Raw genomic sequence first — 47,569 nt, forward strand, 5'->3', positions numbered from 1 at the left:
TGGCGTATCAAAGCGTCAGGAAACTATGGGCAAAAAGTTTCCTCTCCGGCTTAGGGCAGCGGCGTTTCATCATGTCCCCTCCTCTTCGTAAACCTTTTTCAAAAAAAATGTAAAAAAGGGGTAGACAGAGAGGACTCCTGATGGTATAATCTATAAACGTGATGAGGACAAACCTCTGAGCGAGCAAACAAGAATGAAAAAAGTTCTTGACAAGATGAATGAAATTGTGTATAATATATTTCGTCACTTGCGTGCTGGCGTAGCTCAGTTGGTAGAGCAGCTGATTTGTAATCAGCAGGTCGTAGGTTCAAGTCCTATTGCCAGCTCCATATGGGCGGATTCCCGAGTGGTTAAAGGGAGCAGACTGTAAATCTGCCGGCTTTGCCTTCATAGGTTCGAATCCTATTCCGCCCACCAAATATCGCGGGGTGGAGCAGTTGGTAGCTCGTCGGGCTCATAACCCGAAGGTCGCAGGTTCAAGTCCTGCCCCCGCCACCATGTTAATTACTTCCTATATATAGATGTGCTGATATAGCTCAGTTGGTAGAGCGTATCCTTGGTAAGGATAAGGTCACCAGTTCAATCCTGGTTATCAGCTCCATGGCGGCTTAGCTCAGTTGGCTAGAGCAAGCGGTTCATACCCGCTGTGTCCGGAGTTCAAATCTCTGAGCCGCCACCAAACACCGTAGAAAAGAGTTCTCGTTGGAGAGCTCTTTTTACTGTTATCTGTCCTTTCGGGCAGATAGCAGAAAGCATTTTATTTCCGAAAATGCATATGGAATTGCGCTGATTTCTTGTTTCCCGTTGACTTTCAATGTATAATAAGAAAAGCGCAAATCTATTTTTGCAAATTCTTTTTTGTATAAGGAGAGAAAGAAATGGCAAAAGCTCATTATGAAAGAACAAAACCGCATGTTAACATCGGCACCATCGGCCACGTCGATCATGGTAAAACAACCCTGACCGCCGCTATCACCAAGGTACTGGCTGAAGAAGGCAAAGCTAACTTCCTGGATTATGCTTCCATTGATAAAGCACCGGAAGAAAGAGCTCGTGGTATCACAATCAACACCTCCACCGTTGAATATGAAACCGAAAAACGTCACTATGCACACGTTGACTGCCCAGGGCACGCTGACTATGTAAAGAACATGATTACCGGTGCAGCTCAGATGGATGGCGCTATCCTCGTAGTATCTGCAGCTGATGGTCCTATGCCTCAGACCCGTGAACACATCCTCCTGGCTAAACAGGTAGGCGTTCCGGCTATCGTAGTATTCCTGAACAAAGCAGACCAGGTTGATGATCCCGAACTGATTGACCTCGTTGAAATGGAAATCAGAGACCTGCTGACCGAATATGGCTATCCGGGAGATGAAGTGCCGATTATCGTTGGCTCCGCTCTTGGTGCCCTCAATGGCAACAAAGAAGATGAACAGAAGATCCGCGACCTCATGAAGGCTGTTGACGAATACATCCCGACTCCTCAGCGCGATACCGATAAACCGTTCCTGATGCCTGTCGAAGACGTATTCACCATTACCGGCCGTGGCACCGTTGCTACCGGTAGAGTAGAACGCGGCACCGTTAAAGTAGGCGACGCAGCTGAAATCGTCGGCCTCCAGGAAAAACCGACCGAAACCGTTGTAACCGGCGTAGAAATGTTCAGAAAGACTCTGGACCAGGCTATGGCAGGCGACAACATCGGCACCCTGCTCCGCGGCATTGACCGTAAGGACATCGTTCGCGGCCAGGTACTTGCTAAACCGGGCACCGTTCATCCCCACACCGAATTCACCGCTCAGGTGTATGTACTGACCAAAGATGAAGGCGGCCGTCATACCCCGTTCTTCAACGGCTATCGTCCGCAGTTCTTCTTCAGAACCACCGACGTAACCGGCGACATCACCCTGCCGGAAGGCACCGAAATGTGCATGCCTGGCGATAATGTCGAAATGACAGTTAAGCTCATCACCCCGATCGCTATGGAAGAAGGCCAGCGTTTCGCTATCCGCGAAGGCGGCCGTACCGTTGGCGCAGGCGTTGTAGCTAAGATTGCAAAATAATCCGCCCATCAAAAAAGAGCTCCTGAAAAGGAGCTCTTTTTTAGTGCCATCATAAGCAGCAAGACTGCATTTATTTCGCCAGTTCTTCCAACCGCTGCGCCAGCTTTTCCCCATGGGCCCTGCAGTCCCTAATCACCCTTTCCTTCACGGATTCCGGACTGACACCGGGAATGAAAGCACAGCCATTGGTATAAATTGGTTCCTCATACTCCATACCGCAGAGCGCAGCAATCTGCTGGAAATTATAAAGGAAATCCTCCATGGGATGGCCATTGGGGCCGCCGGTCCTGTACGCACTGGCAGGAGAACCGGTAGTAAAGGAAATCTGGAACTTCTTTCCCTTCAGCGCCGTGCCGCCCGTGCCATAGGCAAAACCGTGGGCAAAGACCTCCTCCACCCAGTGCTTCATAAGAGAAGGATAAGAGTACCAGAAAATGGGGAACTGGAAAACAATGATATCCGCGTCCTTCAAAAGAGCCTGATCCTTCTCCACCTGGGGTGCAAACCCTTCTTCATCCAGACGGAGCAGAGTGAAATCAGCCCCCTTCTCCTTTAGCGCTTCCAGAATGGTCTTATTGGCCAGAGACTGATTCAGACGGGGATGACCGGAAACAACAAGAATCTTAGACATACACAGGACCTCCTTTTATCAACATGATTCAAAGCTGTCTATATTGTAGCATAGAAAAGGAGAAAGAGGGAAATATGGACAAGCCATGGACAAGCCCCTTTGGGGCTTGAGGGTTCAGGCGCCTTCGGCGCGGTCGGGATCGGGACCGGGGCGGTGCTTTCCAGTATTCCCGAAGGTTGACACGCCCTTACGGGCGTGAGGGTTGAGCCAGCCGCCGGGCCTTTTGGCCCTGGGCTGCCAGGGTTCTGTCCGGGACCGGCTGACGCCTCCCGGACGGGTTGAGGGCTCCGCCCTCGGGAGTTATATAGTACCGCTCCGCTGGCGAGGTACGGCGCCTTCGGCGCCATTTTTTATACCGCCTTTGGCGGCGAAAACCATACAACCGCCCTGCGGGCGTCGGAAAACAGGCCAACCTCGCTCCGCTCGAGTAATGGCTTCCCCCTTGCCTGCTTCGCGGGACTTCCCCCGCAAGCGGTGGCAGAACAAAGCTCCGTGAGGCTATTTTTCATAAGTGACTCTAAGTTTAGCACGGTTTGTAGTGCCCCCGCTTGCGGGGGAAAGGTGGTGGCGCAGCCACCAAAGGGGGGGGAGCGCAGCGAGCCAATCAGCAGAATTGTTTTCATGCTATATGACACTGAAAGTAAATCCCGTAACGCCTCTTGCGTCCCCTTTAGGGGAAGAGGGCCACGAAGTGGCGAAGGGGTGGACGAGGGTAAGAATGATTATGATACTCTTATTCTATGTCTTATTGCCCTTCGCTTAGGGGGCCGCCGATTGGCGGTCAGAACCGCGATGGAGCATCATATCGGTGCTCTGCCCCGTACACCCTTTTGCCACTACGTGGCATTTCCCCTCAAGGGGAAACGAGAGATATGGAGAGAAAAACAAGGTGTCATATACTTCATGTACCATTCCGGTGTGTCCCCCTTTGGTGGCTGGCGCCACCACCTTGCTCGGTGGGAAGCATGTCATATGACACAGAAAGTAAATCCCGTAACGCTGACTTTATACTCATCGCCCGTAAGGGCGATACCACAACCCTCGGCCTGAAAGGCCGTCAAACTTAAGAACCCTCCGGCCCATAGGGCCGGTCAATCCTAAGAACCTTCCCTTTTGACCCCGGGCCACAGAGTGGCCCCATCTTACGAACCTTTTCTCCTCTGTTCTCTGAAATCGGAGATGGAGAAGACCAGGAGGGCTGTCCATATGGTGGCAAATCCTGCAAGCTGCACGGTGCTGAAGGGTTCGTGGTAGAGGAAAATGCCCAGAAGGAGGGAGAGGCTGGGGGAGAGGTACTGGCAGAAGCCCAGTACGTTTAAGGGGAGGTGGTTGGCGCCGGTGGAGAAAAGAACCAGGGGAGCAGCGGTGACGATGCCGGCACCTATGAGGAGCCCGTCTGTCATGGCGCTGCCCGCAAGGAAGTGGCCTTCGCCGGCGGTATAGAGCCATAGGGCGTATCCCAGGGCCCAGGGCAGCACCAGAAGTGTTTCCAGGGTGATGCTGATGAAAGGGTTGATATGGAGTTTCTTCTTGGCGGCGCCGTAGAGGGCGAAGGTGAGGGCGAGACCCACTGAAATCAGGGGGAGACGGCCCAGTTCTATGGACATGCCGGTTATGCCGAGGAAAGCGATGACGATGGAGGCCCATTTCAGCTTTGACAGTTTTTCGTGGAAGAGGAAGACCCCAAGGAGTACGCTCACCAGGGGATTGATATAGTAGCCGAAGCTGGAGTCCACGATGTGGTCATGGGTGACGGCCCAGATGAAAATGCACCAGTTGGCGGTGATTAAGAGGGAGGCTGATACCATGAGGGCTCCTTTGAGGGGATGGCTGCAAAGGTCCTTTACTGTGTTCCGAAAAAGGGATCCCATGCCCAGCGCCGCCAGGAGGAGGGCCATGAAGACGAAAGACCAGATAATGCGGTGCGCCAGGATTTCGTAGGCGCCGGTGCCTTCCAGCAGTTTCCAGTACAGCGGAAGCACGCCCCAGAGGATGTAGCAGGCAAGGGCTGCCAGGAGCCCCTTTTTGTATTCGGTCATGTGAACCATCTCCCTTTTTGAATCGTAGTGATACCATTATATCCCTGAAATGGGTCCATGGCCAGTATGTTATAATACAGGAAATCAGGCAGTATAAGGAGTGAGCTTTATGAAATATAAAATGACAGTTCTTCTGGCCTGTGCCCTTCTTCTTTCCAACGGATGGGCCCGGGCCGCCGATAAAAATGGCGATGTCCTGCCCCGGCGGTTTTCCGATGCCATGACCTGGAATCTGCAGAATCGGGTAGAGGATATTACCATTACCAAGGTGGCCGTTCCATCCGATTCGGCATCCCGTCCCAAGGCAGCAGAAAAAGGAAAGGCCCCTTCCTTGCCGGACCAGGTCTCTCAGGGCAGCGCCGCCAGAAATGTGACGGAAAAGGGCGTGCTGGAAAATCAGGTCTTCGGATCCACCGGCAATGATGAAAATGCCCTCCGCATTACCGGCGCTTCGGTGACATTGAAAAATGTGGAAATCATGAAAGAGGAAGGCACTTCCTCCAGCACTGAAAACGGTGATTTCTACGGTATGAATGCAGCCCTTCTGGCCACCGGCGGCGCCCGGGTGACAGTGGAGGATTCGGCTGTCCACAGCGCCGCTCTCAATGGCAACGGCCTTTTCAGCTACGGCAAGGGCACTGGGATTTTCGCAAAGAATGTGACCATTACCACCGAAGGCAGCCACTCCGGCGGCCTGCAGACCACCGGTGGCGCTCTCACTGAGGCAGAAAACGTCACCGTTTCCACCGCCGGCAATTCTTCCGCCGCCATCCGCTCCGACCGGGGCGGCACGGTGCTGGTGAAAGGAGGCACCTTCCGCACCGAAGGATATGGCTCGCCGGCCGTTTACTCCACTGCCCGTATTTCGATAGAGGGGGCCGACCTTTCCGCTTCCCGCTCCGAAGGGGCTGTGATTGAAGGGAAAAACAGCATCGCCCTCAAAAACTGCCGCATGGAAGGGAATATGGCGGATACCCGGGTAATGGGAGGGGAAACCATTAAGGAAGAAAATGTGCACACCGTCATGATTTACCAGTCTATGAGCGGTGATGCGGAAGAAGGAACCTCCGCCTTCTCTATGGAAGGGGGCAGCCTCCTGTCCCATAAAGGAGATGTTTTCTACGTCACCAATACGGACTGCACCATCCAGCTGGATAATGTAAAAATCCAAAACGAAGATCCCGAGGGCGCTCTCCTTCGAATCTCCGGAAACAGCGGCTCCCGGGGATGGGGAAAGGCAGGCGCCAATGGGGGCAGAGCCCGTTTCATCGTCCAAAACCAGCAGATGGAAGGAAATATCCTGGTGGATTCCATTTCCCGCCTTTCCATGACCCTTGGCAAAAACTCCCGCTGGGACGGCGCCCTGCTTCAGGAGACAAATGACCAGGGACATGACAAAGACGCAGGCGCAGACCTGACCATCGAAAAAGGAGCCACCTGGAACATGACCGCCGATTCCACGGTCCATACCCTTCGCAACGAAGGAAAAATCGTGACCAATGGCCATACTCTGACAGTGCTGAAGAAATAGGCGGGGATGTCAGACAATCAGACGGTCAGAAGGTCAGACGCCTTACCGTCATTTCGAGAGGAGTCGAGAAATCTCCGGCCGGACAGTTTCCTGTCGTGATGATTTACTATAGTGTCATGCCGGATAGGAAACTTTTCGCAAATAGTTTCCTGCCCTGATGTTTTGCTATAGAGTCATGCCGGACAGGAAACCATTCGCGAATAGTTTCCCGCCCTGATGGTTTGCTATAGCGTCAAGTCGGATAGGAAACTTTTTGCAAACAGTTTCCTGCCGCTGTGAAGTACCATCGTCTCATGTCGGACAGGAATCCCATCATCTTTCAAGGCACCGGTAAATGTCGCTTCCCGGGCGACCATTGGTGCCTTTTTTTCTGCTATCATACGTACAGAGATACCAATATTTCAGAAAGGACTGAGAACTATGAAGCAGGAAATGACAGAACTGGTATGCATTATTGACAGGAGCGGCTCCATGTCGGGATTTGAATCGGACACCATCGGCAGTTTCAACGGCATGATAGAAAAGCAGAAGAAGCTGCCTGGCACCTGTTATCTGACCGTCGTTCTTTTTAACCAGACCATGGATATGGTCTACGACCGGGAGGATATCAGCCACGTGCCGCCGATGACAGAAAAGGACTATGTGGCAGGCGGATGCACCGCCATGCTGGATGCCGTGGGGCTCAGTATCCGGAGAATGGAAAAGCTCCTTTCCCACAAACCGAAGGACGCCCGCCCGGACCATGTGGTTTTCTTCATTACCACCGACGGCTGTGAAAACGCAAGCACCCGCTTCAGCTGGAATGATATCCACAGGCTCATTAGCAAAGGAAAGGAAATGGGCTGGACCTTCATCTTCTCCGGCGCCGACATTGACGTGAAAGAAACGGCAGACCGCATGGGCATCGACGAAGACCGTGCCTACGCCTTCCAGCGCACCCCGGCGGGCATTGCCAAAAACATGGTCATTGTGGATGAGTGCTTGGAAGCCATACGGAAAGGAATGAAATAAGCTGTTGGAAAGGGTTTTCTGCTGCTATGACAGACAATGTTTTCCCGCCCCCTGTCATTTCGAGCGGGGCTGTATGTCGTGATGAGGGGAAAGGCAAATGAGCTCTATTGAAACTCTGAGTCGAGAAATCTCCTGCCGGATAGTTTCCTGCCGCGTTGAAACGCCACTGCTTCATGCCGTATAGGAAATTTCATAACAAAAAGACTGTGAAAAAATGGGAATCATCTTTTCACAGTCTTTTTGTTATAACGCACTTCCCAGCTGGGGCTGGTGGAAGTGGAAAAGAGCCTCGTTGATTTCATAAATATCCGGTTTTCCCCGCTGCAGGTAGAAAAGGACGATGAGGTCTCCTGTGAGGCTTCTTGACAGGGTGTAGCCCGCCTTTTTCAGAAGATTTTCCGTTTCCTCCACCGAAAAGTCCATGGAAACAGCCAGGGCAAGGATGGTATTCTTCCGGGGCTTGTAGTTTTCATTCGACCTGATTTTAGAGAAAAGCCTTCTGTCCAGATTGGCGCCCTTGTAGACCTCAGGATCCGTGAGCCCCTTTTCATCAATCATGCGGAGAAGGGCATGGGAAAAAGACTCTTCGGTGCGAAGAAATTCATCGGGAATGGGACCGGACGCAGGGAGGGGCAGGTCATGGACCGGTGCTTTGCGGGGCCCTTTTTTCCGGCGGCGAGTCCTCTGTGCCGGTGCTTCATCTGCAAGGACGTCAAAGCATAGGGAGTCCCGTTCAACGGCCGGCGCTTTGGAAGGGATAGAAATTCCGAATGCCGGCTCCATATCCTCATGGGATTGCAGGAAATAGGACAGCCTGCTGTAGACCATGGCCTTTCGAGCCCTTTCCTTCAGGATAATCAGGTATACCGTCATGTCGTGGGTTTCCAAAAAGCGGAGGATGGCATCCAATGCCACCTGCTCCGCTTCCTCCACGGGATAGCCGTAAATGCCGGAGGAAATCAGAGGGAAAGCGACGGATGAAAGGTGCATTTTTTCCGCCAGCAGGAGACTGTTTCGATAACAGGATGCCAGAAGATCCCGCTCCTCTTTCCTCCCGTGGTAAATGGGGCCAGCCGTGTGGATGACATACCGGGCAGGCAGGGCAAATCCCGGCGTTGCCACTGCATCGCCGATGCTGATGGGGCCCAGGCCTTGAAGGGCCCTTTCCATCTCCTCAGCGCCGGCCGCCTTGAAAATGGCGCCGCACACCCCGCCGCCCATTCGGAGCTCCCGATTTCCTGCATTCACGATGGCGTCGGTTTTCAGGGTGGTAATATCGTCCCGCGAAATGAAAAAAGGCATACATATCCCTCCTTCTGCAAAAACAGGGGTGAAAAAAGCCCGGCACGCCGGGCTTTCTCATGATATAGATTTTACTTCGTTCCGAAAATGCGGTCCCCTGCATCTCCCAGACCGGGGAGAATGTACTTGTGGTCATTCAGCTGGCGGTCCAGGGAAGCGGTGAAAATCGGCACATCCGGATGGGCTTCATTCACCACTTCCACCCCTTCCGGAGCGGCTACGAGACACATGAACTTGATATTCTTCACGCCCCGGGACTTCATCATATCGATGGCAGCCACGGCACTTCCGCCGGTAGCCAGCATGGGGTCTACCAGAATGAAATCACGGTTCTCCACATCCGGCAGCTTGCAGTAATATTCCACAGGCTTTGCGGTTTTCGGATCCCGGTACAGACCAATGACACCGACACGGGCGGAAGGCATAAGGTCCAGAAGACCGTCCACCATGCCGAAACCGGCGCGGAGAATGGGGACAATGCCCACCTTCTTGCCGGCCACCCTTTTGCCATGAGCCTTTTCCAGGGGCGTTTCGATTTCAACATCTTCCAGCGGCAGATCTCTGGTGAGTTCATAGCCCATGAGAAGGGTGATTTCCTTCAAAAGACGGCGGAACTCGCCGGAACTGGTGCTCTTGGAACGCATAATGGTGAGCTTGTGCTGAATCAGCGGATGATCGATAATATGAATCTGCATAATGGCCTCCCTCAATAATATATACATCAACGAATTTTACCGTTCCTATTTTAACACAAATAAGAAAAGGCCGCCATGGACAAGCCCCTTTGGGGCTTGAGGGTTCAGGCGCTTTCGGCACGGTCGGGATCGGGACTGGGATCTGGGCGGTGCTTGCCGGTATTCCCGAAGGGGCCTGCGCCTGCGGCGCAGAGGGGCATATGGCATCCATCGGGCCTCCGGCCCTCGGTGCCAAAGGTTGTATAGAAGGGTTGCATCGCTTCGCTCAGGGGAAAGGCCTCGGTAGGCGCCTTTTAAAAAGAAGGGGCACCATTATGATAAAACCTTTACAACCGCCCTTACGGGCGAAAGAAAACAGGCAAACCGCCCTTCCGGCGATGGAAATGCACCCCTATCCCCGCCTGCGGCAGTACTTCCCCCGAAGGGGGAAGTCTGCTCTCCGCTTTCTTTAGTGCTAACTTAAGTAGCTCATTGTATAGCGCCGCTAGAACTTCCCCCTCCGGGGGAAGTGGTGGCGCCAGCCACCGATAGGGGTGCATTTCCACGAGCGAAGCGAGGTTTTGCGGTTTTCCATTCTGCGAAGCAGAATCATAAAACTTCATCGCCCAAAGGGCGATACCATCACCCTCGGCCCAAAGGGCCGTCGCCCCCTTCTACACAACCTGCCGCCGACAGGCGGCCATAACCCTCGGGCCAAAGGCCCGTCAACCTTCACACCGCAGGTGTGTCCAATGAACCCTCACACCGAAAGCGCGTCCCCGCAAAAATCACATGACAACCACTGGTATTTGATGTACAATAAAAACATTGGATTATGATAGCATAGGTTTATAGGACCTTTATTTAGAAAAGAGGACATATATGAAACATAGTAAAATCGCTGCTCTTCTCTGCGTTCTGGCTATGGCCGGCGCTGGAGCTCCCTCTGTATGGGCAGAAGAACCATCTGCACCGGTGGTGAATGCACTGAAGGATGCCGATACGGCTGCCCAGACGGGGGACACAGCTGCCAAAGCGCCGGAGGTGAATTACACCGACGCACTGCTGAAAGGTCTGTCTCTCACCCTTCCGGACGTAGAAAAATCGGTGGAATCGGGCACTTTCAAGAACCTTTCCCCGGAAGCGCCGAAGCCGGTAGTAGAACCTGCTCCTGAGCCGGAGCCTCTTCCGGAACCGGAACCTGAGCCGGAGCCGGAACCGGAGCCTGAACCCGAACCGGCGCCGGCATCCAAGTACACCGCCGACCAGGGGGATACAGCCAACGAAATCGACAGCGACGGCACCTATGACGGCATGACCTACACCTCCACCAAGGCTGACGAAAACGCCCTCCGCGTATCCATGGCCTACATCAGCGCCAAAGGAGACACCATTACCAAATCCGGCGACGTGGACGACGTCACCAATTCCGACCTCTACGGCAAAAACGCCGCCCTTCTGGTGACCCACGGCGGCCACGGCGCCTTCTCCGATACAAAGATTTCCACCACCGGAAACGGAGCCACCGCAGCCTATGGCTACAGCAAGGGCACCTACATCAACCTCACCGATTCTACCGTAGACACTACAGGAAACTTCGCACCTGCTGCAGAAGCGGCTGAAAAAGCCATGATGAAACTGGCTGGTACTACAGCCTCCACCACAGGCTACGGCTCCCCGGCCATCAAAGTTTCCAAAAACGGCGGCATCATCCTGGCTGAAAACAGCCATTTCACCACCACCGGACAGGAATCCCACGGCGTATACAGCAGCGGCGATGTCACTTTGACCGGCAGCACCGTGAACGCCCAGGCCACCAAGGCAGCTGTGGTGAAGAACAACAATACCCTTTCTCTGGAAAATTCCACCCTGGAAGGCAATGAAACCAACTCCGTGCCCTACAACATCGTTCTCTATTCCGACGAATCAGCCATCGGCACCATGGGCACCCAGCAGTTCAACGCCAAAGACTCCACCCTTATTTCCCATAAAGGCGGCATGTTCTACATCACCAGCACCCACGGCAGAGTAACCCTGGAAAATACCACCATCCAGCAGGATGGAACCCTTCCCGTATTCACTGTCACCGGCAACGACGGCTCCTTCGGTTGGGGAGAAGCCGGCAGCAACGGCGGCCACGTGCAGATCGTACTGGTGAAACAGAACCTCACCGGCAATATTCTGGTAGACTCCATTTCTGACGTAAACATGAACATCACCGATGGCTCCGTATGGACCGGCGCCATCCACATCGTTCCCAACGCCCAGAACGGCGATGCCTACCACACCAATGCGGACATCTTCATTGCAGCAGGCTCCACATGGGACCTCACTGAAGACAGCGAAGTTACCACGGTTTCCAACCTGGGCACCATCAACTATAACGGACACACCATCAAACTGGCCGACGGCACAGTGATGAAGGAATAAGGAAATAGAAATCAGGCGGCGCGAAAGCGCCGCTTTTTGCGTTTTATGGACATATGGACAAGCCCCTTTGGGGCTTGAGGGTTGACGGCCCGCTGGGCCGAAGGTTCTTAAGGGGCTAAAGTTTGACGCGCCTCTGGCGTGCACAGCGAACATGATTTGAAGGAGCAAAGCGACACACAAATCATAGTGAGTCGTTTCCCCTTTAGGGGCGAGGGTTGTGGTGGGCGCCTCTAAATTATAGAAGACGCCCTCTTATGATAAAACCTTTACAACCGCCCTGCGGGCGAGGGAAATGCACCCCTTTTGGTGGCTGGCGCCACCACCTTCCCCCCGGCGGGGGGACTTTATTCTTCGCTATGCGTTGAGTGAAGGGATTGCTTTGCGGAACTTTATTGTCCACTGTGCACATCCTGCATAGGATGTGCAAGTCGGGCGAAGTAAGGCGCCTAGCCTGCCCATAAAGGCGCTTTCCTTTTGTCGCCCGACCGATACCGCGGGGGGAAGGTGGTGCCGTAAGGCACCAAAGGGGGGAAAGCCACCGAAGGTGGCTCATCATCGTAATGCTTATCATGCCATCTGACCCAGAAAGCCAATCCCGTAACGCTGATTTTATAAGCATTGCCGCAGAGCGGCAATCCACAACCCTCGGCCCGAAGGGCCGTCAAACTTAAGAACCCTCCGGCCGCAGGCCGGTCAATCCTAAGAACCTTCCCCTCTGAACCCTTTCTTCTTTTCTTTCCCCCGTGTTATAATGAATCCATGGAAAATAATAATTTGAACTCAGGAAAAAAGGTGTCCTTTCTGACTCTTGGCTGCAAGGTCAACCAGTACGACAGTGACGCCATGCGTACCCTCTTTATCAGGAACGGGTACACTCAGGCAGGGGAAGACGAAGATGCCGATGTGTATGTGGTCAACACCTGCTCTGTCACCAGCATCGGTGACAGAAAATCGCGGCAGATGGTGCGCCGTATCCGCCGGGCCCATCCCTCCGCCATTATCGCCGTAGCCGGCTGCTATGCCCAGCTGGCGCCGGAGGTATTTGAAAAGATGGGAGACGTGGACGTGATTGTAGGCGTCCAGAACCGCTCCCACATTGTGGACTATGTGGAAGAAGCCATGGGCCGCACCGACAGGAAGCCGCTCAATGAGACCGTGGACATTATGAAAGTGGATCACTTTGAAAACATGTCCGTCGACGTGTCCGGCGAAGTCAGGACCCGGGCCTTTGTGAAGGTCCAGGAAGGCTGCGACAATTACTGCACCTTCTGCATTATCCCCTACGCCCGGGGAAAGCTGAAATCCCGCCTCCAGAAAGATGCGGTGGATGAAATCAGGAAACTGGCTGCCCAGGGCTATCGGGAAGTGGTGCTGACAGGCATCCACCTTGGAAACTACGGCAAAGACCTCCACGACGGCACCTCCCTGGCCACCCTGGTGGCAGAGCTGGTGAAGATTCCGAACCTTCTCCGCATCCGTCTGGGATCGGTGGAATCCGTGGAACTTTCAGAAGATCTCATTTCCATCATGCAGAACGAACCGAAAGTATGCCGCCATCTCCACCTGCCCATCCAGTCCGGCTCCGACGCCGTGCTGAAAGGCATGAACCGCCACTACCGGCTGCCCCAGTTCAAGAAACTCATTTCCGAACTGCGGGCCAAAGTACCGGGCATTGCCCTGACCACAGACCTGATCGTCGGTTTCCCGGGGGAAACGGAAGAGAATTTCCAGGAAACCCTGGAAACACTGAAAGAAATCCGATTCTCCGGCATCCACGTATTTCCATACTCCCGCCGCACCGGCACGCCGGCGGCATCCTATCCCAACCAGGTGACCAATGAGGTGAAAAAAGAAAGAGTGCACCGGGTACAGGAACTGGAAAAAGAAATCGCCCTGGACTACAGAAAACAGTTCATGGGACGCGTAGTCCACGTACTGGCGGAAGAAATAAAGGATGGATTCTTTGAAGGCCTTTCGGATGAATACATCCGCGTGTCCATCAGGGATTCACATATAGAAAGAGGAAAAATGTATCCTGTCAGGATCGATACCATTACAGAAGACGGCCTGTCAGGCGTGTTAGCAGAGGAGGAATAAGAATGGCTGATTGTATTTTCTGCAAAATCGCTGCCGGTGAAATCCCCAGCACCAAAGTCTATGAAGATGAAAACTGGTATGCATTCAAGGATATCGAACCATGTGCGCCGGTGCATATCCTGGTGATTCCGAAGAAACACGTGGACAATATCCTCGCCTTCGATGAAGAATACAACAAGAACTTTGCTGACTTCTTCCTGGTGGTAAAGAAAATCGCCCTGGAAGCAGGCCTCAAAGAAAGCGGCTTCCGCCTGGTCATCAACACAGGAGAAAAAGCAGGACAGTCAGTCTTCCACTTCCACGCCCACATTATCGGCGGCAAAGAAATGGGCTGGCCCCCATTCCCGGAAAAATGAATGATGTGGACAAGCCCCTTTAGGGCTTGAAGGTTCTAAAGTTTGACGGGGCTATCGCCCCGAGGGTTCTTAAGTTTGACAGCGGCTTTGCCGCTGAGGGTTGTGGTGGGCGCCTTATGGACAAGCCCCTTTGGGGCTTGAGGGTTGACGGCCCGCTGGGCCGAAGGTTCTTAAGGGGCTTAAGTTTGACGCGCCTTTGGCGCGAGGGTTGTTGTAGGGCGCCTCTAAATTATAGAAGGCGCCCTTTTATAAAAAACCTTTACAACCGCCCTGCGGGCGAGGAAATGCATTTCCCCCCTTTGGTGCCTTACGGCACCACCTTCCCCGCACTCCGTGGTGGGACTATGGATGCTTAGCTATGAGGTCATATCTCTACAGGAAAGCATAGAGCGGCCTATTCTGCCCCCTGCATAGGGGGAAGTCCGGCGAAGCCGGATAGGGGGGGCGAGCGTAGCGAGCCAATCACCAGAATGCTTTTCATGCTATATGACTCATAAAGCCAATTCCGTAACGCTGACTTTATGTTCATCGTCCGTAAGGGCGATACCACAGCCCTCGGCCCGAAGGGCCGTCAAACTTACGAACCCTCCGGCCCATGGGGTCGGTCCATCTTAAGAACCTTTCCCTTCACAACCCTCGGGGCGAAGTCCCGTCAACCGTCCCCTTTAACCCCTTTGCCCCTTTTGAATCCTGATGCCACAGGTTTTTCCAGTATAGAATTAAAAAAAATTTTTCCTCTTCTTTTCAAAAATGAGGACCTGCCGTTACTTATATAGTAGAGGGACATAAAAGGCCCGCGGTTTTGCAGGAAATCACTCCATATGTTTCCAAGTGCGCATAAGAAATGATTCTATGGAGTGATGGAAAGCAGAAAAGGTACCGTCTTTTCCCTCACCTTTTCCGGAAAAAGGTAGAAAATCAGTGTAAACTGAAAAAATAGCAGAGAAATCCAGGACTTCATCATCTATCTCGGCAGAAATGACGGGAGACTCATGTATGGCGCGCGCCGTCGTACCTCGTACAGCAGCGGCCGTAGACCATGCAGACACCGAACTCATTGGGCATAGGGGATGGGAAGGCACCGGGTTTCTTTGTGGTGAAAAAGCAGCTTCATGGGGAGCTGCTTTTTTCTTCACTATAAAAAGGACAGCACGAAAACACGGACATAGGCAGCCCATGTGAATGAAGCAGCCCCCAGAAAAGAGACTTTGGCACTTCGCCATTTACCACTGGAGACAGGAAAGTAAATCCCATAACGTCCTTGCGTTCGGTGGCAAGGAAACTTGATTCGCGGGCCGCTCTTCAGAGTTTTATTGTCCACTGTGCACATCCTGCATAGGATGTGCAAGTCGGGCAAAGTAAGGCGCCTAGCCTGCCCATAAAGGCGCTTTCCTTTTGTCGCCCGACCGATACCGCGGGGGAAAGGTGGTGCTGTAAGGCACCAAAGGGGGGAAGCCACCGGATGTGGCTAATTATCGTAATGCGTATCAAACTATATGACTCATAAAGCCAATCCCGTAACGCTGACTTTATAAGCATTGCCCGAAGGGCGATACCACCACCCTCAGCGGCGCAGGCGCTGTCGCCCCTTGAGCGAAGCGTACACAACCCTTCTACACAACCCGCGGCGTCAGCCGCGCCCCTTTTTTATAAAACTTGCGGAGTCAGCCGCCACCACCACCCTCTGAACCTTTTGAACCTTCTGAATCCTATGAACCTTCACGCCCGCAGGGCGTGTCCAAGCCCCGTCAACCCTCACACCGTAGGCGTGTCTAAGGGTATATCAACAAATCCCTGGCTGATACGTCTGCCCAGGCTCCCCGACTATATGACCAGAGAGGCGAAAAGGCCTGGCGAAAGTCTTTCCAATTCCCGCGGTGCACAATCCATGGAAGTGGGGAGGAAAGACTGTGAACCTTCATGAATTTCTCCTCTCCGGCGCGCCGAAAACTCCATAAAAACTCCTGAGGCATGACCTGCTAGACATCCTGGTGGCAATATAGCGCATCTTTTCTTCCTTGACGACACAGACATTCCGCTTAGGCGGCTATCCCTGGCCGATTCATCGAAGCAGATGCCTTGACGCCCTACCGTGCATAAGTATGGGACCAATCAGGAGTTTTTACAATGAAAAAAGCAGCTCCATAAGGGGCTGCTTTTTTGCGTGCTCAAAGACAGCACAAAAACACGGATGGTATCCATGCCAGTCAGTATTGCGGGCCTCTCAGAATCAGGCGGCAACGCTAAAACGTAGGAAAATCCTGCGTCAACCTTGCTCTTGTCGTCCGGGAATGCGGGCTCATGCTGCAAAGGATGGTATCCGTGTTTTTGTTTTGTTGTCATACTTCTTTGAGAATCTGTAGAATCCGTTCCCACGTCCCTGGGCCCCGGGACATGGGGGAGAGAAATCGGAAGCCTGTATACAGGGATTCATGGCGTCCTGTCTGTCAAAGCTGCATTCCGGCCGGAATATTCGCGATATACATGACAGATGGGAATAGAATCCGTCCATGGAGTTTCCTGATTTCCTTCTCCATACATTTATATTGCATAAGCACCCCTTTTTTACAACCTCCCTTGAAAATTTTGCTTTGAAATTAAGATAGCGACATCATGATTCTGTCATTTCCAGTAACAGAATGACGATGGGACGGATAGGGAAGCACATAACGTCAGGCTCCTTCCTTAGGAAGGAGCTGCCCGATAGGGCTGAGGAACACCGAATTTTTAGCAAAGAACTGACGTCCCTATCCTCCGTCGCCTAACGGCGCCACCCCCTTCCTGTGGAAGGGGGCTTTTACTCTCCGTCATGCAGCACCGGTGACACATAAGAAAATCTCGTAACGTTAGGCTCCTTCCTCAGGAAGGAGCTGGGCGGAGCCCTGAGGATAGGTTCGAGAAATTTTCAAAAATTTTTTTCTTCCAGGGGGTCTAAAAATTGAACCTTCTGCGATATTAATATCAGAGGGATGAAAAGACCTCATGAGATGGTGAATCCGATTTCCAAATGGCCACCCTCCACATCCGCGGTAAGGAGAAGGGCAGGGGAATGAAGAAACATCAGGGAATTCCATCTTTTCAATCCTCCCTTCTTCTAAAATCGGCCGATGATAGACAGAAGACAATGCAGTACCAAAAAAACAGAAGACAGAAAAGCAATAAGGAAGAGCGCTCGCAGGACTTTCCTCTCTCTGACGACTAGATCCGAGCAGCACCCATGTATGTGGGAGGGCCAAGGCGCGGACGCCTGATTCATTGGTTGAACTTACCTGGAGACTCCCCTGATAGGCTTTTCTGTTTTTTGCGTGGAATGAAGAAATTTCATATTGCAGGAAAAGGCACAGGATTTTTCTGCGCCTTTTTTGTTATGCCGATTTTTCTATTTAGATTTTTTAAGGACTATTATTGCAAATGTCAAAATTTGACATATTCGTTTGCTATAATGGTATTAACAGATTTGGGAGAGTTATTGAAAAGGACTGAAACCCTATCTGGTGATAATTCAGGTAATCCATGATGAGATACTTGCTAAAATGTATGGTAAACAGCATGATTACTTCATTTCATGCTACAATAGAATTATTAAAGTTTGTAAGCTGTGATTTTATGGATAGTTTCCTCGTGCTTATGTAGCAGAAAGGCTATGCTATGCAATCTCCCAAAATCCTTGATAATAAAAACAATGGCAGAGTAATCGACGAAATTCGAAAATGGTTGGGGAAAGATACGAAGCTTTCCATTGTTTCCTCTTATTTCACTATTTATTCTTTTTATGCGCTAAAAAAAGAACTTTCTTCCATCCGTGAAGCTCGCATGATTTTGACTGATTCTTCTTTTGCAGTGTCTGAGAAAGATATGACGGAAGCAAAGGCTTTGAGACGGAACCTTATTGGAGGGGATACGGATGAAAAAGAAATGCTGGATAGTCTCACCCAGTCGTACATAGCCAGAGAATGTGCCAAATGGGTGGAGAGAAAACTTTCTGTTCGTGGATTCCGGGAAGATAACCCGGCAGCCCTGCATATACTGCTGGCGGAGAATGGGGAAGATTCCTCTGTTGTTCAGGGAACTGTCGATATGACATCCGGAGGCTTAGGAACCGTTTCTTCTGCCAGAACGGATGCTAACGTGGCTATGTATGGGGAAGTATACACGAGACAGTTTCTTTCCATGTTTGATCAGATTTGGGAAGATAAAAGCCGTGTGGCAGATATCAAGAAGCATATTCTTGACACACTGCAGATGTTGTACGAAGACCAGCCGCCCCAGTTTATTTATGCCATCACCCTTTATCAGATATTTAAGGATTATCTGGATGAAATTATGGATGACCGGTTTACGCGTACCGGTTTCTACCATTCAGTCATCTGGAATAAACTTTACAGCTTTCAGAAGGATGGAGCCAAGGGAATTATCAGCAAGCTGGAAAAGTACAACGGCTGCATTTTGGCGGACAGCGTAGGACTGGGTAAGACCTTTACCGCTCTGGCGGTGATTAAATATTATGAACTTAGAAATAATCGGGTCCTTGTCTTGGCACCCAAGCGCCTCCGCGATAACTGGACCATTTATACGCAGAACGATGTTCGCAACGTTCTGGTGCAGGACCGCTTCAACTATGATGTGCTGAACCATACGGACCTTTCCAGAACCAGCGGCATGTCCGGCGATATAGACTTGGCAGGCATGAACTGGGGGAACTATGATCTGGTGGTCATTGATGAATCCCATAATTTCAGAAATAACGTTCCCACCAAAGGCCATATCACCAGGTATCAGCGGCTCATGAACGATATTATCAAAGCAGGAGTAAAAACGAAGGTCCTTATGCTTTCCGCTACCCCTGTCAATAACAGGATGAACGATATCAAAAACCAGATTGCCTTTATTACAGAAGGAAATGATAGGGCCCTTCAGGACAGGGGCATTAACAGTATTGAAAATGTACTTCGTCTGGCCCAGACGGTTTTTAACCAATGGAACAAGACACAGGATACAGACAAATCAACAGACTCTTTTGTAAGTCTCATGTCTGCCCGTGATCCGTCCTACTTCCGCCTGCTGGACATACTGACCATTGCCCGCTCCAGAAAACATATCAGTAAATACTATGACTCTACAGAAATAGGGACATTCCCTAAGCGGCTGGCACCCATAAATCTGTACCCCGGAATAGACAGGAAGAAGCAATTCCCTGATATAAAAAATATCAATACAGAAATCAGAGGACTTACTCTGGCAGTTTATTCGCCCATGGCGTATCTTAAACTGTCAAAACTGACGGAATATGCCAGCAGATATGACACGAAGGTGAACAAAGGAAAGTCCAGGTTTACCCAGCTGGACCGGGAGCAGCAGCTTATCGGTCTCATCCGAGTGGGAATGCTGAAACGGATGGAATCTTCCATTCACTCCTTTGCAGATACGGTGCGGCGTATCATAGATAAAATTGACCAGGCCCTTGACATGATGCAGAAGCAGAAGGGGGCCTTTGACCCATCCATTCATATAGGCGATTTTGATGAGGATGACTCTGCCCTTGAAACATTGGCCTGGGGCAGCTCTGTGAAAGTACTTTTCCAGGACATTGATGCGCTGCGCTGGATACCGGATCTGCAGGAAGATAGGAAGAAACTGGCCCGCATCCTGTCATTGGCAGAACAGGTAACGCCAGAGAGAGATGAAAAGCTGGAAGCACTTACAAATATTATCAGGGAGAAAACAATCCATCCCATCAATCGGGGTAATAAAAAAATCATTATATTTACCGCCTTTGCTGATACCGCTAATTATCTTTATGACAACCTGCTGCCCCTTTCTCAAAGTCTGGGGCTTCATCAGGCGGTGATTGTCGGTTCCGGCAAAAACCGCACAAGTATTAAGCTGCTGGGAAAATCAGTCGGCAGAACAGATATGAGTACGCTTTTGACCCTTTTCTCCCCTATTTCCAAAGAGGCATCTTCCACTATGCCTGATGTGAGTGACAGAATCGACCTACTCATCGCCACTGACTGTATATCTGAAGGCCAGAACCTTCAGGACTGCGACTACCTGATTAATTATGATATCCATTGGAATCCTGTGCGCATTATCCAGCGGTTTGGCCGTATCGATCGTATCGGCTCTCGAAATAAAGCTATCCAGCTTGTGAACTTCTGGCCCATGGAAAATCTGGAAGAATATATCAGTCTGGAAAAAAGAGTGCGAGGGCGCATGGTTCTTCTAGATGTATCTGCTACGGGAGAAGAAAATGTAATTGAAGAAAACAGCGGTGAAGAAATGCATGACCTGGAATACCGCAGAACCCAGCTGGAACAGCTGAAACATCAGGTGCTGGATTTGGAAGATATTTCCGGAAGCATTTCCATTACCGACTTGACCTTTAATGATTTCCGGATGGACCTGGCAGGATTCATGAAAGAAGATGGAAAGGCTTTGGAAACAGCGCCCCGTGGTCTTCATGCTGTCATAGGCGTTACGTCGGATACTGGAATTGCACCGGGAGCCATCTTCCTGCTGAAAGATGAAAGAGACAAGTCCAAAGAAAAGGGGATGAATCCCTTTACACCCCATATCCTCCTTTATGTAACCGATGACGGGAAAGTGCAGTGGGATGTTCCTAACTCGAAAAAAGCACTGGATTTGATGAAAAGACTGTGTCATAGTGCTGTTAAGCCGGATGAAGAAGCTTTGAAAAAGTGGAACCTTGAAACAAAAGAGGGGCGGGTCATGGACCACTATGCTTCCCTTCTCAAGCAGGCCTACGCCCAGGCATCAGGCTTTAAAGAAGAGGAAGGCATGGCCAGCCTTTTCTCCCGTGGTGGTCTTCGGATTTCCGGCGGGAGTAGAGAATCTGCAGGATTTGCGCTGGAAGCATTCCTTATCCTGGAGGCGGTGTGATGGAATTTCTGGACAATATGAAAATACCGGGGACATGCATCGTGGATAAACCGGTATACAAAACACTGTTTTTCAGAAATGTGCAGATGAGTACGGCGGACAAGCGAAGTTTCGACAGCCTCATTTCATCCATCCGACTTTATGCGGTATTCCAGCCGGATACCATCAATATACCGGTTTACAAGGATGAAATCCGGGACTATTCTTCCGTTGTGGTTCTACTGGCAGCAGTGAAAGAGGAACAGATTCCTTCCAGATTGGCGGAAATCATCATGCATGCCATTCCCTATCCCATGATGCTTTTCTTCCTTTATGGGGAAAAATGGCAGCTGTGGATGACGGGTGAACATGTGAATCCATCCAATCCTTCCCAGATGGTATTGGAAAACATAGTCCATTCCGAATGGGCTGACGTAGAAAAAGCTCCTTTTGTTATCTCAGAGGCCCGGTTTACGAACCTCTATGATTTCTATACTGATCTTTTGGATACCTTTTCAAAGTATCTGGCGGCAAAAAAAGGAATGGCCCACGTGACCGATGGGATAAAGGCAAGGGAGAGCCTGGCCTCTATGGAAGAACTGGAAAAAGAAATCGATAAAAAAAGAGCACAGCTGAAAAGAGAAGACCGCTTTGCCCGGCGGGTATCGCTGAATGTGGAAATACAAAAACTGAAAGCCTGTTTACAGCAGTTGAAAGAAGGAGAATAACCATGACAGAACTGAAAGGAACGTCTCTGGATATTTTGAAAGAAAATCTGGAAAAGATGAAACAGGATTTTCCGGAAGCCTTTGAAGAAGGAAAAATTAATTTCGATATACTCCGACAAATTCTGGGGGGATACGTAGATGATGCAAGAGAAAAATACCAGTTTACCTGGAACGGAAAAGGAAAGGCCCTTCACATTTCCCAGACACCTTCTATGGGTACACTCCGTCCCTGCCATGAGAAAAGCAAGAACTGGGATTCCACAGAAAACCTGTATATCGAGGGGGATAATCTGGAAGTACTAAAAATCCTCCAGAGAAGCTACCATCGAGCCATAAAAATGATTTACATCGTTATTTGGAGTCAGCTGACGCAGCGTCAGTCAGGTAGTCCTTTTGAGGCCTGGATGGCCCACACAAAAATAGCCTGATGATGTCAATGCCGGTCTTTAGGGACCCGTTTACATCATCAGGCTATTTTTGTACCCTAAATCAGGCCTTAAAAGACCTTCTGTACCGGTCAGTGCCGTCAATCCTCCCAATGCATCGAATGTCCTATAAGCGAGACTCCAGATAAAATTCAACCCGCCTTACAACACTGGTCATGACTTCGTTTATAAGGACGATTTTAAGGATAATATTGAAAACTACAAACAGGTCACCGGACAGGTGGATGCAGAGGGCAGGGCCCTTTCGGCCAATACAGAATCCGGCGGCCGGTACCATACCAACTGGCTGAATATGATGTATCCACGGCTTCGCCTGGCTAGAAATCTGCTTGCTGACGATGGTGTCATCTTTATTTCTATTGATGATAATGAGTATGCAAATCTTAGAAGAATATGCGATATGATTTTTGGTGAAAACTGTTTCGTCGCAACACTTCATGTTGAATTATCAGCTACGCAAGGTATGAAAGTAAAGGCTGCTCAGAATGGCAATATCGTAAAAAATGCAGAATATATTCTCGTTTATACGAGAGATGGTCATAAGAATATTGGCGTAAATTTGCTTTATGATTATCGGCCAGAATATGATTCACATTATTCATATTTTTTGAGTAAAGACAAAAAATCTTTTCAATTATTAAGAAGTGTTTATCATGAATTATATCCTAATGTTAAACTCAAAGATATTGTATCAATGTATAGAGAAGTACCGAATTTTAAGAATTTTGTAGATGAACACAGAGATAGAATTTTTCGTATAGATAAGACAACTGGATTTTCTATGGAAAAGTTTGAAAGAGGGGTAATATACAACGACTACTTTGCCAAAGGCAAAAAGTACACTTTGTACAATGACGGTCATGGTATTCAGCAATTTTTATTTTTAGGTGCTTCATTTGGCAAATGTGATGACTTTGCGGGTGGATTTGGACTTAGAAAAATAAGAGGAGATTGGTGGAAAGAATTTTATAAAGATATGGGGAATGTCTCTAAAGAGGGAAATGTAGTTTTTGAAAATGGAAAAAAGCCAGTACGACTTATTAAGCAACTTATTAAACTTTGCACCAATTCAGATGATATTATAATGGATTTTTTCTCTGGCTCGGCTACTACAGCTCAAGCTGTTATGGATTTAAATAAGGATGATGGCGAAAAGCGTAAGTTTTTATTAGTACAATTACCGGAATTGTGTAATTCCACATCGTCTGCTTTTAAAGCTGGATTCAATAATATTTGTGAATTAGGGGAAAGCCGTATATGTAATGCAGGAGTCCGCATTGAAAAGGAAGCAGAAGAAAAAAATCAGGAAGTACCGGATACGGGCTTCAAGGTTTTCCGGCTGGACAGTTCCAATATCAAGCGCTGGAACCCGGATAAAAAGGACCTGGCACAGTCTCTTTGGGACTATGTGGACAATTTTGTAGAAGGACGGACGGAAGAGGATGTGGTCTATGAAATCATGTTGAAAACGGGCATTGACCTTTCCTGCCCGGTGGAGAAGCTGGAGAGGGATGGACATACCGTTTACAGCATCGGCATGGGCGCCCTTTTCATCTGTCTGGATGACCATGTGAATGAAGATGTGGCGAAAGTGCTGACTGCACTTCACCAGGAGCTGTCACCGGAAACATGGAAAGTAGTTTTCCGGGATAATGCTTTTGACAGGGATGCGGACAAAACCAATGTAAGGGAAATGCTCAAATGTGAGGGGCTGGATCCCGTGGATTTCCTGACCATTTAAGGAGGGCGCGAGAGATGAGTTTACGCTTACATTTTGAGTCCAACCTTCCTTACCAGGAGGAGGCCATTGCAGCTGCAGTGGATTTGTTTGAAGGGCAGCCCCAGGCAGAGTCCAATTTTACTATTTCCGCGTCCTCGAATAATGGGGAAGGGTCTTCCGATTTTATGGAGGACATGGGCTATGGAAACCGCCTTTTGATCTCTTCCGACCAGATTTTGAAGAATCTGAGGAAGGTGCAGCTTCGGAACGGCATCCGCCAGACGGAAACCATGGTTGACGGCCGGTACGATTTTGATATTGAGATGGAAACGGGCACAGGGAAAACCTATGTATATCTTAGGACAGCCCTGGAACTGAGCCGCCGGTATGGTTTCAATAAATTTGTCATCGTGGTCCCCAGTCTGGCAATCAAAGAGGGCGTATTGAAGACTATGGAAATCACCCGGCTTCATTTCAATCGTCTTTATAACGGACTGCCCTATAATTATTTTGTGTACAGCGGTGACAGGGTAGCGGATATCCTTGGGTATGCACGGGACAATAATCTGAATATTATGCTCATGAACATCGATGCTTTCCGGAAGGATGTGGAAGAGGACGGTTCCCAGGGCAAGGCTAATATCATCAACCGGGTACTGGATGAAAAAGGATTTGGCGGTGTCAGACCTATTGATGTACTGGCAGGCACGAATCCCATCGTTATTATCGACGAACCCCAGTCAGCAGACAGTACGGAAAAATCCCATAAAGCCATTGCAAGGCTTCATCCTTTGTGTGTATTCCGCTATTCTGCCACGCACCGCGAACATCATGACCTGATTTATAAACTGGATGCGGTGGACAGCTTCCGTAAGGGACTGGTGAAGCAGATCGAAGTGGCCGACTTTGTGTCTCTGGAAAATCATAATGAGGCTTATTTCTGCCTGAGGAGCGTTTCTAATAAGAAAGAAATCAAGGCCCGTGTGGAAATAGACTGGCAGGATAAAAAAGGTGTGGTGAAGCGAAAAATAGTCACCGTAAGGCCGGGAGATGATTTCTATGAGAAATCCGGCGGCCGTGATGTGTACGACGGTTACCAGATCGATGACATTTACTGTAGCGAAGGGGAAGAGTATGTCAGTTTTACAAATAAAGATACGGTGCTCCGCATAGATAAGCCTATCGGTGATGGTGAGGATATCGAATTCAAGCGCAAGATGATTCGCAAGACCATCGAAGAACATCTGGATAAGGAACTGGAATTTGCGAAGAAGAAATTGAAAATCAAGGTGCTTTCCCTTTTCTTCCTTGACCGTGTCAGTAATTACCGCTCCTCCCAGCGGGGAAAGAAAGGCAGATACGGGCAGATTTTTGAAGAAGAGTATAAAGCACTGATCGCCAGGCCTAAATACGCTCAACTCTACTGTCATGATGATCCGGTGGAAAGCGTGCATGAAGGGTATTTTGCGGTAGATGGAAAAGGCGGTAAAAAACAGACTGACGATGCCCTCTGGAAGGACACCAGCGGTAATACGAAAGCAGATGACAGTGCTTATACCCTGATTATGAAAGATAAGGAGAGACTTCTTTCCTTTGACTGCCCAGTACGTTTTATTTTTTCCCATTCCGCATTAAAGGAAGGTTGGGATAACCCCAATGTTTTCCAGATATGTACCCTGAATGATACGAAGAGCGAAATCAAGAAAAGGCAGGAAATCGGTCGGGGACTTCGTCTCTGCGTGAATCAAGATGGAAAGCGGATACGGGATCCCAATGTAAATATACTGACCGTCATGGCTAATGAAAGCTATGATGACTTTGCAAGCAAACTTCAGCATGAATATGAAGTGGATGAAGGTATCAAATTTGGTGTCATGGAACCCCATATCTTTGCCCGGATTTCCGTGTCTGATGGTTCCGGGAAAGAGCATCCGCTGGGAGAAACCAAATCGAAGCAGCTTTATGAGCAGCTGGAACAGTATGGATACCTGGACAAAGGCGGAAAAATTCAGGAAAAGATGCAAAAAGCGTTGAAGGATGATACCCTTGTTATTCCTCCGGAATTTCTCCCTTTAAAAGATAGAATTTTGGACATCTGTAAACGCACCGCTAAAGGCTTTGGGTTTGTTCATAAGAATAAGAACCGTACCCAGGCCCAGGCCCGGAAACAGCGGATTTTGAGTCCGGAGTTCAAAGAACTGTGGGATAAGATCAAATACAAAACGGTGTATCATGTAAATTTCGACAGCAGCAGTCTCATTGCCCATGCAGTACAGGCGATGCAGGGACTCATCGTCACCAAGCCCCAGCTCATGTATGAGAAATCGGATGTAGAAATCACGGATGCAGGAGTTCATGCGGAAATCAAAAGGAGAAAGAGGGAGGAACTAATAGATGCAGATACACTTCCTCTTCCGGATATTCTCATGTATCTCCAAAACCAGACTAATCTGACAAGGAAAACTCTGGCCAAAATTCTTATCGAAAGCGGTACTCTTTCCCAATTTACCCGCAATCCCCAGCAGTATATGGAAAAAGCGGCCAGCCGCATCAGGCAGGTAATGAATGAGGCCATTATGGATGGCATCAAGTATAGGCGTATCGGAGATACCGCCTATTATTCCCAGGAACTCTTCCTGAATGAGGAATTGAAGGGGTATCTTGGAGAAAATATGTGCCACGCCACGAAATCTGTTTATGACTATATTGTTTATGACAGCGAGGTGGAGCGCCGTTTTGCCCGCTCCTTTGAACGGGACGAGGCGGTGAAACTCTATGTGAAGCTGCCGGACTGGTTTAAAATCATGACACCCCTGGGATCCTATAATCCGGACTGGGCAGCAGTCATTGATGATGACGGGCAGGAGAAACTCTATTTTATTGTTGAAACCAAAGGAACTGTGGACAAGACGAAACGGAGAATTTCTGAAAATGCCAAAATCGAATGCGGAGAAAAACATTTTGAGGCTCTTCACACCGGCATCCATTTCAAAACGGAATCGGATTATATTGATTTCTCCAATGTGGTCAATAACACGCCTCAGGGTTATGGAACAGAAGAACCGGAAGGGGAGACCTCTGTGCTTCCCCAATATGTGGAAAAGCCGAAGGGCAGCAGATTGACGCTGGAAGATCTCCATACCGGCATGAAAGTCGAAAGTCAGGACTATGGCATCGGCACTGTCGTTGCTCAGGACATGATGAAACATCATATCAAAGTCGCTTATGGACAGACGATCGTTGAATACATTGTTCCCGATGCCTTTGACTGCGGTCTGCTGGTAAAGGGCGACTGATATCGGACTATTTCCAGGGATACCTGGATACGACTCATGGCATTTTCCAAAGCACCGGACTGCAACATCTGCGGTCCGGTGTTTTTATTTCATTAAATTTTAAAAAGAGACAGGTAATGACATGGCCTTCCTGTATAATAAGAATAAAGGTAAGTCTGTAATGGAAGTCTTATAAGCAGCAATCAGCGTGAGATTTCATCTGCGAAGGTTAATTCTCATAACCGCAGGAGAAATATATATCAAACACCTTTATTTTGCAGCCAAGGGGAGGAAGCATTTATGAAACGGAGAGTTGTAAAATCGATTTCCACATGTCTTTGTGTCAGTATACTGACCTGTTCGGCACCCTTTGTGCCGCTGGCTTTTGCAGAGCAGACTACAGCCAGCAATGAAATCCCCATTATCAAGGCGGAAAACGGGGAAGATGAGGCTGCAGATATCAAAGCAAGAACGGCGGCCATACTGCATCCGCAGAAAGAAATGGAAGTGTCTACTATTCCGTCAGACCATGCGTATATTCCCAAGGATACAATACTGACGGTGGAATTGATGCAGGAAATCAGCTCAAAAAAGATGAAAAAAGGGATGCCCGTACCGCTTACATTAAAGGAAAACCTGATTGTGAATGATGTGGTGGTAGCTCCGGCAGGTACAGAAGTAAAGGGGATAGTAACCAAAGCAACGAAAAGCGGATTCTTCGGGCGTTCGGGGAAATTGGAGTTCAAGATTACTTCATTTGAAACAATCAATGGCGTAAAGATACCACTCCAGTATGTAACTAAGAAAGAAGCCGGCAGCGATGGCGGTGCAGTGGCGGTGGCTACGGCTCTTACTGTGGTAGGTGGCTTCCTTATGAAGGGGAAGAATGTAACCTTTAAAGAAGGAACACTGTTTGATGCAAGGGTTACGGCGGACACGGACCTGCAGACCACCCTTGACGGGCTGGCAGCTGCTATGGACACAAGTAAACCCCATGGAACAGTCATTGTCATCAAAAGGTAGAGGTTAAGAGTCCATTTCATATAACTGCACACAGAAAAAGCCTCTCTTTCGAGGGGCTTTTTAGGTAGCAGCGGAAGAATCTATAGGGGCAGTTAGTCCTATTTCATGGAAGGGCGCAGTAAAGTGGCAGGGCTCCTTCCAATGATTGGAGGAGCCCTCTTTTTATAAAACCTTTACAACCGGGCTTTCGCCCGCGGGAAAACATGCTAACCGCCCTTACGGGCGAGGGAAAAGCGGCCCCCTTTGGTGGCTGGCGCCACCACCTTCCCCCCGCAAGCGGGGGGACAATAAAGCAGATAGAACCTTCACGCCGCAGGCATGTTTTCAAATCACCCGCAGGGCGTTGGGGAGGCGCACGTACTGGAGGTGTTCGGACATGTCCATGTAGAATTCTACGTCGGTGTAGAAGGTATCCATGACTTCATGGAAGTGGGTGCCCAGGTCTTCTTTGAAGGTGTATTCCAGGTAATAGGGAGTCCAGCCGGCTTTCATGAAGAAGTATTTCATGGGGTTCAGTTCTGCCGGGCAGGTGAGGTGGGCGGCCTGGAGGAGGTCTTCGCCGGTGGCCCGGTCGAAGCCGAAGTAGGAGGCCATGGAGAGGACCAGGAGTTTCAGTTTGTAGTCTTTTTCCACAAGATCCAGTACGTCCATATTGACGTAGAGGTCAGAGGCGATGGAGCGGATTTCTTTTTCTTTTGCCTTGTATTCTTCTTCAGACATGGTGATGGGGTAACCGTTTTTCATTTCGTAGAGCAGGCCTTTTCCTTTGGTATCCATAATGGACCTCCTTTTTGAAATACATCATGATTCTATATTTATATTTTACTATATGTATTCAGAAATTTCAATAAGGCAACTTATGGATAAACCCCTTTGGGGCTTGAGGGGTGACGGCCCGCTGGGCCGAAGGTTCTTAAGGGGCTTAAGTTTGACGCGCCTTTGGCGCGAGGGTTGTTGTAGGGCGCCTATGAATTGATAGAAGGCGCCAGTTTGTATAAAACCTTCACAACCGCGCAGCGGGCGAGGGAAAAGCATCCCCCCCTTGCCCGCTGCGCGGGACTTCCCCCGCAAGCGGTGGCAGAACAAAGCTCCGTGAGGCTATTTTTTCATAAGTGACTCTAAGTTTAGCACGGGTTGTAGTGCCCCCGCTTGCGGGGGAAAGGTGGTGGCGCAGCCACCAAAGGGGGGGGAGCGCAGCGAGCCAGTCAGCAGAATTGTTATTTTGCCATATGATACAGAAAGGTAAATCCGTAACGCTGACTTCATACTCATCGCCCGAGAGGGCGATACCACAACCCTCGGCCCGAAGGGGCGTCAAACTTAAGAACCCTCCGGCCGTCAGACCGGTCAATCTTAAGAACCCTCACACCGAAGGTGTGTCCACGGGCGCGTCCCGCGTCCCATGTGCAATTCTTTCCGGCTTGTTATATAATTAAATTGACTCATTGTTTATTGAAGTGCAGGAGACGTATGGAGCGTTACAGGAATTATTCTGATTATCTGAAGGAGAGGTACGGGGAGAAGGTGTACAAGATCCCTGTGTCTCTTCCGGTGACCTGTCCGAACCGGGATGGGTGTCTTTCGTCGGGGGGCTGTATTTTCTGCGGGTCCATCGGCGCTGATTATGAGACGAAGGCGGTGGGCATGGGTATTACCCGCCAGCTGGACCGGAGTATGGCCCATGTGGGGCCGAAGTACAAGGCGCGGAAGTTTATTGCTTATTTCTTGAATTTTACGAATACCTATGCCCCTCTGTCCGATTTCAAAAGCTGGGTGGAGGAGGCCATGAGTCATCCGGCGGTGGTGGCGGTGGATGTGTCTACCCGGCCGGACTGCATTCATGAGGCGTACCTGGATGTGCTGAAGGAGGCGTCGCTAAGGTATGGGAAGGATGTGACGGTGGAGCTGGGGCTCCAGAGCAGTAATGTGCACACCCTTTCTGTGCTGAACCGCTGCCATGGGCTTGCGGAGTTTATCGATGCATCTCTTCGCATCGGGCGGTATGGCTTCGATCTCTGCACCCATGTGATTGCTGATCTTCCCTGGGATGACCGGCTGGATGTGGCGGAGACGGCGAAGATTATTTCCGCGCTGCCGGTGACGGAGGTGAAGCTTCATTCTCTTTACATCGTGAAGGGGACGAAGCTGGCAGACATGTATGAGAAGGGGGAGGTCTCGCTTCTTCCTATGGAGGAGTACATGGAGCGGGCGGTGCTTTTTCTTTCTTATCTCCGGAAGGATATCGTGGTGCAGCGCATGGTAGGCCGGGCGTCGGGTGGAAATACGATCACTGTGAACGGCGGCTCTCCTTGGTGGGAAGTGAAGGACCGCATCGACCGGCTTCTGGAGGAAAGAAATATTACCCAGGGCTGCCGCTGCCATTATCTGGACGGCAGGGCAGTGAGGCAGTTTTTGAAGTGACAGGGTTCATGAAAGGAAAATGATTACGGAACGGGTAGAAGAAATACTCATCAGGGATTCGCAGGAAGCGTCCCATATTTTTGAAAGAGACAGTTCGTATCTGAAGGTCATGGGAGACCATTACGGCATTGATATATCGGGCCGGGGAAATCTCATCCGCATGAAGGGAGACCATGAGGCGGTGGAGCAGGCGGTTCATGTGGTGGAGCGGCTCCGCCACATGGTGCGTGAGCGTATCCGTCTGTCGGAGCGGCAGGTGCGGCTGGTGATGCGCCTTATGGATGAGGGAAAAGAGCAGCTTCTGGAGGATATGGAAGAGGATATTATCAATTTCACCAAGAGCGGCAATCCCATCCGTCCCCGCACCCTGGGGCAGAAGTTCTATGTGGACGCCATCCGGAGGAATTCCATCACTTTCGGCATCGGCCCGGCAGGCACGGGAAAGACGTACCTGGCGGTGGCCCTGGCGGCTTTTGCCCTTCGAAACCACGATGTGCAGCGCATCATCCTGGTGCGCCCGGCGGTGGAAGCGGGGGAGAAGCTGGGATTTTTGCCCGGCGATATGCAGGAGAAGGTGAATCCTTACCTGCGTCCTCTCTTCGACGGCCTCTTGGATATGTTCGGCCCCGAGGAGTTCATGCGGCTCCAGCAGAAGGGGCAGATCGAGGTGGCGCCGCTGGCTTATATGCGGGGACGCACGCTGGAGAAGTCCTTCGTCATTCTGGACGAGGCCCAGAATACTACGGTGGAGCAGATTAAAATGTTCCTCACCCGTCTGGGGTTCCGGTCCAAAATGGTGATTAACGGCGACGTGACCCAGATCGACCTGCCGCCCCATGTGAAGAGCGGCCTCATCGACGCTCTCCGGGTGCTCGGCGGGGTGAAGGATATCGGACAGGTTCATTTCACAGAGGACGATGTGGTGCGTCACGACCTGGTGGCCGCCATTATCCATGCCTATGAGGAAGATGCTAGGAAAAGAAATAAAAACGGAGGCAGCAGCCATGGAAATCACGATTAATTACAGCGATATGAAATATTACAGTGAGGAACTGGAAGCACTGATTCATAAGGTGCTGGAGAAGGGGGCCGAGCTCCAGAAGGTGCCGGAGGATGCAGAAATCAGCGTGCTCATCTGCGACGGGGAGACCATTCATGAGCTGAACCGGGACTACCGCCATGTGGATGCGCCCACCGACGTCCTTTCCTTTGCCCTGAACGAAGGGGAAGACGATATTCCGGAAGAGGAAAAGGCTCTGGGCGATATCGTCATCAACCTGGACCGGGCGGTGGAACAGGCGAAGGAATTCGGCCACAGCAAGGAAAGGGAAATGGCCTATCTTTCGGTGCACGGTTTCCTCCATATCCTGGGCTATGACCACTACGATCCGGAAGAAAAGAAGGCCATGAGAAAGGCGGAGGAAGACATCCTCGGCGCCTGCGGCATTACGCGCATGATGACCGAAGGCAAGCTGGAAGCGGAACATGAAGGCTGAGGTCATCCAGAGCCTTCTGGAAAAGGCGGAGGAGGCCAGGAAGAAAAGCTACTCTCCCTACTCCCGCTATCCCGTGGGAGCGGCCCTGATGGCCAAAGACGGCACCATCTATGCCGGATGCAACGTGGAGAACGTTTCCTACGGCGCCGCCCTCTGTGCGGAACGGAATGCTCTGGGAAGCGCCGTGGCTGATGGACAGCGGGACTTTACCGCCATCGCCATCATCGGGAGCCATGAGGACTACACCATGCCCTGCGGCATCTGCCGCCAGGTGCTGTCCGAATTTCATGTGCCCCTCATCATCTGCGGAAATTCATCTAAAGACTATCGCACCTATACCCTGGAAGAACTGTTTCCTTCTTCCTTCAGGGCTGAAGAACTGAAACACTGACTTAATAAGGAGAATCCATGACAGACAAAGAAACTAAATTTCATTCCGGCTTCGCTGCCCTGCTGGGCCGGCCCAATGTGGGAAAATCCACCCTCATGAACGCCCTTCTGGGAGAAAAGATTTCCATCGTCTCCGCTCACGCCCAGACTACGAGAAATAAAATCACCGGCGTGTGGAACGGCGACAATGCCCAGGTAGTGTTCCTGGATACCCCGGGCATGCACAAGCCCCAGAGCAAACTGGGTGAAGCCATCCGCCAGAGCACCATGGACGCCCTGGACGAGGTGGACATGATCGTCTTCCTCTGCGCCGTGAACGATCCCCTGGGCGCCGGCGACCGCTACATCCTCTCCCTTCTGAAGGACCGGAAAGTGCCGGTCATCCTGGCCCTCTCCAAGACGGACCTCATTTCCAAAGAAGAGGTGCTGAAGAAAATCGTACAGTACAGCAAAATCTACCCCTTCGCTGAAATCATCCCCCTCTCCGCCAAAACCGGCGAGAACCTGGATGAGCTCATGAAGTGCGTGGTGAAATACATGCCCGAAGGACCGAAATACTTCCCTGACGACATGGTGACTGACCAGCCGGAACGAAATATCGTCCAGGAAATCGTGAGAGAAAAACTCCTCACCCGCACCAGAGACGAAGTGCCCCACGCCATCGGCGTATACACCGAAGAATTCTCCGAAAGGGAGAACGGCAAAGTCTACATCCGCTGCACCATCTACGTGGAGCGGGACTCCCAGAAACGGATCATCATCGGCAAAAAAGGCAGCGTCCTCAAAGCCGCCGGCCAGGAAGCCCGGGAAGAAATCCAGAACCTCATCGGCGCTCCGGTGTTCCTGGACCTGTGGGTGAAGGTCACCAAAGACTGGAAGAATAAAGATTATATTCTGAGAGAACTGGGATATAAGGAACATAAGTGACAAAGTGACAAGCCCTGACGGGCTTGAGGGTTGACGGCCCGCTGGGCCGAAGGTTCTTAAGGGGCTTAAGTTTGACGCGCCTTTGGCGCGAGGGTGGTTGTAGGGCGCCTATGAATTGATAGAAGGCGCCAGTTTGTATAAAACCTTTACAACCGGGCTTTCGCCCGTGGGAAAACCATACAACCGCCCTGCGGGCGTTGGAAATGCACCCCTTTTGGTGGCTGGCGCCACCACCTTCCCCCCGGTGGGGGGACTTTATTCTTCGCTATGCGTTGAGTGAAAGGATTGCTTTGCAGAGCTTTATTCTGCCCCCTGAACAGGGGGAAGTCCGGCGCAGCCGGATAGGGGGGGCGAGCGCAGCGAGCCAATCAGCAGAATGTTTTTCATGACATATAACACAAAAAGCCAATCCCGTAACGTTCTTGCGTCCCCTTTAGGGGAAGAGGGCCACGAAGTGGCGAAGGGTGTGCAAGCGAACTGGATTCATAGGGGAGCCCCGCGACCCGCGAATCCAGTGAGACGCCATCCAGCGAAGTCGGTGTGGATGGTGGTAAGAATGATTATGATACTCGATGTGGACGTGACCGCCGAAAGGCGGCATTATAATACTCATCGCCCCCTAAAGGGGAAACGACTCACCACATTTTGCGCGTCGCTAGCGCTCCTTCAAAATGTGTTCGCTGTGCACCGCAAGGGCGATACCGCAACCCTCGGCCTGAAGGGCCGTCAAACTTAAGAACCCTCCGGCCGCAGGCCGGTCCATCTTAAGAACCCTCACACCGAAGGTGTGTCCAAGGGCGATACCGCAACCCTCGGCCTGAAAGGCCGTCAAACTTAAGAACCCTCCGGCCGTCAGGCCGGTCAATCCTAAGAACCCTCACGCCGCAGGCGTGTTATCCAAGGAGGAATGTCCTATTACTACCGATATACAGTGGCTGGTGCTTTCACTGGCAGCAGCGCTGGCCGCTTCATTTTTTAATTATAAGAATACGCTGGTCAATTTTTCCTTTGCCCGCATGCGGAAGAAGTACATTGAGGACAATGATGAGCAGGATCCGGAGCTGATCCGAAAGGTGGCTCCTTTTTACCAGCGCACCAGCCAGATTCTGGGCGGCACCCAGGTAGCATTTGTCATTTACTGCGGTATTTTTGCCATCAGCCTTTTGGGGATGGCGGAGAGCGGACGCCATCTGCTTCTTGCCCTGATGGGAGAGGATCTGTCCTGGGCGGTGAATCTCATTCTGGCGGCAGCGGTGGTGGTGCTGGTCCTTCTTTTCTGGACGGGCACCATTCTTTACCCAGGTACCCATGCCCTGGTGGAGCCGCTGCCTATTCTGGCGTCCCACCGGTGGGTGGTGCACTGGAACCGCCGTCTTTTCCATCCCCTTGTGCAGGCAGGGCTTTTCCTGGTACGCCGCATTTTCCGGCATAACAAGATTCCTTTCAGGAACGAAGTCAATTTCACCTATACGGAAGATGAAATCCGCTGCATCGTGGAGGAAAGCAACAGGAGCGGCCGGCTGAACGCGCTGGAGAATACGCTTATCAAGAATTCCTTCGATTTCTTCGACCTCATGGTACGGGATGTAATGATTCCCAGAAACAATATGGTGGTGCTCTATTATAATGATGACATGGAAACCATGCGGCGTATGATTTCCAAGGCCCACCATACCTGTTATCCGGTGTGCATGGATGACAAGGACCAGATTCTGGGGTTCATCCATGTGAAGGATTTCATGGAAAGCCTTCTCCATGGACAGTCCAACATCAAAACTATTATGAGGGAAATCCTCACGGTACCGGAGGTGATGCCGGCGCCTTCTCTTCTGCAGCTCATGAAGAACCGCCGCATTTATCTGGCGGTGGTGGTGGACGAGTACGGCGGTACTTCGGGCCTGGTGACCCTGGAGGATCTGGTGGAAGAGCTTATCGGCGAGATTCCCCAGTCCGTGGATACCACGCCCTATGAAATCCTGCGCATGAAGGACGGCACCTACGAATTCGACGGCACCGTCATTCTGGAAGACGTATCGGATCGGCTGGAAATCGACCTGGCCGGCGAGGACAAGAACGCCACCATCGGCGGTTTCGTATTCTCCCATCTGGAACGAATCCCCAAAGTAGGGGACCACGTGGATTTCTCAGGCTGGCGGTTCTCCGTGCTTCGCATGGAAGGCTTCCGCATTGTCCGGGTGCGGGCGGAAAAGCTGGGGCCATCGGGAAAGGAAGAAAGCCATGACAAGGAAGATTGAGAGCGGAGAAGCCATTGTGCTCCATAGCAGAGAAGGGAGAGAGGGAGGAAAGACCCTCTCTCTTTTTACCATGCAGAAAGGACGCATGGTCATGTCCCTGCCAAGGACTGTAATGGCCCGCTGCGGCAGCGGCCTCACCGCTCCTTTCTCCCTCATCCGCTATACCGCCTCGGTGGAAGGGGAATACGCCCTCCTTTCCCAATACGAGGGACACCTTCTTTTCGACATGATGAAACTTCCCTATGAAGACATGGCCTACTGGTTCTACGTCATAGAGCTGTCCGAAAAACTATTCCCCCAGGGTGAAAAAGACGACGGCGCCTATGACACCCTTCTCAAGGCAGGCTCTATGGGAGGAAAAAGAAACAGCCTCCCTCTCTGCTTCATGACGGCGGTGAAACTCCTGGCCCAGTCCGGCTTCGACGCCGCCTCGCCGGAAGAAGCGGAAGAAAACCACCTCTCCCCCGAGGCTCTCTCCCTCCTTGCCGCCTTCCGGGACTACCGCTGGCAGGGCCCTTTCTCCCGTCCCATCAACAGAAAAACCTTCCATGAAGCAGCAGCCTACGTGGAAAACTTCGTAGAAAGGGTGTGCGATATCAGGATGCATACGAAAGGGGCGTTTATGGACAAGCCCTGACGGGCTTGAGGGTTCTAAAGTTTGACGGGGCTATCGCCCCGAGGGTTCTTAAGTTTGACAGCGGCTATGCCGCTGAGGGTTGTGGAGGGCGCCTCTAAATTATAGAAGGCGCCAGTTTGGATAGAACAACTTTAGTGAGCTAGTGAGCTAGTGAGCTAGTGGCTGGTGGCTGGGGAGCGCCTGACGGCGCGGCTCCGCCGACTGGTATTTACTATCGATTAGCTCATAAGTGCCTTGTACCGAGATTCTTCGCCTACGGCTCAGAATGGTCGGTCGGCCAAATAAAAGGAAGGCCCTTTAATGTGCAGGCTAAGGGCCAACTTTGGCCGACTCGCGCATTCTATGCAGAATGCGCGCAAGTGAGGGCGGGAAGGAATTCCCGTAACGCTGACTTTATAAGCATTGCCGCAGAGCGGCAATCCACAACCCTCGGCCCGAAGGGCCGTCAAACTTAAGAACCCTTGGGCCGAAGGCCCATCCATCTTAAGAACCTTTCCCTCTGAACCTTTTGAACCCTCTGAACCCTCTGAACCCGGGCCACAGAGTGGCCCTATTCCCTATTGCTTTTTCCCTCCTGCAATGCTAGAATTGGCTGGAACAAAAAGCGCTGAAAATGCAATAGGAAATTTCTGCGCAAGAAAATTTCTATAGCAGGCATAAAAAATTCTATAAAAGAAAATATCTTAACTGTATTATTTAAAAGTTTTTGGTATAAATGAGGAACGAATCCTTGCATTGTGTCTTTAAATGTAGTAAAATTTACCTTTGCAACCGTTCCTTTTTATTTTATTTATAAGGTATGTATATAGGCTGACAGGAGAATCCTTTCCTGGAGGCCCTGTTTTGAAACGAAAGGGTGAGGCGAGGAATGCCCAAAAGCAAGATGTTCAGACCTGTGCAGGTTGGTAAGAAGAAGAGATACACCTATGCCAGATCACAGGAAGTTCTGAAAATGCCGCATTTGCTCGATCTGCAGACGAAGTCCTATGAATGGTTCTGCAGGGAAGGGCTGAAGGATGTATTTGCAGATATTTCCCCAATTGAGGACAGCGCACATAAGTGGGCGCTTCACTTTGGCGATTACTATTTCGGCAAAGGCAAGTACAATATCGAACAGTGCAAGGCGAAGGATGTCAATTATTCGGCTCCTCTCTATGTGAAGGTGCGCCTGGAAAACAAGGAGACCGGAGAGCTGAAGGAACATGATCTTTTCATGGGTGATTTCCCGGTCATGACCGATACCGGCACGTTTATCATCAATGGTGCTGAACGTGTCATCGTTTCCCAGCTGGTCCGTTCTCCCGGCGTGTACTACAAGAAGGAAAGGGACGCTTTCGATAAGGAAATCTACAGTGCCCAGCTCATTCCGAACCGCGGTGCCTGGATCGAACTGGAATCGGATCCGTCAGGTTCCATTTCCGTTCGTATCGACAGAAACCGCAAGATGCCGGTGACTGTTCTTGTCCGTGCCCTGGGCTATTCTTCCAATGAGGAAATCCTGGATCTTTTCGATCATGATATCCACATTGAAAGGACGCTGGAGAAGGATAATACTACGGACCGCAAGTCCGCTCTCATTGAAATTTACCACAAGCTGCGCCCCGGTGAACCGGCTACGGAAGAATCCGGTACTACGCTGCTTAACAATTTCTTCTATGATCCCCGCCGTTACGACCTGGCCAAGGTAGGCCGCTACAAGCTGAACAAGAAGCTGGCCTGGAAGAACCGTCTTCGCGGTCATAAGACCGATGGCCCCATCGTGAATACGGAAACCGGCGAAGTGGTGATTGAAGCCAACAGCCTCATCGATGATGATGCTATTGCCCGGATCGAGGAAAGCGGCGTGTTCTCTTCCTTCGACCAGGTGGAAGTGATGACGCAGAAGGATGACGGCACACCGGTCAAGGTGATCTGCTCTTCCGGCAACAGGGAAGATAATTACAGAATCCTTGAAAGATGCGACATTATTGCCTGCATCGATTACCTGCTGAACATGATGCAGGGCTACGGCAGAAGCGATGATATCGACCATCTGGGCAACCGCCGCGTTCGCTGCGTAGGCGAACTTCTGCAGAACCAGTTCCGCATCGGCCTCACCCGTATGGAACGAGTGGTTCGTGAAAGAATGACTACCCAGGACCAGGACAAGATGACCCCCCAGGCTCTGGTGAATATCCGCCCTGTAGTGGCAGCTATCAAGGAATTCTTCGGATCCTCCCAGCTGTCCCAGTTCATGGACCAGACAAACCCGCTGGCTGAACTGACCCATAAGCGCCGTCTGTCCGCTCTGGGCCCCGGCGGTCTGTCCCGTGAAAGAGCAGGGTTCGAAGTCCGCGACGTACATTACTCCCATTACGGCCGTATGTGCCCGGTAGAAACCCCTGAAGGTCCTAACATCGGCCTGATTTCCTCTCTGTCCAACTACGGTATCATCAACAAGTACGGCCTCATCGAGACCCCGTACCGCATTATCGAAAAGACGGAAGATCCCAAGACCGGCGTTAAGGAATACCACGTAACCGACGAAACAAAGTATGTCACCGCCGATATCGAAGAAGACAAGATCATTGCCCAGGCTTCGGAACCGCTGGATGCGGAAGGCCATTTCATCCATAAGAATGTGGCAAGCCGCCGCGGCCCCGATGTATTGGAAGCAGAACCGGAAGAAGTAGACCTGATGGACGTATCTCCAAAGCAGGTTGTCTCCATCGGTACATCCCTCATTCCATTCCTGGAACACGATGATACGAACCGTGCCCTCATGGGCGCCAACATGCAGCGCCAGGCTGTGCCGCTGCTCCGTCCGGAAGCGCCTCTCGTAGGCACCGGCATGGAATGGGTAGCAGGCCAGGACTCCGGCGTCTGCATCCTCGCCAAGAGGGGCGGCACCGTGGAAAGAGTGACAGGCCGCCAGATCATTGTCCGCGCAGACAATGGCGAGCTTGACACCTATGACCTCATTAAGTTCATGCGTTCCAACCAGTCCACCTGCATCAACCAGCGCCCCACCGTATTCAAGGGCGAAAGGGTTGAAAAGGGCGACACCCTGGCTGACGGCATGGCAACGGACCAGGGCGAACTGGCTCTGGGCCACAACGTACTGGTAGCCTTCGTATCCTGGGAAGGGTACAACCACGAAGACGCCGTACTGATTTCCGAACGTCTCTGCAAGGATGACCTCTACACTTCCATCCATATTGAAGAATACGAATGCGACGCCAGAGATACCAAGCTGGGCGAAGAAGAAATTACCCGCCAGCTGTCTTCCGTTTCCGAAGACGCTGTGAAATATCTGGATGAGAACGGGATTATCATGGTAGGTGCTGATGTACGGCCCGGCGATATCCTGGTAGGCAAGGTGACACCGAAGGGCGAAACCGAACTGACCCCGGAAGAAAGACTTCTGCGCGCCATCTTCGGCGACAAGGAAAGAGAAGTCCGCGATACATCCCTGCGCGTGCCTCATGGCGAATTCGGCAAGGTGGTGGACGTGAAGGTATTCACCCGTGAAAACGGCGACGAACTGGCTCCCGGCGTGAACAAACTGGTGCGTGTCTACATTGCCCAGAAACGTAAGATCCGCGAAGGCGACAAGATGGCCGGCCGTCATGGCAACAAGTGCGTATGCTCCAGAATCCTTCCGGTGGAAGATATGCCTTTCACTCCCGATGGCCGTCCGGTGGACCTGGTACTGAACCCCCTGGGCGTACCGTCCCGAATGAATATCGGCCAGATTCTGGAAATCCATCTGTCCTGGGCCTGCCATATGCTGGGCGAAGAAATCCGCGCAGCCCTGAAAGCAGGAGAGGGCTCTGACCAGTACGAAGAAATGAAGCAGCGTCTCATCGACTGCGGCTATGATTTTGAAAAATACGGCATGCCTGAACCGACGGAATCGGGCATCCACATTGCAACGCCTGTCTTCGACGGCTGCCGCGATGAAGACCTGGCAGCTACCCTGAAGGCAGCCGGACTTCCGGCCAACGCCAAGACCGACCTCTATGACGGCCGTACCGGTGAAAAGCTGGACAATCAGGTCACCATCGGCTGGAAATACATGCTGAAACTCCATCATCTGGTTGATGATAAGATTCATGCCCGCTCCACCGGTCCATACTCCCTGGTTACCCAGCAGCCACTGGGCGGCAAGGCACAGTTCGGCGGCCAGCGCTTCGGCGAAATGGAAGTCTGGGCACTGGAAGCCTACGGTGCAGCCTACACCCTGCAGGAAATCCTGACAGTGAAGTCCGATGATGTCATCGGTCGTGTGAAGGCTTATGAAAAAATTGTCAAGGGCGAAAACATTCCGAGCCCCGGCGTTCCGGAATCTTTCAAGGTCCTCATGAAAGAACTGCAGTCCATCGGACTGGACGTACGGATTCTCAATGAAAACGGCGATGAAGTGGTTCTGAAGGAACTGGACGAAAGCGATCTGGAACAGGGCTACGGCGGCGGCGAACGCTGGCACCGGGACGAAGTGAAGGAAGCCATGGAAGGGGACAGTGCAGTCACTGAATCCAGAAATGCCATGGAAACATCCATGAACGGCGGAGCAGCTGCCGACAACAATGATGTAGCCTCCTTCAACGATACCCTGGAAGCCGAAGCCAATGCTCCCACCGACGAAGAAGCAGGATTCGGCGAAACGGATATGAACAATGAAACCGGCCATACAGATGGCCAGGATGAATAAACCCGGAAAGGAGAAGAACCCAATTGTTAGATGTAAACGAATTTGATTCCATGAAAATCGGTATCGCCTCTCCGGAAAAGATCCTTGAATGGTCCCACGGCGAAGTGACCAAGCCGGAAACCATCAACTACAGAACCCTGAAGGCAGAAACCGACGGTCTCTTCTGTGAAAAGATTTTCGGACCAACCAAGGACTGGGAATGCAAATGCGGCAAATACAAGAAAATGCGCTACAGAGGCACCATCTGCGACAAGTGCGGCGTAGAAGTGACCAGCTCCAAGGTGCGTCGTGAAAGAATGGGCCACATTGCTCTTGCCTGCCCGGTATCCCATATCTGGTATTTCAAAGGCACCCCTTCCCGCATTGGCCTGATTCTTGAAATCTCCCCCCGCCAGCTGGAAAGAGTCCTCTATTTCGCAGCTTATATCGTCCTTGACCCCGGCAGCACAGACCTTCTGAAGAAGCAGGTGCTGAACGAACAGGAATACCAGGACGCTGTAGCTAAATTCGGCCCCGGCTCCTTCAAAGCCCAGATGGGCGCAGAAGCTATCCAGAAACTGCTGAAGGAACTGGACCTGCCGAAACTGGAAGCAGCCCTCAAGAAGGAAATCGAAGAAGGCAGCGGCCAGCGCAAAGTGAGATGCATCCGCCGTCTGGAAGAAGTAGAAGCCTTCCTTCACTCCGGCAACAAACCGGAATGGATGATCCTCACCGTCCTTCCGGTCATTCCGCCGGACCTCCGTCCGATGGTCCAGCTCGACGGCGGCCGTTTTGCCACCTCCGACCTGAATGACCTGTACCGCCGCGTCATCAACAGGAACAACCGTCTGAAACGGCTTATGGAACTGGGCGCTCCGGAAATCATCATCCGCAACGAAAAACGTATGCTCCAGGAAGCAGTGGATGCCCTCATCGATAACGGCCGCCGCGGCAGAGCCGTATCGGGCCCCGGCAACCGTCCCCTGAAGTCCCTGTCCGACATGCTGAAAGGCAAGCAGGGCCGTTTCCGTCAGAACCTCCTCGGTAAACGTGTAGACTACTCCGGCCGTTCCGTAATCGTCGTGGGTCCTGAACTGAAAATGTACCAGTGCGGCCTGCCGAAGGAAATGGCCATCGAACTCTTCAAGCCCTTCATTATGCATGAGCTCATCAAGAGAGGCGTAGCCAACAACCTGAAAGCAGCCCGTAAGAAAGTAGACAAACTGGCTCCCGAAGTCTGGGATGTACTGGGCGATGTGATCAAAGAACATCCGGTACTCCTGAACCGTGCACCTACCCTGCACAGACTTGGCATCCAGGCCTTCGAACCCATCCTCTGGGAAGGCCGTGCCATCAAGCTGCACCCCCTGGTATGCCCGGGCTACAACGCCGACTTCGACGGCGACCAGATGGCCTGCCATCTGCCGTTGTCCGTGGAAGCACAGGCCGAAGCCAGAACCCTCATGCTTTCCATTAACAACATCCTTTCCACCAAGGATGGCAAACCGGTAGCTATTCCTTCCCAGGATATGATTCTGGGCTCCTACTACCTCACCATTGTGGAAACGGCCAACGATGCGAAAGTCGATTTCACACCGGAAGAAAAAGCAGCCAACCCCAATGCGAAATTTGACCCCATGAAACAGTGGAAAAAGGCAGAAGATGAAATGGACACCTCCCGCCTCCACGCCTATACCGGATACGACGAAGTCATGCTGGCCTATGCCCTCCATGAAATCCGCATCCACGATTTCATCAAAGTCCGCATCCCCAAAGAAGACCGTCCCGACGGCTTCAATGAAGATGACAAGGACCTGGTCATCACCACCCCTGGCCGTCTGATTTTCAACTACGCCATTCCAAGGGAACTCCGTTTCTTCTACAAACGCCATGAAAAGAGAGTAGATGAAAACGGAAAGACCTACGAAGTAGTGAACAACGGTCTGGGCATCACCATCGGCAAGAAGCAGATGGGCAAGCTCGTAAACGACTGCTTCAAGAAACTGGGCTTCAAAGCCACCGGCGACCTTCTGGACTCCGTCAAAGCCCTGGGCTTCCACTACGCCCTGGTTTCCGGCATTTCCATCGGCATCTACGACGTAGCCGTACCGCCTGAAAAGGATAAGATCCTGGCAGACGGCGATGCCAAGGTAGAACAGATTAAGAAATTCTTCCGCCGCGGCCTCATGACCGACGATGAAAGATACAGAAGAGTCGTTGAAGTATGGAGCAAGAAGACAGACGAAGTAGGTGCTGCCATGAAGAGCTCCATGGTGAAATTCAACCCGCTGACCATGATGGCCCAGTCCGGCGCCCGTGGTAATGATAACCAGATCAGACAGCTGGCCGGCATGCGCGGCCTCATTGCCGATACCTCCGGTAAGACCGTAGAACTGCCGGTTAAGGCAAACTTCCGCGAAGGCCTCACCGTCCTCGATTACTTCACCTCCTCCCACGGCGCCCGTAAAGGTCTGGCCGACACCGCACTCCGTACGGCAGACTCCGGCTACCTGACCCGCCGTCTGGTCGACGTTTCCCAGGACGTCATCGTCCGCGAAGAAGACTGCGACGTACAGGTGCTGAACTTCGACAGAGAACAGAGCATCATCGCCTCCCAGCCGGAAGTGAAGAACCGTATTATGACCCTGAAGCCCCACCTTCTGGGAGCTGTCCTTGACGAAGACGTCATTGACAGAAGAAACGGCGACATCCTTCTGGTGAAAGGCAAGACCCTGGACGCCGACGATGTGACCCTTCTGAACCACCACCTGGTGGAAGAAATCAAAGTCATCATCCCCTCCGCTGAAGGCGAAGAAGCTGAAAAGCAGCAGACCTTCAACCTGGGCACCGCTGACGCCGTAGCCGAATACAACCGGGCTATGCGCCACCACCTCACCGTCCACTTTGCCGGAAAGAAACTGGAAGAAGACGCCTATGACCGCAAAGGAAACCTGGTTCTTCCGAAAGGCACCGAAATCACTCCGGAAGCTGCAGAAACCATTCTCTCCTCCGACATTCCTCTCATCAAAGTCCGTATGGACCAGATGGAAGGCGTAGAAGTCAGCAAGATCGAAGAAAACGGACAGCCCATCGAATCCCTGGCAGACCGCATTGCCGGCCGCTGCCCGCTGGAAGATGTGGTGAACCCTGACACCGGCGAAATCATCGCGAAGAAAAACGAAGAAATCACCGATGACCAGGCAGCTGAAATCGAAAAACACTACGACAAGCTCAAAGTCCGCTCCATCCTTACCTGCCGCTCCGCTCACGGCGTCTGCGCTAAATGCTATGGCAGAAACCTGGCTACCGGCCGCCATGTAGAAATCGGCGAAGCCGTAGGCATCATCGCCGCCCAGTCCATCGGCGAACCTGGTACCCAGCTCACCATGCGTACATTCCATACCGGCGGCGTTGCTTCCGCAGAAGATATCACACAGGGTCTTCCTCGTGTCGAAGAATTGTTCGAAGCACGCAAACCGAAAGGCAATGCTACCATTTCCCGCATCGCCGGCACCGTATCCATTACCTCCGCTGAAGACAACCCCAACGTCAAGGTCATCAACATCGTTAACGATGAGGAAACGGAAAGCGAAAAGATTCCGGTGGCCAAAAAGATTTCCGTACAGGACGGACAGCACATCGAAGCAGGCACCCGCCTCTTCGAAGGTAACGTCAACCCCCACGATATCCTGGCAGTCCTCGGCGTACAGGCTACCCAGAACTATATCGTTAAAGAAGTACAGAAAGTATATAGAAGCCAGGGCGTAGAAATCAATGATAAACACATTGAAATCATCGTTCACCAGATGCTCCGCAAGATCAAGATCATAGATCCCGGAGACTCCGGCTGGCTCCCCGGCGAAACCGTAGATATCGTCGCATACCGCGGCACCAATGAACGCCTCGAAGACGAAGGCAGAAAGAAAGCCATCGGTGAAAACCTGCTCCTCGGCACCACCAAGGCAGCCCTGGCCACCGACTCCTTCCTCTCCGCTGCATCCTTCCAGGAAACCACCAGAGTACTTACCGAAGCCGCTATCAAAGGCAAGGAAGATCCTCTCCTGGGCCTCAAGGAAAACGTCATCATCGGCAAACTCATTCCTGCCGGCACCGGCATGTCCCGCTACCGCAAGCTCAAAGTGGTTCACAACGACGAACCGCCGGCAGCTGAAGAAAAAGCGGAATAATATCATAAAAAAAACAGCTCCTTTCAAGGGGCTGTTTTTTTTATGGACAAGCCCTGCGGGCTTGAGGGTTCTAAAGTTTGACGGGGCTGTGGCCCCGAGGGTTCTTAAGTTTGACAGCGGCTATGCCGCTGAGGGTTGTGGTGGGGCGCCTCTTAATTTATAGAAGGCGCCCTCTTATGAAAAAACCATACAACCGCCCTGGCGGGCGTCGGAAATGCATTCCCCCTTGCCCGCTTCGCGGGACTTCCCCCGCAGTTCGGTGGGGCGGCAAAAGGAAAGCGCCTTAATGTGCAGGCTAGGCGCCTTACTTCGCCCCACTTGGAGGTCCTATGCAGGACCTCCAGAGTGGCACTATAAAGCTCCGTTATGCTGTGAGCGACTTATGAAAAGAATGCTTCGCGGTGTTTTATTCTGCCCCCTGCATAGGGGTGGCAAGGGAACACGATTCGTAAGGAAGCGAAGCGACCTGAGAATCGTGTGACACGCTTTCCCGTGGAGAAGTCCGGCGCAGCCGGATAGGGGGAGGGCGAGCTCAGCGAGCCAGTCAGCAGAATTGTTTTCATGCCATATGACACAGACAGCCAATCCCGTAACGTTCTTGCGTCCCCTTTAGGGGAAGAGGGCCACGAAGTGGCGAAGGGGTGGACGATGGTAAGAATGATTATGATACTCGATGTGGACGTGACCGCCGAAAGGCGGCATTATAATACTCATCGCCCCCTAAAGGGGAAAAGACTCACTACATTTTGCGCGTCGCTCCGCTCAGGGGGCCGCCGATTGGCGGTCAGGAAAATGATAGAGTGTCATATCTCTGCTCAGCCCCGTACACCCTTTTGCCACTACGTGGCATTTCCCCTCAAGGGGAAACGAGGGATATGGAGAGAAAAACAGGGCGTCATATACTTCATGTACCATTCCGGTGTATCCCCCTTTGGTGGCTGGCGCCACCACCTTTCCCCCTCTTCGAGGGGGCACTATGGGTGCTTAGCCATGGAGCCATGTCTCTGCAGGAAAGCATAGAGTGATTTATTCTGTCCCCCGGATGGGGTGGCAAGGGAACACGATTCGTAAGGGAGCAAAGCGACCTGAGAATCGTGTGACACGCTTTCCCGTGGAGAAAGTCCGGCGCAGCCGGATAAGGGGGAGCCGCGCAGCGGCTAATCACCAGAATGATTATTTTGCCATATGACACTAAAAGTAAATCCCGTAACGCTGACTTCATAAGCATTGCCGCAGAGCGGCAATCCGCAACCCTCGGGGCCAAAGGCCCCGTCAAACTTAAGAACCCTTGGGCCGAAGGCCCATCCATCTTAAGAACCTTTCCCTTCACAACCCTTCGACACAACCTGCGGCGCCAGCCGCGCCCCTTTTTTAAAAATTGCGGCGAAGCCGCCACCACAACCCTCGGCCTGAAAGGCCGTCAAACTTAAGAACCTTCCGGCCGCAGGCCGGTCAATCCTAAGAACCCTCACACCGCAGGTGTGTCCCTTGAACCCTCACGCCGAAGGCGTGTCCAAAGGCGCGTCCAACTTAGTGTAAAATTTTACTCGGTAGGGGAATTTTTCCAGAAACAATAAAAGAGGAAAGCCTCCCCTTGAGTGGAAATGTTATAATTTCCGTGCACAAATAAAACAAAGAAAGGGCTTTCCTCATGGATATTATAACAAAAACTGGAGAAATTTGGAGTGAAAATGCAATTGGTGCAGTCATTTCTATCATCAAGGAATCTGATGATTCTATTGAGTCTGAAAGGAAGCTAACTCATTGGCTCGAAGAAATGAACTGTCAGCTTATAGCTATGGCTCTGGGGCGTATTGATGCTGAGCTGTATCAGATTTACAAGGCACAGGGGTGGCGTGTAGCGCGCCGGGACTCCCGGACAATTTACTGCCGCTATGGAGAGCTGACCTATACGCGAAGACTTCTGCAGAAAGAAGGGAAGAACTTCTATCCTTTGGACCGTAAAATGGGCTTTGAACCCAGAAAGCACTACAGCCTGGGAATGATTGAGCGGATTGTCGAGGCTGTCGCAATTACCACATCTCGCAGTGCCAGCGAACTCCTGCAAAGCCTGGCGGGAATTACCATCTCCCATCAGTCTGTTATCTCACTCAAGAACTATGCCGGCGAGAAGGCAAAGACTTATGAAAAAGCATTGGCAGAAGAGGAAAAGGTTGAAAAGCCGACACAGCCGGAAATTATAGCGATTGAAGGAGATGGAATTGTACTCAAGAACAAGGAGAAAGGCGGCGTTTCGGAAGTGCACCGCCTCCAGGTATATGAGGGAGTCAGGAAAAATGGCAACAGGACAGAACTGGTAGGACTTCGCTGCTTTGCATCTACCAGCAGGAAAGAACTTTTTGCAATGGTAAGAAG

Annotated in this window: 27 protein-coding genes and 5 tRNA genes; 27 read left to right on the forward strand and 5 right to left on the reverse strand. The window is 51.4% G+C overall.

Annotated features, from left to right (window positions below):
* Window positions 1–253: 253 nt before the first annotated feature.
* From HMPREF9453_RS07750 to tuf, 6 genes are all read left to right on the forward strand, one after another.
* A tRNA-Thr gene (locus HMPREF9453_RS07750) sits at window positions 254–329 on the forward strand.
* Between the two features lie 3 nt (window positions 330–332).
* Window positions 333–417, forward strand: a tRNA-Tyr gene (locus HMPREF9453_RS07755).
* A 5-nt stretch (window positions 418–422) separates the two neighbouring features.
* Window positions 423–498, forward strand: a tRNA-Met gene (locus HMPREF9453_RS07760).
* Between the two features lie 27 nt (window positions 499–525).
* A tRNA-Thr gene (locus HMPREF9453_RS07765) sits at window positions 526–601 on the forward strand.
* Between the two features lies 1 nt (window position 602).
* Window positions 603–679: transfer RNA gene (locus HMPREF9453_RS07770), tRNA-Met, on the forward strand.
* Between the two features lie 199 nt (window positions 680–878).
* Entirely contained in the window at window positions 879–2,066 is a 1,188-nt protein-coding gene (gene tuf, locus HMPREF9453_RS07775) for an elongation factor Tu (protein WP_008859998.1), read from the forward strand.
* Between the two features lie 70 nt (window positions 2,067–2,136).
* Here the strand turns inward: tuf and HMPREF9453_RS07780 are convergent, their stop codons facing one another.
* Complete coding sequence (locus HMPREF9453_RS07780; RefSeq protein WP_008859999.1) at window positions 2,137–2,697, reverse strand: NAD(P)H-dependent oxidoreductase; 561 nt, start codon at window positions 2,695–2,697, stop codon at window positions 2,137–2,139.
* Between the two features lie 1,142 nt (window positions 2,698–3,839).
* Window positions 3,840–4,736, reverse strand: coding sequence for an EamA family transporter RarD (gene rarD, locus HMPREF9453_RS07790; RefSeq protein WP_008860000.1), 897 nt, complete (start codon window positions 4,734–4,736; stop codon window positions 3,840–3,842).
* 109 nt (window positions 4,737–4,845) lie between these two features.
* Between rarD and HMPREF9453_RS07795 the strand changes: the two genes are divergently transcribed.
* Together HMPREF9453_RS07795 and HMPREF9453_RS07800 are read left to right on the forward strand one after the other, a co-directional pair.
* Window positions 4,846–6,267, forward strand: a complete 1,422-nt coding sequence (locus HMPREF9453_RS07795; protein WP_008860001.1) for a hypothetical protein — start codon at window positions 4,846–4,848, stop codon at window positions 6,265–6,267.
* A 420-nt stretch (window positions 6,268–6,687) separates the two neighbouring features.
* Window positions 6,688–7,278 carry a vWA domain-containing protein gene (locus HMPREF9453_RS07800; protein ID WP_008860002.1) on the forward strand — a complete coding sequence of 197 codons (591 nt, stop codon included), beginning with the start codon at window positions 6,688–6,690 and terminating at the stop codon, window positions 7,276–7,278.
* A gap of 243 nt (window positions 7,279–7,521) precedes the next feature.
* Here the strand turns inward: HMPREF9453_RS07800 and HMPREF9453_RS07805 are convergent, their stop codons facing one another.
* Both HMPREF9453_RS07805 and upp read right to left on the reverse strand, forming a co-directional pair.
* Window positions 7,522–8,580, reverse strand: a complete 1,059-nt coding sequence (locus HMPREF9453_RS07805) for a macro domain-containing protein (protein WP_008860003.1) — start codon at window positions 8,578–8,580, stop codon at window positions 7,522–7,524.
* A gap of 71 nt (window positions 8,581–8,651) precedes the next feature.
* Window positions 8,652–9,275 (reverse strand): uracil phosphoribosyltransferase, encoded by a 624-nt coding sequence (gene upp / locus HMPREF9453_RS07810; RefSeq protein ID WP_008860004.1) that lies wholly within the window; start codon window positions 9,273–9,275, stop codon window positions 8,652–8,654.
* Between the two features lie 861 nt (window positions 9,276–10,136).
* On the opposite strand from upp, the gene HMPREF9453_RS07820 reads away from it, so the two are divergent.
* The 9 genes from HMPREF9453_RS07820 (at window position 10,137) to HMPREF9453_RS07865 (ending at window position 28,208) form a co-directional block, all read left to right on the forward strand.
* A complete protein-coding gene (locus HMPREF9453_RS07820) occupies window positions 10,137–11,684 on the forward strand; it encodes an autotransporter outer membrane beta-barrel domain-containing protein (protein WP_008860005.1) in 1,548 nt (515 codons plus the stop codon).
* Window positions 11,685–12,458: 774 nt separating this feature from the next.
* On the forward strand, window positions 12,459–13,781 hold the full coding sequence (gene mtaB, locus HMPREF9453_RS07825) for a tRNA (N(6)-L-threonylcarbamoyladenosine(37)-C(2))-methylthiotransferase MtaB (RefSeq protein WP_232217339.1): 1,323 nt from the start codon (window positions 12,459–12,461) through the stop codon (window positions 13,779–13,781).
* Window positions 13,782–13,783: 2 nt separating this feature from the next.
* A complete protein-coding gene (locus tag HMPREF9453_RS07830) occupies window positions 13,784–14,137 on the forward strand; it encodes a histidine triad nucleotide-binding protein (RefSeq protein ID WP_008860007.1) in 354 nt (117 codons plus the stop codon).
* A 3,648-nt stretch (window positions 14,138–17,785) separates the two neighbouring features.
* A complete protein-coding gene (locus HMPREF9453_RS07840; RefSeq protein WP_008860008.1) occupies window positions 17,786–21,037 on the forward strand; it encodes a helicase-related protein in 3,252 nt (1,083 codons plus the stop codon).
* Window positions 21,037–21,744 carry a DUF4391 domain-containing protein gene (locus HMPREF9453_RS07845; protein WP_008860009.1) on the forward strand — a complete coding sequence of 236 codons (708 nt, stop codon included), beginning with the start codon at window positions 21,037–21,039 and terminating at the stop codon, window positions 21,742–21,744. The genes HMPREF9453_RS07840 and HMPREF9453_RS07845 overlap by 1 nt, the downstream gene beginning before the upstream one ends.
* Before the next feature lie 2 nt (window positions 21,745–21,746).
* The gene (locus tag HMPREF9453_RS07850; RefSeq protein WP_008860010.1) at window positions 21,747–22,172 is read left to right on the forward strand and encodes a hypothetical protein; all 426 of its coding nucleotides are present in this window, start codon (window positions 21,747–21,749) and stop codon (window positions 22,170–22,172) included.
* Between the two features lie 142 nt (window positions 22,173–22,314).
* Window positions 22,315–23,931 carry a site-specific DNA-methyltransferase gene (locus HMPREF9453_RS07855; RefSeq protein ID WP_071986748.1) on the forward strand — a complete coding sequence of 539 codons (1,617 nt, stop codon included), beginning with the start codon at window positions 22,315–22,317 and terminating at the stop codon, window positions 23,929–23,931.
* Window positions 23,932–23,945: 14 nt separating this feature from the next.
* Window positions 23,946–27,206: a type III restriction-modification system endonuclease gene (locus HMPREF9453_RS07860; protein ID WP_008860012.1), complete on the forward strand. Its 3,261-nt coding sequence runs from the start codon at window positions 23,946–23,948 to the stop codon at window positions 27,204–27,206.
* A 279-nt stretch (window positions 27,207–27,485) separates the two neighbouring features.
* Window positions 27,486–28,208, forward strand: a complete 723-nt coding sequence (locus HMPREF9453_RS07865; protein WP_008860013.1) for a hypothetical protein — start codon at window positions 27,486–27,488, stop codon at window positions 28,206–28,208.
* 324 nt (window positions 28,209–28,532) lie between these two features.
* Here the strand turns inward: HMPREF9453_RS07865 and HMPREF9453_RS07870 are convergent, their stop codons facing one another.
* Complete coding sequence (locus tag HMPREF9453_RS07870) at window positions 28,533–28,985, reverse strand: hypothetical protein (RefSeq protein ID WP_008860014.1); 453 nt, start codon at window positions 28,983–28,985, stop codon at window positions 28,533–28,535.
* Window positions 28,986–29,678: 693 nt separating this feature from the next.
* Between HMPREF9453_RS07870 and mnmL the strand changes: the two genes are divergently transcribed.
* From mnmL to HMPREF9453_RS07930, 10 genes are all read left to right on the forward strand, one after another.
* Entirely contained in the window at window positions 29,679–30,629 is a 951-nt protein-coding gene (mnmL, locus tag HMPREF9453_RS07875; RefSeq protein WP_008860015.1) for a tRNA modification radical SAM protein MnmL/YtqA, read from the forward strand.
* 19 nt (window positions 30,630–30,648) lie between these two features.
* Window positions 30,649–31,650, forward strand: coding sequence for a PhoH family protein (locus HMPREF9453_RS07880; protein WP_008860016.1), 1,002 nt, complete (start codon window positions 30,649–30,651; stop codon window positions 31,648–31,650).
* Window positions 31,634–32,125 carry an rRNA maturation RNase YbeY gene (gene ybeY, locus HMPREF9453_RS07885; protein WP_008860017.1) on the forward strand — a complete coding sequence of 164 codons (492 nt, stop codon included), beginning with the start codon at window positions 31,634–31,636 and terminating at the stop codon, window positions 32,123–32,125. Before HMPREF9453_RS07880 ends, ybeY begins: the two co-directional genes overlap by 17 nt.
* A complete protein-coding gene (locus tag HMPREF9453_RS07890; RefSeq protein ID WP_008860018.1) occupies window positions 32,115–32,516 on the forward strand; it encodes a cytidine deaminase in 402 nt (133 codons plus the stop codon). Before ybeY ends, HMPREF9453_RS07890 begins: the two co-directional genes overlap by 11 nt.
* A 17-nt stretch (window positions 32,517–32,533) precedes the next feature.
* Window positions 32,534–33,442, forward strand: a complete 909-nt coding sequence (gene era / locus HMPREF9453_RS07895; protein ID WP_008860019.1) for a GTPase Era — start codon at window positions 32,534–32,536, stop codon at window positions 33,440–33,442.
* Window positions 33,443–34,380: 938 nt separating this feature from the next.
* Window positions 34,381–35,697 (forward strand): hemolysin family protein, encoded by a 1,317-nt coding sequence (locus HMPREF9453_RS07905; protein WP_232217340.1) that lies wholly within the window; start codon window positions 34,381–34,383, stop codon window positions 35,695–35,697.
* Window positions 35,681–36,334, forward strand: a complete 654-nt coding sequence (gene recO, locus HMPREF9453_RS07910; protein ID WP_008860023.1) for a DNA repair protein RecO — start codon at window positions 35,681–35,683, stop codon at window positions 36,332–36,334. Before HMPREF9453_RS07905 ends, recO begins: the two co-directional genes overlap by 17 nt.
* Before the next feature lie 883 nt (window positions 36,335–37,217).
* Window positions 37,218–41,027, forward strand: a complete 3,810-nt coding sequence (rpoB, locus tag HMPREF9453_RS07915; protein WP_040380365.1) for a DNA-directed RNA polymerase subunit beta — start codon at window positions 37,218–37,220, stop codon at window positions 41,025–41,027.
* A gap of 23 nt (window positions 41,028–41,050) precedes the next feature.
* Window positions 41,051–45,193, forward strand: a complete 4,143-nt coding sequence (rpoC, locus tag HMPREF9453_RS07920; RefSeq protein WP_008860025.1) for a DNA-directed RNA polymerase subunit beta' — start codon at window positions 41,051–41,053, stop codon at window positions 45,191–45,193.
* 1,651 nt (window positions 45,194–46,844) lie between these two features.
* A partial coding sequence (locus HMPREF9453_RS07930) for a UPF0236 family transposase-like protein (protein ID WP_008860028.1) occupies window positions 46,845–47,569 on the forward strand: 725 nt, incomplete at its 3' end.

Source organism: Dialister succinatiphilus YIT 11850 (genome assembly GCF_000242435.1).
GTDB lineage: Bacteria > Bacillota > Negativicutes > Veillonellales > Dialisteraceae > Dialister > Dialister succinatiphilus.

Bases quoted from the DNA above. Each gene is read 5' to 3' on its own strand.
- HMPREF9453_RS07870 (WP_008860014.1), bottom strand. From the start codon at position 28,985: ATGGATACCAAAGGAAAAGGCCTGCTCTACGAAATGAAAAACGGTTAC.
- recO (WP_008860023.1), top strand. From the start codon at position 35,681: ATGACAAGGAAGATTGAGAGCGGAGAAGCCATTGTGCTCCATAGCAGA.
- rarD (WP_008860000.1), bottom strand. From the start codon at position 4,736: ATGACCGAATACAAAAAGGGGCTCCTGGCAGCCCTTGCCTGCTACATC.
- era (WP_008860019.1), top strand. From the start codon at position 32,534: ATGACAGACAAAGAAACTAAATTTCATTCCGGCTTCGCTGCCCTGCTG.
- HMPREF9453_RS07845 (WP_008860009.1), top strand. From the start codon at position 21,037: ATGGAATTTCTGGACAATATGAAAATACCGGGGACATGCATCGTGGAT.
- HMPREF9453_RS07880 (WP_008860016.1), top strand. From the start codon at position 30,649: ATGATTACGGAACGGGTAGAAGAAATACTCATCAGGGATTCGCAGGAA.
- tuf (WP_008859998.1), top strand. From the start codon at position 879: ATGGCAAAAGCTCATTATGAAAGAACAAAACCGCATGTTAACATCGGC.
- HMPREF9453_RS07850 (WP_008860010.1), top strand. From the start codon at position 21,747: ATGACAGAACTGAAAGGAACGTCTCTGGATATTTTGAAAGAAAATCTG.
- HMPREF9453_RS07800 (WP_008860002.1), top strand. From the start codon at position 6,688: ATGAAGCAGGAAATGACAGAACTGGTATGCATTATTGACAGGAGCGGC.
- mnmL (WP_008860015.1), top strand. From the start codon at position 29,679: ATGGAGCGTTACAGGAATTATTCTGATTATCTGAAGGAGAGGTACGGG.
- HMPREF9453_RS07860 (WP_008860012.1), top strand. From the start codon at position 23,946: ATGAGTTTACGCTTACATTTTGAGTCCAACCTTCCTTACCAGGAGGAG.
- HMPREF9453_RS07840 (WP_008860008.1), top strand. From the start codon at position 17,786: ATGCAATCTCCCAAAATCCTTGATAATAAAAACAATGGCAGAGTAATC.
- HMPREF9453_RS07795 (WP_008860001.1), top strand. From the start codon at position 4,846: ATGAAATATAAAATGACAGTTCTTCTGGCCTGTGCCCTTCTTCTTTCC.
- HMPREF9453_RS07890 (WP_008860018.1), top strand. From the start codon at position 32,115: ATGAAGGCTGAGGTCATCCAGAGCCTTCTGGAAAAGGCGGAGGAGGCC.
- HMPREF9453_RS07830 (WP_008860007.1), top strand. From the start codon at position 13,784: ATGGCTGATTGTATTTTCTGCAAAATCGCTGCCGGTGAAATCCCCAGC.
- HMPREF9453_RS07805 (WP_008860003.1), bottom strand. From the start codon at position 8,580: ATGCCTTTTTTCATTTCGCGGGACGATATTACCACCCTGAAAACCGAC.
- HMPREF9453_RS07865 (WP_008860013.1), top strand. From the start codon at position 27,486: ATGAAACGGAGAGTTGTAAAATCGATTTCCACATGTCTTTGTGTCAGT.
- upp (WP_008860004.1), bottom strand. From the start codon at position 9,275: ATGCAGATTCATATTATCGATCATCCGCTGATTCAGCACAAGCTCACC.
- rpoB (WP_040380365.1), top strand. From the start codon at position 37,218: ATGTTCAGACCTGTGCAGGTTGGTAAGAAGAAGAGATACACCTATGCC.
- HMPREF9453_RS07820 (WP_008860005.1), top strand. From the start codon at position 10,137: ATGAAACATAGTAAAATCGCTGCTCTTCTCTGCGTTCTGGCTATGGCC.
- HMPREF9453_RS07780 (WP_008859999.1), bottom strand. From the start codon at position 2,697: ATGTCTAAGATTCTTGTTGTTTCCGGTCATCCCCGTCTGAATCAGTCT.
- ybeY (WP_008860017.1), top strand. From the start codon at position 31,634: ATGGAAATCACGATTAATTACAGCGATATGAAATATTACAGTGAGGAA.